Here is a 46,725-nt window from a genome sequence, read left to right as displayed (position 1 = left end):
ACCCGAGTGCATCCAGTACGCGGGTGATGCTCCGCCTTGCGAGGCACCGCACCGGACGCCGCGAGCTTCCCGGCAAACCTTTCCGGTCGCAGCACCAGACCGAACCGCCGGCTGTGGGCGGGTCGTCCGGTCGGCGGCTACTCGGTGCGTACCAGAGCCTGCGCGACCGCCCTGTTGACCGGCACCTCGTCCAGGAAGCGACGGCGTGCGGCGCCGGTGAGGGAGCCCGCCTTGAACCGGATCTCCTCCCAGGCGCGCTCCATGAACGCCGTCGCCCCCGCCCGGTCGCCCGTGGCGGAGAGCGTCCGTGCGTGGTGGTAGTAGATCTCCTCGGCGCTCACCGTCGGAATCCGCCCCCCGCTGTCCTCGAGGATCCGCACGGCGGCGGTACTCGCCCGCAGAGCCTCCTGGGGCCGCCCCCCGCGCCAGCCGGGCGCGGGCCACCAGCGACCACGCGACCACCTCACTGCGCGTGGTCCCGGCCCGCCGGCAGCTCTCGGCGCTCGCCGCCGCCAGCGCTTCCGCCTCGGCCACGCGGTGGTCGTCGACGGGGCGGGTCTCCAGCAGGGCCTGGGCCAGATAGTTGTGGACTCGGGGGGCGATGCTCACGATCCCGGACCGGTCGGCCTCGGCCACCGAGGCACGGAGCAGTTCCAGCGCGCCGTCCGTGTCGTTCGTGAGCACCGCGACATGGCCCAGCAGCGCCACCTGGTACGCGTGCCAGGCGCTGGCCGGGGAGTCCTCCGTGCCGGGGCGAGCGGTCAGGCCGACGGCTTCTTCGAGCAGCTCCCGCGCCCCCGTGAAGTCGCCCAGGGCTATCCGTGTCTGAGCCAGGTAGTTCAGCGGCGGCTGCAGCTGGTCGGTGGCACCGCGCTCCCGTAACCGCTCCAGGACGGCGGTCAGCCGTGCCTGCGCTCCGTGCGGGTCGCCCGCGTCGAGGTGATTGATTCCCAGATGCTGCTCGAGCTGGTCGGCGATCAGCCGCACCACGGGATCCTGCGCGTCGCGGAGCCGGGGCTCCCGGTGCAGCAACTCCTCCGCCTCGTGCATCAGCGCCATTCCGCGCACCAGGTCGCGTTGGGTGAGCTGGGCCCCGTACTCGGCGGCGATCAGGAACCAGTCGACCGGGTCGGTCTCCTTGTCGGTCCTCGCCAGCGCCTCGGCCAGGACGTGCAGCGAGGCCTCCGCCCCCCGCGTGTGCAGGAGTATCTTGCCGTGCAGGAAGGCGGCGCGCGCCCGCAGCGGCCCGTCGCCCACCCGGTCGGCGGCCCTGGCCGCCTCCGTGGCCAGCCCCAGGACGCCGTTCCCGTCGCCGTCCGAGGCCTCCCAGTACGTCTCGGAAGTCACCAGGAGCAGTTCTAGAATGCCCAGCCGCAGGCGGTCGTGCTCGCCACCGTCGCCCGGCAGTCGCCGCAGATCGCGCATGGCCTGGGTGCACAACGCGGTGACCTCGGCGAACGAGGAACCACTGCGGGCGAGGTCCATGGCCATGCGGTAGTTGTGCCGGGCAGCCGGCTCCATGGCGCCTCCGAGGTGATAGTGCCGGCCGAGATCCAGCAGCAGGTCCCGCGGGGGATCGGCCACGGCGCGGAGCAGTCGGTCGAGTGCCTCCGCCACGGACAGATGCCGGTCGCGGCGCAGCTGCCCGCTCTGCCGCTCGTACAGGGCACGCTGGACGAGCGCGCCGATCTGACCGTGACAGGTGACCTTCGAGATGCGCACCCCGGGGATGCTCGCCGCCGCCTCCTGGAAGGCGTTGAGCAGCGCCGTCTTGCCGATTCCCGCGGGGCCCTCGACGCAGCGGATGCCGCCGGCGCCGCTCGCCACCGCCGCGGCCAGGTCGAGCAGTTGCTGCCGCTCACTCTCACGGTCCACGAAGATCCCGGTCACAGCACCTCCGGCTCATCACACCCAGGCCTGGCAGAGCGTCGCTCAACTATCCGCCACCCCGGCTACCGGCACAACGCCGGTTCGGACAGGACGGCCGCCACCGCAGGTGCCGGCGAGGGCAGGTGGTCGGTGAACCAGCGGCGGATCAGGAGCAGGCGGCCAGGGCCCGGGCTACCCGACGCGGCCTCGTCGTCCAGTTCGGCCAGCAGGGGTGCAGCCTCGGCCCGGCGTTCCACTTTCGGCGGCGGCTGCGTGACCCCGGCCCGTCCGCGCAGTTGATCCGGGCATGAAGAAGCGCAGCATGCTCGCCATCGCCTCCCTCGCCACCGGCTTCGTGGTGGCCGCCGTCACCCCGTCGCCGGCGGCGGACCACAACGTCCACGGTGACCCGCACGTCTCCCACACCCTTGGCACGGCCGAGAAGAGCATCGGCAACGAAGGCTCCGCCCCGGACGGCGAATCCCCGTCCCAGCAGTAGTCCGGTCCGCTCGCGCCGCGCGGTGCCGCTGTCCCGTCGGACGGGGCGGCGGGACCGCGCCCTCTACTGGCGGTGGTTTCCGTGGCACTGTGGAGCGGGCAAGCCACAGGGGGCCAACAGAAGAGGGGGAGTCCGTGACCGTCGTCTGGATCAACGGCGCTTTCGGTGCGGGGAAGACCACGACCGCACGGGAACTGATCGAGCTGATCCCGAACAGTGCGCTCTTCGACCCCGAGGTCATCGGCGCGGCGCTCACGCACCTGCTGCCGCCCAAGCGCCTCGCCGAGGTCGGCGACTTCCAGGACCTGCCGATCTGGCGACGGCTCGTGATCGACACGGCGGCCGCGATGCTCGCCGAGCTCGGCGGGACCCTCGTGGTACCCATGACCCTGCTGCACCAGGAGTACCGTGATGAGATCTTCGGCGGCCTCGCCGCTCGCCGTATCGCCGTGCGGCACATCCTCCTCGCTCCGGCCGAAACGATCCTGCGTAAGCGAATAGCAGGACGTGAGGTCCCCCCGGACCTCACCGACGGCGAGATGCGGGTGAGGCAGTGGTCGTACGACCACATCGAGCCCTACCGTGCGGCCCTGGCCGCGTGGCTCAGCGCGGACGCCCATCCCGTCGACACCAGCGACCTCACCCCGTACGAGACGGCCGTCCGGCTCGCCGAGGCCGTGGGCGGCGGAGAGGTGCCGGTCTGCGACATCGTGCAGACCCCGGAGCCCACCGCGGAGACCCTCGCCGCCGGAGTCCTGCTCTTCGACGAGCGGGACCGGGTGCTGCTGGTCGACCCCACCTACAAGCCCGGCTGGGAGTTCCCCGGCGGGGTGGTCGAACCCGGCGAGGCACCCGCCCGGGCCGGTATGCGCGAGGTGGCGGAGGAGACGGGGATACGGCTGGACGACGTACCGAGGCTGCTCGTCGTGGACTGGGAGCGGCCGGTGCCCCCGGGTTACGGCGGGCTGCGGTTCCTGTTCGACGGCGGGCGACTGGACTCCGCCGAGGCCGGGCGGCTGCTGCTGCCGGGACCCGAGCTGCGCGACTGGCGATTCGTCACCGAGCAGGAGGCCGCCGACATGCTGCCGCCCGTCCGCTACGAGCGGCTGCGCTGGGCACTGCGGGCCAGGGAGCGCGGGGCGGCGCTGTATCTGGAGGCGGGCACCCCGGTCGGCTGACGCTCCGGCAGGACATGCGCCTACACCGTGCGGTGCATCCTCGTCTCCATCCCCGTACTGATCGTCTCGACGTTCGCTGGTGTTCCTCGTCGTCGTCAACTCCGGTGACCCCGTGGCCGACTTCGCCACCTCACGGCAACCGGCCCCGAGCAAGGCCCCGTGGTCCTGCGTCGAAGAGGTGCCCGGCCTGACCGACCGGGGCAGCGGCCACCCTGTGGCGTGCCACTACGCGGAGAGCCTGGCGCTGCTGTAGAGGCGGCCCAGTTCGGCGTGCGGGTAGTGCGCCCCCCTGCTCACCCGCTCCAGCCTCCGGCAGAAGTCGCCCATGGTCACGGCGAGCGGCGCATGGCGTTCGATCAACGCGGCGGCGGCCCGGGGGATCCCCTCGGGCCGCTCTCCTTCGGCGCAGGCGCGGATATAGGCCTCGCGTTGCTCACGGCCGTACCCGTACAGGGCGGTGACGAGCCATATCACCAGGTAGTACGTGGTGTAGGCGCGGTCGTAGTCCCGGTGCCGGTCGAAGAAGCCGCGTTCGTCCTCGGCGAGCTGGAACCGGGAGCTGAGCGAGAGACCGTAGTCGGTGAGATAGAGCCGCCGGCCGTCGGTGAGGATGTTGCGGAAGTGGGCGTCGAGGTGGAGCAGCCGGCGCTCGTGGAGGAAGTCGGTGAGTTCCGCCAGGCCCGCCGCCGTCATGGTGCACGCGGCGTCGGCCGATTCGGTGCGCAGCCGGGCGTCGAGCCAGTCGTGCAGAGTGTGCGGGATGTGCTCCTGGAACAGGGTCAGGCTCGCCGAGGCCGTGCGCAGGGCGGCGACGCGATCGGCGATGCCCTCGCCGCCACCCCAGTAGGCGACGACCCGCGCCGGGGCCGCCAGTTCGTCCGGCAGGGGCGGCGCGGTGTCGGGCAGGACCCGCCAGTGGTGCAGCATCGGGAAGCCGGGGAAGTGCCCGGCCAGCACCCAGTTCGTCGTCATCGTGTGCAGGGCGAGCTCCCGCCAGGCGCCGAAGCCGGGGCTGCCGACGGCGCCGATCCCGTAGTGGAGTTGCGGCGGCAGGCCGAAGAGGTTCGCCGTGGACCGTACGTGGCCGGGTCGCCGCTCGAGGTCGGTCAGCGGCACCCGTTTCACGAAGGCGTCGCTGCCCTCGACCGTGATCCGCACGGCGCTCCCGCCGATCCCGGTGCCCAGCGGTGTGCCCGCCGCCACCAGCTCGGCCAGTTCCAGGTCGCTGAGGAGATCCAGGGAGGTGGCGATGCGGGTATGGGCGGCGAGGCGTGCGGGGAGGGACATGCAGCCATGGTCAGCCAGGCATCGCGTACGTGTCCGCCGCTTCGCGAAGGACAGCCGATGCCCGCCCGAGGACCGGATCACCGTGCCCGAAGCAGGCCACGTCCGCGTCGAGGTCCGCCAGCCGGTGGAAGGAGGCGACGGCCTGCGCCCGGTCGAGGTTGAGGACACCGAGCATCACCGCCCCGGTGCCCGGCGCCGCCGCCACCGCGTCGCCCGTGAACAGCACGCGGTGCCGGGGAAGATGGACGGCGATGCTGCCGTGGGTGTGACCGGGGGCGTGGAGGATCCGGGCGCCGCCGCCGAAGTCGAGGACGTCGCCGTCGGCGAGTTCGGTGACGTGCTCCGGCGTCACCGGCTCGACCGGCGGCAGATGCTTCAGGGCCTCGGCGTGGATCGGGCGTTCCCAGTCCTCGAACACCGGTGGCGGGCCCGCGGCCTCACCTCGGACGACCGGTGCGTCCAGGGCGTGCGCCAGTATCTCGGCGCCGGTCAGGGCCGCCAGCTCACCCGCCCCGCCCGTGTGGTCCCAGTGGAAGTGGGTCAGCACGATCCGCCGTAAGGCCGACGGCTTCCGCCCGAGCGCGATGACCGCGTCGGCGATCGCCGGGCCGGAGCCGGCCGCCCCGGCGTCGACCAGCGTCAACTCGTCGCCGTCGCGCCAGAGACAGGCCTGGCCGACCGCGAAGCGCAGCAGATGCAGGCGGGGGGAGAGCTCGATGACGTCCATGCGCCGACCGTAGGCAGGGCCCCCGTCCGGGGGCGAGGGCCCTCTGCCGTGGGCAGAGCGGTTCAGCCCGCCGCGTACAGCGTGAGGAAGTGCGCCTCGGCCACGGCCAGGCGCTCCAGCTCCTCGGGGGAGACGCTCTCGTTGACCGCGTGGATCTGGGCCTCCGGCTCGCTCAGGCCGATGAGCAGGATCTCGGCCGCCGGATAGAGGACCGCGAGGGTGTTGCACAGCGGGATGGAGCCGCCCTGCCCGGCGTACTGCATCTCCTGGCCCGGGTAGGCGACCGTCATCGCCTCGGACATCGCCCGGTACGCGGGGCTGGTGCTGTCGGCGCGGAAGGGCTGGCCCTGGCCGATCTGCTCGCAGCTCACCCGCGCACCCCACGGAGTGTGCGCCTCCACATGGGCCTGGAGCAGTTTGGTCGCCTCGGCGGCGTCCACGCCCGGCGGTACCCGCAGGCTGATCAGGGCGCGGGCGCGGGCCTGCACGGACGGGGTGGCGCCGACGACCGGCGGGCAGTCGATGCCGAGCACGGTCACGGCCGGCTTGGCCCAGATGCGGTCGGCGACCGTGCCGTCACCGATCAGGCCGACCCCCTCCAACACCTTGGCGTCGGCGCGGAACTGCTCCTCGTCGTACTGGAGGCCCTCCCAGGAGGTCTCGGGCGCGAGCCCGTCGACGGTGGTCGAGCCGTCCTCGGCGCGCAGTGAGTCCAGGACCCGGATCAGCGCGGCCAGCGCGTCCGGGGCGGCGCCGCCGAACTGGCCGGAGTGCAGATTGCCCTCGAGGGTGTCGATCTGCACCCGGACCATCGTCATCCCGCGCAGGGTCGTGGTGACCGTCGGCAGACCGACGCGGAAGTTGCCGGCGTCGCCGATCACGATCGTGTCGGCCGCCAGGAGCTCGGGGTGCTGCTCGGCGTACCGCTCCAGGCCGCCGGTGCCCTGCTCCTCCGAGCCCTCCGCGATCACCTTGACGTGCACCGGCACACCGCCGTTCGCCTTCAGCGCGCGCAGCGCGAGCAGATGCATGATCACGCCGCCCTTGCAGTCCGCGGCCCCGCGGCCGTACCAGCGGCCGTCGCGTTCGGTCAGCTCGAAGGGCGGGGTGACCCAGGCGGACTCGTCCAGCGGCGGCTGCACGTCGTAGTGGGCGTAGAGCAGGACCGTTTTCGCGCCCTCCGGGCCCGGCAGGTACCCGTACACCGACTGGGTGCCGTCCGGGGTGTCGAGCAGGGCCACGTCCTCGAAGCCCTCGGCGCGCAGCGCGTCGGCGACCCAGTTCGCGGCGCCCTCGCTTTCGCTGCGGGGGAACTGGTCGAAGTCCGCGACCGACTTGAAGGCCACCAGCTCGGTGAGCTCCGCCCTCGCCCTGGGCATCAGGGCGGCGACGGTCTCGGCGAGCGGATTCGACGACATGGGCACGCTCCTTGTGGGTGCGACGTTGTACCTGCGAGTGCACCGATCCTCCCACAGTGGCCTGCGGCGACGTCCGCCGTAGGATGCGGGGGACAGGTGCGGCAGACGGCTTGATCGGAGCAGCGGACCATCGTGAGCGGCGAGAATTCTTCGGCGGACGACGTGCAGCGGGTGTGGGACGTCGTCGTGGTGGGCGCGGGACCCGCGGGGGCCTCGGCCGCCTACGCGGCGGCGGTCGCGGGACGGCGCGTGCTGCTGCTGGAGAAGGCGGAACTGCCCCGCTACAAGACCTGCGGCGGAGGCATCATCGGCCCGTCGCGCGACGCCCTGCCGCCCGGCTTCGAGCTGCCGCTGCGGGACCGGGTGCACGCGGTCACCTTCTCGAACAACGGGCGTTTCACCCGTACCCGCCGCTCCAAGCAGATGATGTTCGGGCTGATCAACCGGCCCGAGTTCGACCAGCAGCTGGTCGAGCACGCCCAGAAGGCGGGCGCCGAACTGCGCACGGGCGTCACCGTGACGCGGGTCGAGCAGCACGGCTCGGCGGTGCCGGACCGCCGCACGGTCGCCGTCGTCCTGCAGGGCGGCGAGACGCTGCTCGCCCGTGCGGTGGTCGGCGCCGACGGCAGCGCCAGCCGCATAGGAGCGCACGTCGGGGTGAAGCTTGACCAGGTCGACCTGGGACTGGAGGCTGAGATCCCGGTGCCGGAGACGGTGGCCGAGGACTGGAAGGGGCGGGTCCTCATCGACTGGGGGCCGATGCCCGGCAGTTACGGGTGGGTCTTCCCCAAGGGCGGCACACTGACGGTCGGTGTGATCTCGGCCCGCGGTGAAGGCGCCGCCACCAAGCGCTACCTGGAGGACTTCGTCGCCCGCCTCGGGCTCGCCGGCTTCGAGCCGAGCATCTCCTCCGGACACCTGACACGCTGCCGCGCCGACGACTCCCCGCTCTCGCGCGGCCGGGTCCTGGTGTGCGGGGACGCGGCCGGGCTGCTGGAGCCGTGGACCCGCGAGGGTATCTCCTTCGCCCTGCGGTCGGGGCGGCTCGCGGGGGAGTGGGCGGTCCGGATCGCCGAGGCGCACGACGCCGTGGACACCCGTCGGCAGGCCCTGAACTACGCGTTCGCGATCAAGGCGGGGCTCGGCGTCGAGATGGCCGTCGGCAGGCGGATGCTGGCCGTGTTCGAGCGCCGGCCCGGCCTGTTCCACGCGGCCCTCACCGGCTTCCGCCCCGCCTGGAAGGCTTTCAAGGACATCACCCAGGGATCCACGTCGCTGGGTGAGCTCGTCCGCACCCATCCGATGGCCCAGCGCGCCCTGACCGCGCTGGACCGGCGGAACCCGGTGGCCGCCGCAGCGCCGGAATCCGCCGCACCGGAGGACACCGTCACTTCCTGACGGTGATCCGGAAGACGGGGTGATCGGCGGCGGCCGCCGTGATCTCCTCGTCGGAGGACTGCGCCGTGACCCCCTTGAAGAACTGGTTCACCTGCCAGCCCCACCGCGCCAGATAGGTCCGCAGCACCGGGAGCTTCTCCGCGTCCGGAAGCTCCACCGCGGTGAACTCCCGCACCTTCCGCCCGACCCGCAGCTCCCCGCCGCCCGCGGCGCGCATGTTGCGCACCCACTGGGAGTGCCCCCGGGCGGAGACCAGGTACTGCTCGCCCTCGTAGGTGTGCGGGTTGACCGGGATCCGCTGCATCTGCCCGCTGGTCCGGCCGCGCACCGACAACTCCGCGGAACCCGCGAGGCTCAGGCCGCGCCGGGCCAGCCAGCCGATCACGTTGTTGAGACGGACCTGCATCGGGGTGCCCTCGAGGTAGTAGGGCGAAGACGACGACATGGTGACCCCCACGGTTTGGGAGAGCGGTGCTCTCGCTTGACTCCAGTGTGGGGGAGAGCGGCGATCAAAAGCAAGAGCGGTGCTCTCTTTTGTGTGCGGTGCTCTGTCTTCTGGCACACTGCTGCCCATGAGCACCGCAAAGGGCGCCCGCGCGCGGGCCAGGATCGAAGTCACCGCGGCCATCAAGGAGGAGGCGCGCGGACAACTCGCCGCCGAGGGCGCCGCCAAGCTCTCCCTGCGCGCGGTGGCCCGTGAACTCGGCATGGTCTCCTCCGCGGTCTACCGCTACTTCCCCAGCCGCGACGACCTGCTGACCGCACTCATCATCGACGCCTACGACTCCCTCGGCGAGGCCGCCGAACAGGCCGACGGCACCGCCTCCGACGCCGCTCCCGTGGCCCGCTGGACGGCCGTGTGCGAGGCGGTGCGCCGCTGGGCCCTGGCCCACCCGCACGAGTACGCGCTGATCTACGGCTCACCCGTCCCCGGCTACTCCGCCCCCCAGACCACCGTCCGGGCCGCCGCCCGCGTGGGCCTCGTGCTCATCGGCATCGTCGGCGACGCGCACCGGGGTCCCGGCCTCGCCGGCCTCCCCCTCCCCGCCGAACTGCACCCCGAGGCCGAACGCATGGTCGCCGACTTCGCCCCCGGCCTGCCCGCCGAGGCGGCGACCGCGCTGGTGGCGGCCTGGGCGCAGTTGTTCGGGCTGGTCGGGTTCGAACTGTTCGGGCAGTTCAACCGGGTGGTGGAGGACCGGGAGGCCTTCTTCCGGCACGCGGTGACCGGGCTGGCCCACGGAGTGGGGCTGAGGTAGATCCCCTCGCGCCGGGGTGCCGTACTTCCCGGGGAGTACGGGGGGCCACCACGCCCGGTGGACGCCCGCCCGCCCCGCCTCCGTCTAGCGTGGCCGTCATGGAAGAGCAGCGCGGGCACCGGTCGGGGCCTGGCCGAACGGCCCGGCCGCGGCGGTGGCCCGGCCGGTGGCACGGACCGGACGACACCGAAGCCCCGGGCCCGCACTGGCCGTGGCGCTCCACCGTGCCGTTCACCGTCTTCGTGCTGGTCGGTTCCACCTTCGCCGAACACCAGCAGCCGGGCCGCGAACCGCTGGACGTCTACGGGCGCGTGCTGCTGCTCGTGGCCTCGGGCCTGCTGCTGTGGCGGCAGCGGCACCCGGTGCTCGTGGCGTTCGGCACCGCCACGGCCGCCCTGGTCTACCTGGCCGCCGGCTACCCCAACGGGCCGGTGTACCTGACCGTCGTCGTGAGCTGCTTCAGCGCGGTCGTCACCGGGCACCGCCGAGCCGCCTGGGCGTCCCTGGGGCTGCTGTGGGCCGGGCACCTCCTGGTCGCGCTCTGGCTGTACCGCAGGCTGCCCCCGCCGCACGACCACGGCGCGGGCATCGGCCAGGAGATCGTCGTCGCCACCTGGGGACTGGCCGTCCTCGCGCTGTCGGAACTGGCCCGGGTGCGGCGCGAGCAGTGGGCCCGCGAGCGCGCCGACCGGGCCCAGGCGGCCCGGCGGCGCGCGGACGAGGAGCGGTTGCGCATCGCCCGGGAACTGCACGACGTCCTGGCGCACAGCATCTCCGTCATCAACGTGCAGGCCGGCGTGGGCCTCGCCCTTCTGGACAGCGATCCGGAGCAGGCGCGGGCGGCGCTCACCACCATCAAGGACGCCAGCAAGGAGGCGCTCGGCGAGGTGCGCCAGGTCCTCGCCACCCTGCGTGCGCCCGGAGACGCTCCCCGCGCCCCCGCGCCCGGCCTGGACCGGCTGCCGGAACTGGTGGAACAGGCGGCGAGCGCGGGCCTCACCGTCGAGGTCGGGGGAGAACCACCGCGTCTGCCGCCCGGCGCCGACCTCGCGGCCTTCCGCATCGTCCAGGAGGCGCTCACCAACGTCGTACGCCATTCCGTCTCGCGGCACGCGCGGGTGCGCCTCGAGCACGACGGCGGCGTGGTGCGGCTCGTGATCGACGACGACGGCCCCGCGACCGGTGCGCAGGCGGGCGGCAGCGGCAACGGGCTCGCCGGAATGCGGGAGCGGGCCGCCGCGCTGGGTGGCACGATCGAGGCGGGCCCGCGCCCCGACGGTGGCTTCCGGGTGCTCGCCGTCCTGCCGTCGCACCCCAGGGAGGACCAGTGATCCGGGTACTGCTCGCCGACGACCAGTCGCTGGTGCGGGCGGGTTTCAGGGCGCTGCTCGACGCGCAGCCGGACATCGAGGTGGCCGGCGAGGCGGCGGACGGCGAGGAGGCGCTCGGCAAGGTCCGCGAACTGCGCCCGGACGTCGTCCTCATGGACATCCGGATGCCGTTGCTGGACGGTCTGGCCGCGACCCGCCGTATCACCCACGACGCGGGGCTGGGGGACGTCAAGGTGGTCATGCTCACCACCTTCGAACTCGACGAGTACGTCTTCGAGGCGATCCGCTCGGGTGCCTCCGGGTTCCTGGTCAAGGACACCGAGCCGGACGAACTCCTGCGCGCGGTGCGGGCCGTCGTCGGCGGCGACGCACTGCTGTCGCCCGGCGTGACCCGCCGGCTGATCGCCGAGTTCGCGGCCCGCTCCAAGGAGCCCGCGGCAGCGGACACGCTCGCCGCCCTCACCGAGCGCGAACGGGAGGTGATGGCGCTGGTCGGCATCGGCCTGTCCAACGAGGAGATCGCCCGTCGCCTGGTGGTCAGCCCGCTCACCGCGAAGACCCACGTGAGCCGCACGATGGTCAAACTGGGTGCCCGGGACCGGGCCCAACTGGTGGTGCTGGCCTACGAGTCCGGGCTGGTGCGCCCGGGCTGGCTGGGCTGATGCCCTTGCCGGAAGCTCACCAGCACACCCACCACCCGGGCGACGAAGGCGACGGCCGCCAGCGCGCCGCCGACGCGCAGCAGCACCGTCGAGAGCATGCGCGGCAGATCGAAGAGCAGGGCCGGCCCACCGACGGCCCCGAACGCGACCCCTGCCACTAACACCGCGCTGACCAGCGCGTACCCGATCTCGACGGTCCAGGCGTCCTGCTCGGCCTTGTTCCGTCGTCCCCCGTACCCGTCCATCCCCCCAGTTTCACAGGCGTGCGCCCGGCGGAGCAAACAACTCCGGCCGGGCGCACGCGTGGAGGCGTTCCCCGTCAGTCGCGGACCGCCACGCGCTCCGCGTCCGCCTCCTTCTCCACGGTGGACCCGGCGACCACGACGGTCCGCTGCGGAGTACGACGGCCGCGCAGCCCGGTGAGGGTGACCAGGAAGCCGGCGAGGGCGATGCCCGTCACCACCAGCAGCCCCGGACGGTAGCTGTCGAGCACGGCCTGCGGGGTCGCGTGGGCGGGGGCGTGGGCGGTGACCACCGCGGTGACGACGGCCAGGAAGATCGCGCCGCCCACCTGGACCGAGGTGTTGAGCAGCCCGGAGACCATGCCCTGCTCGTGGTCGTCGACCCCGTTGGTGGCCTGGATGTTGAGCGAGGGGAAGACCAGCGCGCAGGCGGCACCGATCAGCAGCATCGACGGCAGGATCACCGCCGCGTACACCGGGTCGAGGTCGACGCGGAGGAACAGGGCGTATCCGGCGACCATCAGGGCGAAGCCCGTCGCGATCAGCCGCGTCGTGCCGAACCGGTCCACGATCGAGCCGACCTTGGTCGAGGACACCGCCACCAGAGCGCCGGCGGGCAGGAAGGCGAGCGCCGTGTGCAGCGCCGACCAGCCGAGCAGGGACTGCATGTACAGGGTGACCAGGAACTGGAAGCCGACGTAACTGCCGAAGAACGCCATCGCCCCGAGCTGGGCCCGCACTTGCCGCCCCGAGCGCAGCACGCCCAGCCGGATCAGCGGGCCGGGCGAGCGCCGCTCGACGGCGACGAACACGGTCAGCAGTGCGGCGACCGCCAGGAAGGACAGCAGGGTACGGGCCGACGCCCAGCCGGCCTGCGGCGCCTGCACCACGGTGAAGACCAGCAGCAGCATCGAGGCGGTACCGAGGACGGCGCCGGGGATGTCGTACCCGTCGTGGTCCTTCTCGCGGGCGCTGCGAGGCAGCAGTTTCACTCCGGCGAGCAGCGCGGCCAGTGCGATGGGTGCGGGCAGCAGCATGGTCAGACGCCAACTGGCCTCGGTGAGCAGGCCGGAGAGCACCAGGCCCATGGAGAAACCGGTGGCGGCGCAGGTGGTGTAGATGGACAGGGCGCGGTTGCGCAGTGGTCCCTCGGCGAAGGTCGTCGTGATGATGGACAGGCCCGCCGGTGCGGTGAACGCGGCGCTCAGTCCCTTGATGAAGCGACTGGCGATCAGCAGCGGCCCCGAGTCGACGAGTCCGCCGAGCAGCGAGGCGAGCGCGAACACGCCCAGGGCGACCAGGAAGACCTGGCGCCGGCCGAGGAGGTCGGCGGTCCGGCCGCCGAGCAGGAGCAGCCCGCCGTATCCCAGGATGTAGCCGCTGACGATCCATTGCAGCGTCGACGTGGACAGCTGGAGGTCGGAGCCGATGGAGGGCAGGGCCACGCCGACCATCGACACGTCGAGCGCGTCCAGGAACATCGCGGCGCAGAGCACCAGCAGGGTGCCCCACAGCCGGGGGGTCCAGCGGACCGCCGGGGACGGGGCCGCGGGGGTGGTGAGCGGAGAGGTCATGCCGGAGACACTACATGCGTATGCATGAGATGCAAGCGCATTTAATTACGATGCAACAAACCTGTTTCTCTGCTACCGTGCGTTCATGGCGGCGAAGAGGGCCGAGCGGGAGCTCGTGAACCAATGGCGGGACATCCTGGCGCTGCACGCCCGCACCCAGTGCGAACTCGACCGTGCTCTGCACGGACACGGCCTGTGCGCCAGCGACTTCGAGGTGCTCGACCTGCTCTCCGAGGGCTCCGCGGCGGACGGTGGCTGCACCTACCGCGTGCAGGAGATCGCGGAACGCATCCACCTCAGCCAGAGCGCTCTGTCCCGCCTGATCGCCCGCCTGGAGAAGGACGGGCTCCTGCAGCGGGCCATGTGCGCCGAGGACCGGCGAGGCGTCCGCGTGACCCTCACCGAGAAGGGGCGCGCGCTGCACGGCGAGGTGCGGCCGGTGCAGCGCGCGGTGCTGACACGGATGCTGACCGACTCAGCCGATCGCTGAGCTCTCGCGCCAGAGGGTGGCGAGCGCGGCGTCGCCGGTCACCCTGGGCACGGGCAGCCGGTTCCACAGCGCCAGGTACAACTGATCGGCCGGACCGGCCAGTTCCGCCTCCGCGTCCCCCGACTCGCCGAGGCCGGCGACGGGCGCCCGGTCGGACAGCCGTACGGTCCACACCGCGTCCGCGTCCAGGGTCCGCACCCGCAGAACACGCGTCCGGTCGGTCCGGACCCGGCTCTTCGGCCGGGCGTGGAATCCGCGCAGCAGCTCGTCGATGCCGTCCACGGCGAAGTCGGTGGCGATCCGGGACGCCGTGCCCGGGGCCGCCGACTCCGCGTCGTACCGGTGGACGGTCGTCTCGTGCGCCTGCCGCCGCGTCCAGAAGGCCAACGGCGAGGCGCACGGCGCCGGATGAAAGGTCCAGCACGCCACGTCGGGCGGCGCGGCGGCCAGGGTCCCGACGAGCCGCCGGTGACTGTCGCGGTACCAGCTCACCAGCTCGTCCCCGTCGAGGGCGGGGCCGTCCTCCGGCGGACGCGGCTCGCCGAGCCCGTCGGCGACGAACCCCGCCGCCCAGCGGTGCACCGCGCCCGTGTGCCGCAGCAGGTCCCGCACCTGCCACCCCGGGCAGGTCGGCACCTTCGCATCGGTGCCCGCCTTGGCGGCGGCCTCGGCGAGCAGACGGCCCTCGTGGTCCAGGACGTGTAGGTGGTCGGCTGTGTCCATGGGGGCAGTGTGCCGGAGGGGCGGGGTGGGACGGCACCGTATTTCGCCGGGCCGTCCACCGGGGCTGTCGGTGATCCGTAGGCGATGTGTCGGTGGGCGCTGGGAGTGTGGGCGGCGAGCCGCTCCCCGGGAGCGTCCTCGACCCCGTACCCCAGCAGCAAGGGAGCCTGCGCCATGCCGTCCGAGCCGTCCGATTCCTTCGCCGCACCCTGGGACGTACGGCGCCTGCCCCGGGCCGACGGCAGGCTCGTCCTGGTCACCGGCGGCAACGCCGGCATCGGGTACTTCACCGCCGAGCAGCTGTCGGCGACCGGGGCCACCGTGGTGCTGGGCAGCCGCGATCCCGTGCGGGCGGAAGCCGCCATGGGCGCGATCCGCGCGCGGGTGCCCGGCGCGCGGGTGCGAGCCGTACGGCTGGACCTCGCCGACCTGTCGTCGCTCGGAGCGGTGGTGGCATCCCTGGACACGGACCGCCTGGACGCGGTGGTCCACAACGCCGGCGTGGCACTCGACGCCCCGCCGCGCAGGGCGACCGCCGACGGCCACGAGCTCATGTTCGGCACCAACCACCTCGGGCACTTCGCGCTCACCCACCGTCTGATGCCCCTGCTCTCGGCCGCGCCGGCGGCCCGCGTGGTGACCGTGGGCAGTTTCGCGGCGAAGTCCGAACGGCTCGACCTCGACGACCTCCAGTCCCGGCGGGACTACCGGCCCAAGCGCACCTACGGGCGTTCCAAGCTGGCGCAGATGTACTTCGGCCTCGAACTCCACCGCCGCCTGCGGGCCGTCGGCAGCACGGTGACGAGCGTCGTGGCGCATCCGGGCGGCGCCCTGGACTCCCTCACTCCGTCGCGGCCTCCGGTGCATGTGCGCACGGCCGGCGAGGGCCTGCGCGCGGCACCCGCCGCCCTCGTCGTCCAGGGCAAGGACGCCGGGGCGTGGCCGGTGGTGCGAGCGGTACTCGACCCGGCGGTACGCGGAGGGCAGGTCTGGGGCCCGCGGATGTTCTCCTTGCGCGGCAGGCCCCGCTGCGAGCCGGTGTGGAGCCATCTCGCCGACCTCTCGGTCGCGGCCCGGCTGTGGGACGTCAGCTGTCACCTGACCGGCGCCGACCCAGGGGTTCTCTGAGGACAGGCGCGGTGGACGACGGCTCGGGCGTCGGCCGCCCGACCGTCCGGTCACGAAGCCGGGCAGCACCGCCACTGCCGTCGGCCGGACGAGGTCTGGAGCCTTGATCCTGACCGACACTCTCCGTCAACTCCAACGGCTGTGCGGGAACGATCGGTTCCCGATGCCGATGTGAGGTTTCGCCCAGTGCTTCGGCCTGTCGCGGGACACCGTGACGCCCCCATACTCCGGGACCTGACGAACCGACGGGTGGAGGAGCACGGTGAGCGCAGCGGCGTCAGCAGGGACCTGGAAGCTCGGCGACCTGGAGGTGAATCGCATCGGCTACGGCGCGATGCGGCTGACGGGCAATGGCATGCTGGGCAATTCCGGGGGCACACCGATCGACCGTGATGGCGCCGTCGATCTGCTGCACAGCGCGTTCGAGCAGGGCGTCAACCACATAGACACGGCCGCCTTCTACTTCTCGCCGCTGCGATCCGCGAACGAGCTCATCAATCGCGCCCTCTCGTCCTGGTCGGGCGACGTGGTCGTGGTGACCAAGGTCGGCCCGGCGCGCGATCCCTCCGGCGAGTGGCTCCCCACGGCCCGACCCGAGAAGCTGCGTGGCCAGGTCGAGGAGAATCTGCGCCAGCTCGGCCGGGACCACCTCGACGTGGTGAACCTGCGCGCCGGCGGCTCGGCTACGGCCTCGGTCGCCGAGCACTTCGGCGCCCTCGCCGAGCTCCGCCGGGCCGGCCTGGTCCGGCACCTCGGACTCTCCGCTGTCCTGCCCGAGCACGTGACCGAGGCCCAGAAGATCGCGCCCGTGGTCTGTGTGCAGAACGCCTACGGCCTGGACTGCCGCCGCGCTGACGAGAACGGGCTGGTGGATTTCTGCCGGGAGCAGGGCATCGCCTTCGTCCCGTTCTTCGCGCTCTCCGGGCTGCGGCGCGAGGCGGCCGCAGACCAGGAGCACGACGCGCGCGTCCATCGCGTCGCCCGCGCGCACAACGCGACACCGGCGCAGATACGGCTCGCCTGGACCCTCCACCGCGGTCCGCACGTGCTGGCCATTCCCGGCACCACCAACCCGGCGCACCTGGCCCAGAACACAGCTGCCGGAGCCCTGCGCCTGACCGAGGCGGAGCTGGCCCTCCTCGACAAGCCGGACGAGGGCACCGCCTGAGCCTCTGCCGTGTCAGGGCCGGTGGGGACCACGGTGCGCCGCCGGCCGCAGCGAGGCGAGGAGCGTCACTTCCTCCTCCGAGAGCCGTAGCGCGCCGGCCGCGACGTTCTGTGCGAGGTGGCCGGGATCGCCGGTTCCGGGGATGACCAGTACATGTGGTCCCTGCTGCAGGGTCCAGGCCAGACGGACCTGTGCGACGGAAACCCCGTGTGCGCCGGCGATGGCCCGCAGCTCCTCACCGTCCTCGGCCGCGGGCCCCGCCTCGCGCCCGGAACCGGCGATCGTGAAGAACGGAACGAAGGCGATGCCGAGTTCGCCGCAGAGGCGCAGCAGCGCCCGGTCCTCGTCGGACGCGCCGATTCCGTACGGGTTCTGCACGCAGACGACAGGGGCGATGGCGAGGGCCTCGGTCAGTTGCTCGGATGTCACGTGGGAGACGCCCAGGTGCCGGATCATTCCGGCGTCGCGCAGTTCGGCCAGCGCGCCGAAGTGATCGCTGACCGAACCTGTCCGCCGGCTCGGTGGCACACGGAGGTTCACCACGTCCAGGTGATCCCGACCGAGCTGCCGCAGGTTCTCCTCCACCTGGCCACGCAACTGGGCGGGTGTGGCCCACCACCATGCGCCCGAGGAGTCGCGGCTCGGCCAGACCTTGGTCCCGATGACCAGATCCTCCGGGTACGGTGCCAGGGCGCGGTTGATCAGCTCATTCGCGGACCGCGTCGCCGTGAAGTAGAACGCGGCTGTGTCGATGTGGTTCACACCCAGCTCGACAGCTCGCCGAAGTACGGCGATCGACTGCTCGCGGTCACGTGGTGCGCCACCGCCGAAGGGCGTGATCCCGGTCAGACGCATCGCGCCGAACCCGAGACGGTTGACGACCCGGTCACCGAGTCGCCAGGTACCGGCGGCTGCGGCAGGGGTCGCTCGTCGGCTCATGACTAGGGGCTCCTCTTGTGGCTGGGACAGGGAACGAGTCGGACACGCGACTGACACGGGGCCCGCGTCGGGCGGGTGGATTCGACCGGGTCCGCCCGCGCCGGGACGCGCTTGCCCGGGCATGAGAAAAGCCTCCTCGGCGGATCGCGGTCCGCACCGAGAAGGCTTACGTGTGTCGTCACTCTAGCAGGCCGGGCGAACCGGGCGAGGACCCGTGCGCGCACCTGGTCGCCGGAGTCGCCGGAAGACAACCCCGCGGACACCTGAGCAGAGCGAGACCCGAGGCGCCGGACGCAGTCCCGGGACATCAGCGTGTTGCCGCCCGGCGCGGCGCTGAGCACGGGCGAGGACGGGACACCCCGTCGGCTGCCGGGGCCGGCCTCAATCGGCTTGTCCAGCCGGAACAACCCACCGTAAAGTCAGGGCACTTCGACGAGACGTTCCCAGAAGCACGCCGCAGGGCGGAGCGTCCCACCTCGCTGAGGTGCCGGAGGGGCGGCAGCAGTCCTTGTCGACCCTTCCTTTCGGAGGTTTCCCCATGAACGTGGGTATCGGTCTGCCCATCGGCGACCCCGCCACCCTGCTCACCTGGGCCCGGCGCGCCGACGCCGGCCCCTTCAGCACGCTCGGTCTGCTCGACCGGATGGTCTACGACAACCCCGAGCCCCTGGTCGCGCTCGCCGTCCTCGCGGGCGCCACCTCCCGCATCCGTGTCCAGACCGAGGTGCTGCTCGCCCCGCTGCGCGACACCGCCCTGCTCGCCAAACAGGCCGCCACCCTGGACCGGATGACCGGCGGCCGTCTGGTCCTCGGCCTGGGCGTCGGCGGCCGCGACGACGACCACCAGGCCACGGGCACCGGCATACGCACCCGGGGCCGACGCCTCGACGAGCAGATGGCGGTGATGCGCCGTCTGTGGTCCGGCGAGCCGTACGGCGACGGCATCGGCCCGATCGGTCCCGCGCCCGCCCGGCCCGGCGGTCCCGAGGTGCTCTTCGGCGGCTTCAAGCCCGCCGCGATCGAACGCGTCGCGCGCTGGGGTGACGGCTTCCTCGCCGCCGCGGCACCCTCCTGGGCAGGCGGGCTGTTCGACACCGCCCGCAGGTTCTGGCAGGAGTACGGCCGCGACGGCGAGCCGCGTATCGTCGCGCAGGTCAACGTCGCGCTGGGTTCCGAGGACGTGATCCGCGAAGCCCGGGCCAACATGCACGCGTACTACAGCTTCACCGGCATGCCCGACCGGATGGTGGCCGGCATGCTCACCACGCCGGCCGGGATCCGCGAGGCCGTCGCCGCCTTCGCCGACCTCGGCGCCGACGAGGTCATGCTCTACTGCTACGGCCTCGACCCGGACCAGGTGGACCGCCTCGCCGACGTCCTGTGACGGACCCTCCGGTCACCTCGGCGGCGCCGCCCCCGTACTGCGCCGGACCACCAGGGTCGTCGGCACCAGGTCCGTCCCGGGCCGTGAGCCCCCGCCGGTGCGGATCTGCTCCAGGGCCTTGCGGACGCACCGGCGGCCCACTTCGGCGAAGTCCTGGTGCACGGTGGTCAGGGGAGGCACGAAGAACGCGGCGTCGGGGATGTCGTCGAAGCCGACGACGCTGACGTCGCCGGGCACGGAGCGGCCGCGTTCGTGGAAGGCGCGGAGCAGGCCGAGGGCCATCTGGTCGTTGGAGGCGAAGACCGCGGTGCACTCCGGTTCCTGGGCGAGTGCGAGGCCGGCCGCGTAGCCCGACTCGGCCGACCAGTCCCCGTGCAGCGGCGGCGGCACGGGGCGTCCGGCCTCCTCCAGTGCCGCGCGCCAGGCCTGGGTGCGGCGCTGGGCGGCGAAGGACGTCTCGGGCCCCGTGAGGTGCCACACGGTCCGGTGGCCCAGGTCCAGCAGGTGCCGGACGGCCTTCCGGGCCCCGTCGGCCTGATCGGTGTCGACCACGCCGTAGCGGTCGCCGGCGTCGGAGTCCACGACGACCACGTGCACTCCGGGCGGCAGTTGCACCGTGCCGGTGTCGAGGAGATGGATCTCCATGATGACGATGACGGCGTCGACGGCCAGCTCTCCCATCCGGGTGAAGGCCCCGAGCACGTTGTCCTGGGTCGGGACGTCGATGGGGATCAGCGTGATCGCGTACCCCTCGGCCGCCGCCTGCGTGGCGATCGCCTCCACCGTGCGGCTGTTGCCCGTCGAGGACAGGCTGAAGAGGATCACGCCGATGGTGTTGAACTGGCCGTACCGTAGGGCGCGGGCCGCGCTGTTGGGCCGGTAGCCCAGTTCCCGCATCGCCGCGAGCACCTGCTCCCGGGTCGAGCCGATCACCCCGGGATGGCCGTTCGACACCCGGGAGACCGTCTGGGATGAGACCCCTGCGAGCTTGGCGACGTCGGCCATGGACACCCGCTGCTTCCGGCGCCCGCCCGGAACACCGGAGCCGCCCCGTTCGACCACTCGTGCCTCCTCGACCCGTTCCCCGCCCCCGGGGGTCTGTTGCGCGATGCACCGGATGTTACGCGTGAGAAATCTTGACGGCCGCTGAGGCGGATGCCACGATTCCGGCGCCGCCGAGTTTACGTAAACATCCCCCACGACGGCAGGTCATGTTTACGTAAACATGCGAGGCGCTGAGACGCCATCTCCGGAAAGGGCACGTCGATGAGCAAGACCCCCGCCACCAACCGCCTCCACCACCGTGCGCGTGCCGCCTGCGTGGCGGTGGCGATCGCCGCGGTCAGCGGTGCGACCCTGGCCGGCAGCCCCGCCTCCGCCGCGCCGACCGGCACCAGCCAGTTCCGGGGCGTCAACTGGGCGGACCCGCGGGACAACTACGCCGACGACTACCTGCAGCTGTCCGGCCTGTCGACCTCCGACACCTACGCCCAGACGTACGCCAAGGCGAGCCGGATCATCTCGGCGTTCCGCGCCAACCTCGACGCCAACACCGTCCGGCTGCCCATCAACCCGTACACCGTCAACGGCGCGTACTGGAAGTCGTACCGCGGCGTCATCGACGCGGCGACGGCCAAGGGCTTCAAGGTCATCGTCTCCTACTGGGAGGGCACGGGTGCCAACAAGGACGGCTTCATCGACGACACCGCCACCTACTGGCCGATGTGGGACACGGTGGTCAAGGCCTACAAGGGCAACTCGCGGGTCTACTTCGAGCCGATGAACGAGCCGCACGGCTACACCGACACCCAGTGGGCCGACATAGCCGCGAAGTGGCTGGACACCTACCCCGCCGTCCCGCGCAACCGGGTCTTCGTCAGCGGTGCCGGCTACAACGACCACGTCACCTCCGTCTGCGCCGACCCGCGCCTGAAGGGCACCTATCTGTCGCTGCACCACTACGGGTTCTGGAAGGACTACGCCACCTACGACCAGTGGGTGTCCGACCTCAAGGAGCGCCTCGGCGACTGCGCCGGCCGGACCGTGGCCGACGAGTTCGGTGCCCCGATGACCACGGGTCTCGACTACGACCACCCGGCCCCGGACAACAACTTCATCAACTTCATCCAGGCCGACACCGACACGTTCCGCAAGCTCGGCATGGGCTCCGTCTACTGGCCGGGGCTGCGTACCGACGACATCTACTCGATGCAGAAGCTGGTCGGCCCCGCCTCCCGGCCCTGGCTGGAGACCACGAACCAGTCCGGCGCCGACCGGCTCGCCTGGGGCTGGGGGCACGGCAAGCCCGTCCGGCCCTGACCCGGCCGCCCGGCCGGGGACCCACCGGTCCCCGGCCGCGCACCGCACATCCCGGCACCGCCCGGGGACCGGTTCGGCCCCCGGGCGGTGCCGAGGTGTACACACCGATGGTGGGCGATTTGCCGGATTCGCCGTCCTGACTTCCCGTCGGAGGGAAGGCCCGATCGCGGACAAGTGGCCGATACGGTCCGGTTAATGCTTGCTCACGCGCTGGTTGCGGGAGAGTAAGCGCGTCATGATGGGCCCATGACGTTGGCCTCGCGCGCGCTCGCGCAACTGGCGACCTGGCCGGACCTGAGACAGGCGGCGCCGAGCTGCGGCCTGGGACAGGCGGTGAGTTCGGCCGGGGGCGAGATCGCCCACTTCCACTCCGACCGGGATGTCGACCTGCGCCTGACGGCCCGCGCCATCCGGCACTTCTCGAAGAACCTCAAGGGGTCGGGGGCGATCCGCATCGTCCCGGGTTCGCAGTGGGTGACCCTCCGCCTCGACGCCGCGAGCGACGTCGACCTGCTGCTGACGCTGGTGAGCGTCGCCCTGCAGGCCCAGCAGACCTGGCCGGACCCGGGCACCTACCGGCCGGCGGCCGGCTGCAACGACCAGCGGGGCGCCGGGTTCGTCAGCGCGGACCACAGCGGGATCTGACGGCCCGTTGGGCCCCACCCCCGGGGTCCGGGGTCACACGGCGACGACACGCACCCCCGCCTCCTCGAACCGGCGCACGGTGTCCTGATCCACCGCCGTGTCCGTGACCAGGGTGTCCACCGCCTCGGTCGCGCAGATACGGGCGAAGGCCCGCCGACCCAGCTTGCCGGAGTCGGCGGCCACGACCACCCGCCCGGCGCGTTCGCACAGCAGCCGGTCGATCGCGGCCTCCGCCTCGTCGTGCGCCGCCGCACCGTGCGTGACGTCGAAGGCCACCACCCCCAGGACCGCCAGGTGGAGGGTGAGCTGACCGAGCACGGCGTCGGCGAGCGGGCCGACGAGTTCGTACGACTGCGGGCGGGCGACCCCGCCGGTCACCACCATCTTGAACTGGGGCCGTACGGCGAGCTCGTTGGCGATGTTGAGCGCATTGGTCACGACGGTCAGCGCGGGGGAGCCGGAGGCCAGGTCGCCGCGCACGGCGAGGGCACGGGCCACCTCCGTGGATGGTCGTGCCACCGGTCAGGCCCACCGCCTCACCCGGTGTGACGAGGTCCGCCACCGCCTCGGCGATGCGCTGCTTCTCCGGTGCGCGGCGGGCCGTCTTGCAGCGCAACGGCACTTCGTACGAGACACCCCGTGCACCACCGCCCCGCCCCGGGTGCGCACCAGCATCTGCTGCTCCGCGAGCCGGCCGAAGTCCCGGCGGATCGTGGCGGGCGACACGGCCAGCTCGGCCGCCGCCTCCTCGACCTCCAGGCGACCGCGTTCGACGAGGAGTTCCAGCAGCGTCTTCCAACGGGCGTCGCGCGACATCGGCGGCCTCCGTTCCCCGGCGACTCCGCGCCCCTTACGCGGTCCGGTTCCGTCTGCATGCTTGATTCTGCTCGAAAGATGCTTCTATCTTGCAGGAAAAAGCAGAAATCTTCGGGAGGGGGCGGCATGACCCATGTCGAGGACGAGCTGAGCAGCCAGCCCGAGTGCTGGACACGGGCGGCCGGGGAAGCGGGGCGGTACGGCGCGGTGCTCCCGGCGCCGGGTGAGCGGGTCGCGATCGTCGGCTGCGGCACCTCGTACTTCATGGCGCAGGCCGCGGCCGCCCTGCGCGAGGGCGCGGACGCGGGCGAGACCGACGCCTTCGCCGTGTCCGAGTTCCCCTACGGGCGCCGCTACGACCGTGTCGTCGCCCTCACCCGGTCCGGTACCACCACCGAAGTGCTCCAGCTGCTCGAGCGGCTGCGGGGGAGCGTCCGCACGACCGCGGTCACCGCCGACCCGGACAGCCCCGTGATGTCGGCCGCCGACGACGTCGCCGTACTGGACTTCGCGGACGAACGGTCCGTCGTTCAGACCCGGTTCGCCACCAGCGCGCTCACCCTGCTCCGTGCCCACCTCGGCCTGCACACCGACACGGCGGTAGCCGACGCCCGTACCGCCCTGTCGACTCCCTTGCCCCCGGAGGTCGTCGCGTGCACGCAGTTCACCTTCCTGGGCCGCGGCTGGACGGTCGGACTGGCGAACGAGGCCGGACTGAAGATGCGCGAGGCGTCACTGTCCTGGGCCGAGGGCTGGCCGGCGATGGAGTACCGGCACGGTCCGATCAGCATCACCGGACCGGGCACGGTCACCTGGATGCTCGGCGCGGCGCCCGACGGGCTGGCCCGACAGGTCAGCGCCACCGGCGGGTTGTGGATCGAGGGGCGTCTCGACCCGCTCGCCGAACTGGTCCGGGCCCAGCGCCTCGCCGTCGCCGTCGCCGCGGCGCGCGGCCTCGATCCCGACCGGCCGCGCCACCTCACCCGCTCGGTGATCCTCGCACCCCGACAGGACCCCTGAAAGGAAGGGACAGGCCGTGCCTCTCGCAGCCACCGGTGAGCTGGTCACCCGCGCAGCCGCCGCCCGGTCCGCAGTCGCCGCCTTCAACATCGTCACCCTGGAACACGTCGAGGCCGTCATCGCCGGCGCGGAGGCGGCTGCCACTCCCGTGGTCCTCCAGGTGAGCGAGAACGCGGTCCGGTTCCGCCACGGACGGCTGCACCCGCTGGCCCGGGCCGCCGCCGTCGCCGCCGAGCGGGCCCGTGTCCCGGTCGCCCTGCACCTCGACCACGTGCAGAGCGACGACCTGCTGCGGCAGGCACCGGACGCCGGTTTCAGCTCCGTGATGTACGACGCCGCCCGCCTGCCGTACGCCGGGAACCTGGCGGCCACCCGCGCCGCCGTCGACTGGGCACACGCCCAAGGCCTGTGGATCGAGGCGGAGTTGGGTCAGATCGGTGGCAAAGCCGGGCGGGAGAGGGACGCCCACGCGCCCGGCGCCCGTACCGATCCCGAGGAGGCCCGGGCCTTCGTCGCCGCTTCCGGCGTGGACGCGCTGGCCGTGGCCATCGGCAGCGTGCACGCCATGACCACCCGCACCGCGGCCCTCGACCACGCGCTCCTCGGGCGGCTGGCCTCCGCCGTACCGGTCCCGCTCGTGCTGCACGGCTCCTCCGGCGTACCGGACGAGGGCCTGGTCGCGGCGGTCGCGGGCGGCATCGCCAAGGTGAACGTGGGCACCGCCCTGAGCGTCGCGATGACCGGGGCGATCAGGGAGTTCCTCGCCGCCCGTCCGGAGGCCGTCGACGCACGCGAGTACCTCGGCGCGGCCCGCGAGGCGATGGCCCACGAGGTCACCCGCATCATCGGAGTCCTCTCCCCGCCCGCGCGAGCCGCCGGGGTCAGCCCCGTTTCACGGCCCTGAGCACCACGAACTTCGGGTTGCCGGCGACCGTTTCGCTGTTGCCGAACAGGCGCCGCAGCTTCACGTGGTAACCCAGGTGCCGGTTGCCGATCACCCAGAGCTCACCGCCGGGACGCAGAGCGCGCCGGGCGCCGGTGAACATGCGCCAGGCCGTCGCGTCGGTCGTCGCCTGGTGGGAGTGGAACGGCGGGTTGGTGAGGACGAGGTCCACGCTGCCGGGCGCCAGCCCGGCGAGCCCGTCGCCGACGCGGAACTCGGCGTGCCCCGGAACCCCGTTGGCCTTGTAGGTGGCCTCCGCCGAGGCCACCGCCTGGAACGACTCGTCCACGAACAGCACCTCGGCGGACGGGTCCGCCAGCGCGACCGCCGTACCGACGACGCCGTTGCCGCACCCCAGGTCCACCACCCGGCGCGGACCCTCCCCGTTCGCACCCGGCAGGTGCTGCAGGAAGAACCGGGTGCCGACGTCCAGCCGGTCCGCGCAGAACACGCCCGCGTGGTTGACGACGGTGCGCCCCGAGGCCGCGCCGATGCCGTCGGGGAGGGCGTAGCTGTACGGCCACGGGTTGTCGGGACGCGCCGGCGCCGGTTCCGGGGCGCAGAGGATCAGCCGGGCCTTCTGCCGGGCCAGTGAGGTCCGGGTCGGGCCGAGGATCCGCTCGAACAACCGGAGTGTCGAGGTGTGGATCTCCTTCACCATGCCGGTGCCGACGACGACCGTGTCCTCGTGCACGGCGGGCGCCAGCCGCAGCAGCTGGTCCTCGAGGAGCGCCAGGCTCTTCGGCACCCGGACCAGCAGGACGTCGACGCGTCCCGGCGGGGGATCCTGGGTGGTCAGCAGGCGTACGGCACCGGGCTCCACCCCGGCGCGCGCGAGGTTCGCCCGGGTCGCCTCCTGGCTGAGGTACGAGTCGGTGATCTGCGTCGGCCGGTGCGCCGCCAGCGCCGTGACCAGGGCGCCCCAGCGGTCCCCGACGACCACGACCGTGCCGGACAGGGGGATCTCCTCCTCGGCCAGGTGCCGGAGCAGGTATGCGTCGGAGGCGTCCCAGGCGCGCAGCTTCTCGTGCGGATCCTCGGGGAAGCGGGACAGCTCGAGCTCGCCCCATGGAGTCGTCATACGGTCGTTCATCGTGCGTCCAGGCTATCCGGCCCGCCAGGCCCGGCCGAGCCGCCGCCCACGGCACGTCGGGCAGGATGGAGGTATGGAGGCGGAGCTGTTCCCCAGGGGGCGCACCCGGGTCGCGCCGGGCGCCGTGCACGTCCCGGACTGGCTGCACGCCGACGCCCAGCGTGAGCTGCTGGCCGCCTGCCGTGGGTGGGCGCGGCCCCCGGCCGGCCTGCGCACCGTCCGTACGCCGGGCGGCGGCACGATGACCGCCCGGCAGATGTGCCTGGGCCGGCACTGGTACCCGTACGGCTACGCCCGCACGGTCGTCGACGGCGACGGCGCGCCCGTGAAGCCCTTTCCGCCCTGGCTGGGCGAGCTGGGCCGCCGCGCGGTGGCCGATGCGCTCGGCGCGGAGGCCGCCACGGGGGAGTACGACATCGCGCTGATCAACTTCTACGACGGCGACGCCCGCATGGGCATGCACCGCGACAGCGACGAGCGGTCCGACGCGCCGGTGGTCTCCCTCAGCCTGGGCGACACCTGCGTGTTCCGCTTCGGCAACACCGAGACCCGGGCCAGGCCGTACACGGACGTCGAACTGCGCAGCGGCGACCTGTTCGTCTTCGGCGGGCCGGCCCGGCTCGCCTTCCACGGCGTCCCCCGGGTGCACGCCGGTACGGCGCCGCCCGCGCTGGGGCTGTCGGGGCGGCTGAACATCACCCTCAGGGTGAGCGGCTTCTAGGCCCTGCCGTTTGCTCGCGACACGGACCGGCCGGCATGCGGATCATGGGAGACTCGCCCTCATGAGCGGCAAGGCGGACCCCCGGACGGCGGGGGATGGGACCACCTCGAGGACGCGGCTGGACCGGGGGCGCGGTGCCCTCGGGCCCGCGTTGGAGCTCGTGCACACCGGACGGGCACCGACCCGGGCCGTGCTCACCGCCGAACTGGGTGTCACCCGGGCGACGGCCGGCGCGGTCGCCGCCGAACTGGAGGCGCTCGGCCTGATCAGGGTGGACGCCCGTCCCGGCGCCGCGGCCGGTTCCCAGGGGCGTCCGTCGCACCGGCTGGAGGTCGCCGAGGAAGGACCCGTCGCGCTGGCCGCGCAGGTGCACGCCGACGGCTTCCGTGCGGCGCTGGTCGGGCTCGGTGGCCGGATCGTGGCGACCTCGCCGGGCTGCGAGACCGTCGACGCCGACCCGGCGAAGGTCCTCGGCTCGGTGGTCGAGGCGGGCGCCGAGCTGCTCGGCCGCACCGGGCGCCGCTGCGTCGGCGCCGGTCTCGCCGTTCCGTCGGCGGTGGCCGAACCGGACGGACTGGCCCTCAACCCCCTGCACGTGGCCTGGCCGGTGGGTGCGCCGGTACGCCGGATCTTCGCCGAGCGCGTCCGCGCGGCCGGGATCACCGGCCCCGCCTTCGCGGGCAACGACGTCAACCTCGCCGCGCTCGCCGAGCACCGGCACGGCGCGGGCCGCGGCGCCCGGGACCTGCTGTGCGTGGCCACCGGGCACCGGGGCGTCGGCGGGGCACTGGTGCTGGACGGCCGTCTGCACACCGGGAGTTCCGGCCTCGCCCTCGAGGTGGGTCACCTCACCGTCAACCCGGAGGGCCGCCCCTGTCACTGCGGCAGCCGCGGCTGCCTCGACGTCGAGGCGGACCCGCTGGCACTGCTGAGCGAGGCGGGACGCGACCCGGGTCCCGAGGTCTCCCTGCTCCAGCAGGCCATCGACCTGATCCGCCACCAGTACGCCGACCCGAAGGTGCGCACCGCCGCCGAGGTGCTGATCGACCGGCTCGGCCTCGGCCTCGCGGGCCTGGTGAACATCCTCAACCCCGACCGCATCATCCTCGGCGGCCTGCACCGCACCCTGCTCGACGCGGACCCCGACCGGCTCCGCGCGGTCGTCGCCGACCGCAGCCTGTGGGGCCAGAGCGGAGGCGTCCCCATCCTGCCCTGCACCCTCGACCACAACAGCCTGGTCGGAGCCGCCGAGTTGGCGTGGCAGCCGGTGCTGGACGACCCGCTCGGGGCACTGCGGTGACCGCCCCGCGCGCCGTCGAACTCCTGCGGGCACGCCGCGTCCGGCTGGTCGAGACGCCCCCGCCCGAACTGCCCGCCGAGGAACGTTCTGCGATGGACCGCGTGTGGGACGAGGCGGTACGGGCCAACCCGACCCTGTTCGACGGGCCCGTGGCCGCCCTCACGGGACTGACCTGGGAGGAGCGGCACGGACTGGTCCTGTCCTGGACCCGCGCCAGCTACCGGCTGCGCGCCCTGCGCGGGGTCCCGGGCGCCACCGCCTGGCTGCCGTCCCTGTTCGTCTGCGTCCTGCAGCCGACCGACGACGGGCGTCTGCTGGTGGGCCGGATGGCCCCCTGGACCGCCGCGCCCGGCCGCTGGCAGCTGCCGGGCGGCTCCGTCGAACCACCGGCGGCGGGCGAGGACCTGGACCTGGCCGCGCTGCGCCGGCACGCGGCCCGTGAACTGGCCGAGGAGACCGGGGCGGACACCGGGCCGGAAGCGCTGACCCTGGGGCTCGCCACCCGCGGCCGCACCGGATCCGTCGGCATCCTGTTCCTGGCCCCGGCGTGTTCTGCGGCGTCGCTGTACGAACGTTACGCGGCACTGGCGGACGCGGAGACGGCCCAGGGCCGCGAGCCCGAGTTCGACCGGCTCGCGCTGGTCGGTTCACCGGACGCACTGGCGGCTCTGGGCGGCCCGCACGTGGACTACCTGGAGCCCGTCGTCCGCGATTTCGCGAAGGCCGGCGCCTGAACCCGGCGCGGCGGGCGGCTCAGCGCCAGTCGACGGCGAAGGCCCGCCCCGGGTTGTCGGCGAGGATCCGCCGGACCGGCTCCGTGCCCAGCGCCGCCTCCAGGCGAGGCCGTACCCGGCGCAGCAGATACGGCATCCCGGGCCCGCCGTCCACCGACCGCGCCCCGGCGACCACGGTGTCCCCGCCGAGCAGCAGCCGGTGCCCGAACCCGGCCTCCACCAGGGCGAGTACGGCGTCCGGCATCCGCCAGTCGGTGGTGTGATGGGCGCGGGACGGGCCGTCGAAGGCGAGCCAGCAGCCGCTCCGGGCGGCCTGCCGCTGCACCACGGGGTCGGGGGAGCGGTTGAGGTGCCCGAGGACCACTCGGTGCGGCGGCACCTCCAACTCGCCGCACAGCAGGTCCAGTACGTCGAGCGCACCGGTGCCCATTTCCAGGTGCACGGTGATCGGCGCGCCGGTGGCGTGGTGCGCCTCGGCCGCGGCGGCCATCGTCCAGCGGGCGTGCGCGTCGAGGGCGTGGAAGCCGCCGGCCACCTTGATCAGTCCGGCGCGGACCCCGGAGGTGCCGATGCCCTCGGTCAGCTCGGCGACGAACACGGCGGCGAGCCGGCCGCGCAGCTCGCCCAGCGACTCCGGGGCGTAATGGGCCGCTTGGTGCAGTCCTGTCGCGCAGACCACCTGCACCCCGGCGGCCCGGGAGAGTGCCGGCAGGTCGGCGGCCCGGCGCCCGAGCCCGTACGGCGTCCACTGCACCACGCTCGCCCCGCCCGCCGCGCGGAACGCCTCGAGTTCGGCGCGCGCCGCTGCGGCGTCGTCCAGTTCCTGGCCGACGAGTTGGGGACTGGCCAGGAAGAGGTGGTCGTGCGCGTCGCACACGCCCAGCTCCTCGGGAGGTATGTCCCCGAGGACGGTGCGGACGGCGGCGCTCACCACTGCCGCCCGCGCGGCAGGCGGTCCCTGCCCGGTGCCGACAGGTGCAGCACCTGGAAGACGTCCCCGTGCGCCTTGGGCGTGTCGTGCTCCCAGAGGGAGAAGTGCACCAGCTCCCAGTGGTGGGTGTCCACGGCACTGGCCGCCAGCACGGCACCGTCCCCGGCGGCCAGCCGTCCGGTCTCGCGCACCGCGTCCTCCATCAGCCCGGACAGTTCGGCCCCGTCCGGCACCGGCTCGCGCCGGCGTACGGCGACGGCGGCCCCGGAGACCGCGGCGCCGCCCTCCTCGTACGCCAGCCCCGACCACCGCCGTGCCACCGGCCGCCCGAAGTCGTCGACGAGCCCCTGGAAGGCGCCGCCCCACAGGAAGCGGTTCATGCCCCGCACGGTGTTCCAGAGGTAGAACGGCGCGTACTGGTTGACCGGCGAGCCGTGCGTGCCCCGCTCGCGCATCAGGTACGCCTTGAGGCCGAGGCCGTCCCAGTCGTCGAGCAGGTGCCCGATGCGGGCCACCCGGCCGCGGATGACGTCCATGTCGTGGTCGGCGGGGAAGGTCAGCTCGTACTGCAGCGCGTGCATGCGGGGGTTCCTTCTCGGGCGGGGTGGCGGCCGGGGCCCATGGGCTCTACCGGGGCGGGTGGTTGCGGCCTCACTGGGACCGCGATGCCAGCAGTGCGAGCAGCCCGCGGACCGCGGTGTCGAACGCGGCGGGGGAGCCGGAGGCGCGGGCCAGGACGTAACCGCCCTGCACGGTGGAGATGACGGCGGCGGCGACCTCCGCGCCGTCCAGCGAGGACGCGAACTGTCCCTGTTGTTTGCCCTCTTCGACGATCCCGGCGATCCGCGCGCGGATCCGGTCCAGCGTCTCCTCGACCGGTGCGCGCAACTCGTCGCTGGCGATCACGTCCGGGTCCATGGTCAGCCGGCCGACCGGACAGCCGCGCAGCACGTCACGTTCGCGCAGCAGATACGCCTCGATGCGCTGGTACGGCGTGCCGGGGCCGTCGAGCACCCGCTCCGCGGTGGCCAGCAACTCCTCGGCCGTGCGCCGGATCGCGGCCAGCGCCAGGTCCGGCTTGCCCTTGAAGTGGTGGTACATACTGCCCTGGCCCGCACCGGCGCGCTCCAGGATCGCCTTGGGGCTCGTGCCCACGTACCCGCGCTCCCACAGCAGTTCGCGGGTGGACTCGATCAGTCGCTCCGAGGTGCTCATGCCGCCACTGTACATACTAGTAGTTACAGTCGCCAGTCCTTTCGCCGGGTGGTCGGGCGAGCGCCGTGTACTCCCCGCGGGGTAGGTCCGCTGCCGCCGGCCGTACGACGACCCGGACCCGTCCCCGGGATCAGTCTTGAAGCGTCACCGCACCACACACCCCGACCGTGGAGATGAACCGAGATGCAGACCCTGGCGGACTGGAATGGCGGGCCCGGCCCGTGGATCCTGTTCTTCCCCCTGATCTGGGCGGCCGTCGTCATCGGCGCCGTGACCTTCCTGCGCCGCACCGTATGGCGTGAGCGCGGCGGGCCCTGGCGCGTGGCGGGCGGCGCGCGCCCGGCGGGCGACTCGCCGATCGCCGTACTCGGCCGCCGTTTCGCCTCCGGTGAGATCGACGAGGACGAGTACTGGCGCCGGCTGTCCGTCCTGGAGGAGCAGTTCGGCCGCATCGGCAAGGGCGGTACGGCCTGAGTGCCGCGGGCCGCCCCGCCGGCCGGCGGCCGAAGCCGGGTCGACGGCCCACGCCGGCGAGCCGATGCGGGAACCGCCGAGCGCCGGACGCACTCCGGCAGCCGCCGGGTCAGCCCGCGACGACCGGCCGGGCGGGGGCGTGGACCGCGAGGGGCGCGCAGGCCGCGGGTGCGGGTTCCACTTCGACCTGCTCGAAACGGCTTACGGACGCCTCCGCGGCAGCGCGCCGCGGCGGACGGGCCGGTTGCCGGTCCATGACCGTAGAGGCGGGCAGCGTGAACCACACGACCTTGCCCTCGTCGCCGTCCGGCCGTGCCCCCCAGCTCTCGCTGACCGCGGCCACCATGGCGAGCCCGCGCCCGCACGTGGCCAGCGGTCCAAGATCCGCCGCGTCCCCCACCGCGGGCATGTCCCCGACGACGGGCAGGCGTGGATCGTGGTCGCGCACCGACACCATGAGCCGGCCGAGGACCAGTTCCATCTCCACCGTGCAGGACTTGTCGGGCTGGGCGTGCCGGTGGACGTTGCTCAGCAGCTCCGTCACACCTAGCGAGGCCCGGTCTATCAACTGGTCGAGATGCCAGTAGCGCAACTGCGCAGATACGATTCTGCGGACCTGGCCGATCCGCGACGGCAGGGCTTGGAGCTCCACCGTGCAGTGCTTTGGCTGACTGATCACGGCTGCGACTCCCCGATGTGAGGTCCGGTCGAACCCGGAGGAACACGGAGAACAGATCCAGCAGGGTGCTTGCGTCCAAACGTCCGCCTGCTGTCGTGGCCGGCGGGCTGGTTCGCAGCGTTATCGCCGGTAAACCCAGAGTGACGTGCCACCAGCGTGACGCAGGGGTTGAGGTACCGCAACTCGCGCGGCCGTTCAGCCGCCGTGGCGGGCGGCCCGGCGCACGGCCTCGATGAACCGGCGTGCCGCGGGCGGCCCCGCCTCGCCCGGCGCGGGGTCGTGCTCACCGAGGGTGAGCAGGTACCGCTTGCCGTTGAGGTCTGCCAGGGCCCGGTCGTCCGGGGCGAACCAGGGCTTGGAGGCGCGCACCGCCTGGACCGGCGCGCTGTCGATCTCACTGCCGTAGCTGGTGAGCAACTCCACCCTGCCGTCGCTGATCCGGACCTGTCCGGCGCGGGTCAGTGAACGCATCCGCTTCCCGATCCGCACACCCGTGGCCGTGAACTCCGGCTCCGCCATCCTTCGCCGCCCCCTTGCGCGTCGATCGCCGGACCCGATCCCCTTCGGGTCGCTCCGGCCCTTGGTGCTGTGTGCTTCCGTGTGATCCCAGTGTGCGCTCGCGTGCGGGACCTGGGCCGTGCCACCGGGACAACCGGGTGCCGGACGACAGGGCCCGTCCCGTCGGTGCAGTCTGCCCGGGTGCGGCGCCGAGCACCAGTGCGCGAGGGGGCGTGTGCGACCGGCGCCCGGAGCATTCGCGCGAATGCGCCCCCTGTGGCCCGCCGCCGCCTCGCACGCGCCTGCCCCACGGTGTCTTGGGGTGGCCCAAAGATGCGTTTATGCAGGTGGGAAGCAGTGTGAAAGATGCCTATGATCCTGGTGTCGGCCGCGCTGGGCGCCGTCGGCGCGAAGCGTAAGGAGCCCCTCCGTGAGTACCACCCCACAGACCCGGACCGGCGCCACCCTTGACGTCGACCGCAGTGACACCGCCTACCGGGGCTGGCTGAAAGAAGCCGTCCGCAAGGTCCAGGCCGACGCCAACCGCTCGGCCGACACGCACCTGCTGCGCTTTCCGCTGCCTGAGCGGTGGGGCATCGACCTTTACCTGAAGGACGAGTCCACCCACCCGACCGGCAGCCTCAAGCACCGGCTGGCCCGTTCCCTGTTCCTCTACGGCCTGTGCAATGGCTGGATCCGGCCGGACCGCCCTGTGATCGAGGCGTCCAGCGGTTCGACGGCCGTCTCCGAGGCGTACTTCGCCAAGCTGATCGGCGTGCCCTTCATCGCGGTGATGCCCCGCACGACGAGCGCCGAGAAGTGCCGTCTCATCGAGTTCCACGGCGGACGGTGCCACTTCGTGGACGACTCGCGGAAGATGTACGAGGAGTCCGCCCGCCTGGCGGTGGAGACCGGCGGCCACTACATGGACCAGTTCACCTACGCCGAACGGGCCACGGACTGGCGCGGCAACAACAACATCGCCGAATCCATCTTCCGGCAGCTGGAGTTGGAGCGGTTCCCGCAACCGGCCTGGATCGTCGCCACCGCGGGCACGGGCGGCACCTCCGCGACGCTCGCACGCTACGTCCACTACATGCAATATGACACCCGCATTTGTGTAGCCGATCCGGAGAACTCGTGTTTCTTCGACGGGTGGACCACCGGCGATCCGGACGTCACCTGCGACTGCGGCTCGCGCATCGAGGGCATCGGCCGCCCGCGTATGGAACCCAGTTTCGTACCCGGTGCGATCGACCGGATGATGAAGGTCCCGGACGCCGCCGGCATCGCCGCCGTGCGGGCCCTGGAGCGGGTCATCGGCCGCAAGGCGGGCGGCTCGACCGGCACCGGCCTGTGGAGCGCCCTGAAGATCGTCTCCGAGATGGCGGCCGAGGGGCGCACGGGCAGCGTCGTCACCCTGCTGTGCGATCCGGGCGACCGCTACCTCGACAAGTACTACTCCGACGTCTGGCTCGCGGAGCAGGGCCTGGACATCACGCCGTACACCTCGGCGATCGAGTCACTGCTGCTGACGGGGGTGTGGACGGGCTGACCCGGGCCCTCCGCCTTCACCGTGCCCCCCCCCGCACCGGCGGACCGACCGGGCCTGACACCCCTAGACCGCCAGCCGCCGGTCCAGTTCGGTGATCGCGTCGTGGAAGGCGTGGCCCACTCCCGGGCGGGCGAGAGACCACAGGAGGCGGAACGGGGCGGTTCCGTCGAGGGCGAAGGTCATCCGTACCCGGGTCCCGGTGCCGGCCGGGGTGAGCCGCCACTCCTCGGCCCAGGCCCGGGCGCCCGGGACGTTCGTCACGTCGACGCGGTAGGCGTACAGCTCCGGTGCCCGGGCCGCGAGCACCGTCTCCTCGAAGCGGGCACCGCCCCGCAGCCGGACCTTCCGTCCGCGCTCGGTCGGCCGGGCGGACGTCACGGCGGAGAACCACTCCGCCCAGCCGGGCACGTCCTCGGCGAGCGCGCGGAAGACCGAGCCGGGCGTTGCGGAGATCTCCCGTGCGAAGACCAGGCGCACGGGGGCGGTCACGGTGAAGTCGGTCCCCACCGGGCGCAGACGGTGAACCATGAGCGACGGACCCCCTCGGAAGTGACCGGAGTGCACGATCTGCCGACGCGACAACCTAGCTGACGGTCAGTCAGCTGTCTCTGCCTCCGGTGCTCCCGCCGGTCAGAAGTCCTCCGCGGCCTCGCCGGGCTCACCCGCCACCACCAGCCGCCGCAGATGCTCGGCGATCTCCGCCCGGGCCCCGGCGGGCAGGCCCGCGTCGGTCACCAGCGTGTCGACCTGCTCCAGCGCGGCGAACGAGCTCAGGCCCACCGTCCCCCACTTGGTGTGGTCGGCGACCACCACCACGCGCCGCGCGGACTGCACCAGCCGCCGGTTGGTCTCCGCCTCCGCCAGGTTCGGCGTCGACAGCCCGGCCTCGACCGATATGCCGTGCACGCCCAGGAACAGCAGGTCGAAGTGGAGGGCCGCGATCGCCTGGTCGGCGACCGGTCCCACCAGCGAGTCGGACGGGGTGCGCACCCCGCCGGTCAGGACCACCGCGGCGGCGCCCTGCCGTTGCCCCGAGGAGCGCTGCGCCGCGTGGAAGACGTCCGCGACCCGGACCGAGTTCGTCACCACGGTCAGGTCGGGCACCTCGACCAGGTGGTGTGCCAGTGCGTAGGTGGTCGTACCACCCGAGAGCGCGATCGCCGTGCCGGGGGTGACCAGCTGGGCGGCGGCCCGCGCGATGTCCTCCTTGGCGGTCAGCTCCAGACCCGACTTCGCCTCGAAGCCGGGCTCGTGGGTGCTGGCCTCCACCACCGGCACCGCACCGCCGTGCACCTTCTCCAGCACGCCCTGGCGGGCCAGCGCGTCCAGGTCGCGACGCACCGTCATGTCCGACACGCCGAGCTTGCGGGTCAGTTCGTTGACCCGTACGCCGCCACGGCGCCGGACCTCGTCGAGGATCAGGGCGCGCCGCTGCTCCGCGAGGAGGTTCTGATTCTCGCTCACGTACGCTCCGGTCCTTTCGCGTCAGCCGTTCGTCACGCCTTCGCACCTGCTCCGACCAGGACGTTCCTTCCGTCCCCGATGCGCGGGCGTCCCATCTTGTCACGGCGGGGCACCGGCGGCGCCACTACCCGCACCGGCGCGCACATGTCATTCGGACATCATGCCCACCGCCGTCGCCCCCACGTAAGAGGGAGATTCCCCCAGAAGTGGTGTACATCACAGTGCAAGCGGTGATCCTGGTACATGCACGGACACCAGCCGTCGGCGCGTCACGGGGGAAGTGCGAACAGTGGAACGTGCACGGGAACGCGCTGCCGCCGCCGGGACGAACGATCTCGCCGCACGGCAGGAGAACGCCGGTGCCGCCCTGGAACTCCTGGTCCACGGAGTCGGAGGCACCACACCCGCCAAGATGCTCGGCGATCCGCGCACGGTACGGGTCACCGGCGACGACACGGCGGCCGTCTTCCGGCGCGCGGAGGACGTCGACGCCGAGGACCCCGGCGCCGCCCGGAGACCCGGCGGCCCCGGGCAGGGTCCCGTGCCGGAGGCGTACGTCTGGTGCAACCTCACCTCCGGGAACGGCACCCGGGCCCTGTGGCTGCTGCTGCTCCCCTTCATGATCGTCAATCTCGCGCACTGGATGCGCCCCGCCGCTCCCGGCCGGACCCGCGCGGTGCGCCTCTACGAGCTGCTGGTGCGGCTCGCCGGGCTCACCCTGACCGTGCTGCTGGTGGCGGCGGCCTGCGAGGTCGCCCTCGACCTGGTGGCCTGGCAGTGCGCCGGCGCCGGACCCTGCGCCCGGCGGCACACCTGGCTGGGCTTCCTCTCACCGGCTCTCTCCGGCGACGGCTGGTGGAGCCGGCCCGGACGACGGCTCGCCGTGGCCGCCCTGGTCCCCACCGCCCTCACCGCCCTGCTCTGGTACCTCTCGCACCGCACCTGGAGCGCGTACGAGTCGCAGAAGCCACTCGACCGTGCGCCAGGAGCCGACGAGGAGACCGGCCACACCTCGCTGGGCCGCCCCGGCTTCTGGTACGGGCGCCGCCTGGTGGCACGGCTGCGCGCCGCACACACCGCCGCGGGCCTGCTGACGGTCGCCGCGGCGGTGCTGGTCCCGGCGGCACGCTTCGACCACCGGCCCGGCGGGCCCGCCGGGCCGGAGGTGATGGGACGGTCGCTGGCCGTGGCGCTGCTCGTCTGGGCGGTCGCCGCGGTCGCCGTGGTCTGCCGTCGGGGCCGCAGCGAGCACCGCCTCGACCAGGAACTCGACGAGCACCTGGTACGGCGCCTGCCGCTCGGGGCCCTGCTCCTGCTCGGCCTCGTCCTGCTCTACACCGGCTGGTCCCGACCGGGCTGGCACTCCGCCGGGCGGCTGCCCGCCGACACCGTGTTCGAGGGCCTCGCCCTGACCCAGGGCCTGCTCGTCGTCGCACTCGGTGGGGTGGCGCACCTGCTGCACCGCACGGCACCTGATCCGCGCGCGGCACTGCGCGGCCTCGGGGGACCTGCGGTCGCGTTGCTCGCCTGCGCACTGGGCGGCGTCGTCTCGGGCGGTGTCGCCGGGCGCGTGGCCGACTGGCTGGACGGCACCGGTACCGCCATCGACGGCCCGCCCGCGCTGCTGACCTGGCAGATGTCCGTGGTCCCGGCACTGCTCCTGGTGCTGTCGGCGTCGGCCGTCCGGCCGGCCCTGCGCACCCGAAGGCTCGCCCGCGCCGAGCGGAGGCGGATCGAGCGCGAGCACCGGGGAGAACCCGAGGATCCGGCGCGCACCCGACGTATCGCACGGGCCCGGGCCACGGCGACCCTCACCGACCGGGCGCCCCTGGCCGTCGGAGTCCTCGCCGCCGCCACCCTGGTGCTGGGCACCGGGGCGCTGGCCGGCGCGGGGGTCACCCACCGGACACCCGGCGACGCCGCACAGCGGGCCCCCGACGTGGTCAGGGCCGCCGCCGAGACCTCGCAGGCGCTGGGCTCCTGGCTGGCCGGCCTCGGCTTCGTACTGTTCGTCACCTGGGGACGGCGTGCCTACAAGGACGTCTCGGCCCGGCGCACCATCGGCATCCTGTGGGACGTCGGCACCTTCTGGCCGCGCGCCGCCCACCCGTTCGCACCGCCCTGCTACGCCGAGCGCGCCGTACCGGACCTGACCTGGCGGATGGTTACCTGGACGGGGCGCACCGGCGGACGCCTGGTGCTGTCCGGGCACTCCCAGGGCAGTGTGCTCGCGGCTGCCGCGGTCTGGCAGCTCACCCCCGCCACCCGGGCGCGGGTCGCCCTGCTCACCTACGGCTCCCCGCTGGAACGCCTGTACGGACGCTGGTTCCCCGCCCACTTCGGCCCGGCCGCACTCGCCGCCCTGCACCGGGAGGTCGCCTGCTGGCGCAACCTCCACCGGCTCACCGACCCCATCGGCGGCCCGATCCGCCTGCCCGGCGACTGCGGCCCCGCCGTGGACCACACTCCGCTCGCCGATCCCCTGGCATACGGGCGCACCGCCGAGCACCCACTGCCCGCACCCCTGCTCGGCCACTCCGACTACCAGGCCGACCCGGTCTTCGCCGAGGAACGGGCACGCCTGCTGGCCCGGCTGAGCCCCGGCGTACCGGGCCCGCGGCACACGCACGGCGGGCCTCAGGGCAGCTCGGGCAGATCCTCGGCGTAGAGCAGGGTCAGATCGTCGGTGGTCGGCTCCGGGAGCTGGGCCACCCGGCTCGCGTGCCGCTCCACCATGGCCTCGAAGGTCTGCCGCGCCGTACGGCCGTTGCCGAACGCCGGGCCTTTCGGGATGGCGGTGAAGTACTTCAGCAGGGCCTCCGTCGCGCCCGGCCCCAGCCGGTACTCGTGCTCGTCGGCCTGCTGCTCCACGATCCGCAGCAGCTCGTCCGGGCCGTAGTCGCCGAAGGTGATCGTCCGTGAGAAGCGGGACGCGACCCCGGGGTTGACGGAAAGGAAGCGCTCCATCTCCGCGGTGTAACCGGCGACGATCACCACCACCGCGTCCCGGTGGTCCTCCATCAGTTTCACCAGGGTGTCGATGGCCTCCTTGCCGAAGTCCCGGCCGGCGTCCTCGGGCGACAGGGCGTACGCCTCGTCGATGAACAGCACACCGCCACGGGCCCGTTGGAAGGCCTCCTGGGTGCGGATCGCGGTCGAGCCGATGTGCTCGCCGACCAGATCGACCCGTGACACCTCGACGAGGTGGCCCTTCTCCAGCACCCCGAGGGAGGCGAGGATCTCGCCGTAGAGCCGGGCGACCGTCGTCTTGCCGGTGCCGGGGGACCCGGTGAAGACGAGGTGGCGCTTGACGGACGCCGCCTTCAGACCGGCCTGCTGCCGCCGCCGGCCCACCTCGATCATGTCGGTCAGTGCGCGGACCTCGCGCTTGACGCTGTCCAGGCCGACCAGCGCGTCCAGTTCGCCCAGCACGGCCTTGGAGGTGCGGGCCGGCTGCTCCGGCCCGACGGGAGCGGCCGACGGCGCCGGCGGGTCACCGGCCCGCTGCTCGGGCAGCAGGCCCAGCAGGCCGGGGGACTGGCTCGCCGTCTGCACGGCCGGCTCCCCTGCCGCGGGCGGTCTGAGACCCGCGCTCTCGTCGCTGGTGCAGTCCTCCACGACCGGACCGCTGCCGGGCGGGGCGTCCGGCCCGCCGTCCGCGAACTCGTAGCCGCCGCGCGCGCACCGCTCGGTGCGGCACTTCTTCAGCGTCGTACGGCAGCCGTCGATGACATGGAAGCCGTACCCGCCGCTGCCGGTGACCCGGCAGCCGAGGAAGCTGCCCCGGCCCCCGGCCGACACGTAGAAGCCGGCCTCCGCGGGCGAGTCGACCGTGCAGCGTTCGATGACGGGGTCGGCGCCCTTGGTGACGATCACGCCCGTCTGGGTGCCGTCCAGGGTGCAGTTGTTGAGTGTGCCGCCGCTGCCGTGGTCGCGGAACCAGGCACCGGTCGCCGCCTCCCGGATCCGGCAGTCGTCGAGCTGCGCGGTCGCTCCGTCGCTCACCGACACGGCCGTGTTGCGCACCTGGGACAGGTCGCTGTCGACCACGTCCGCGCGCGAGCCACGGTCCAGCACGAACAGCGCGTCCGGCACGTCGTGCACCCGGCAGGAGTCGAGCACCACGGTGGCGCCGTCGCTCACCCACACCGCCGGATAGTCACCCGTGCTGTCGAAGATCTCGCACTGGTTGGCATCCACCCGGGTCCCCGGGTCCCACACGGACAGGCCGTTGCGCCCGAACTGACGCACCGTCGTCCGGGTCAGCGTCAGCACCGAACGGGAGCGCAGGTCGACCGCGTTCTCCGGGATGTCGTGGATGCGGCAGTCGGCCAGTGTCACGACGGCGTCCGTGTCGAGCGTGACGCCGTCCGCCGTGGTGCGGTGGACATCGCAGTCGCTCAGGTGCGCGGTGGCCCGTGCGGTGACCTGCACACCCGAGCCCCGGACCTCGTACACCTCGCAGCCGACCGCCTCCAGCGCGGAGTTGTCGCCCGTCACGGTCAGACCCGGACCCGAGGCGTGGTGCACCCGGCAGCGCTCCAGCCGGGGGTGTCCGCCGTCACGGACCGCCACGCCCGACTGGCCGGCGGCGACCACCTCGCACTCCTCGAACACCCCGCCCCCGCCGTCCAGTACGGCGATGCCGACACCTGCCGGATTGTCGACGGTGCAGCGGCGCACGGTGGGCCGGGCGCCGCCGCGCACCTCGATCCCCGAGGCGGACCGGGTGACGACCCGTACATCCATCAGCTCCGGCGTGCCCTCCTCGACGAGCAGCGCGGGGGAGGCCGCGTCCTGGCCCTCGACGTGCAGGTCCCGCACCACCGCGGAGGCCCGCAGGGTCAACGGCACACCGTCCGGTGGCGCGATGCGCACGGAGCCGGGCGAGCCCTCCGGGCCGCGCAGTGTGACCGACCGCTGGACGACGAGATTCTCCCGGTAGGTGCCGGGGGCGACGGTGAGGACGTCACCGTCGGCCGCGGCCTCCAGGGCGGCGGCGAGCGAAGCGTACTCACCCGTGCGGCGCCGCCACCTCGATGTGCCGGTGTGCGTCACCTGGACCGTGCCCTGTGCCATGGCGTTGCTGTGCCCCCACCTCGTCGTACTGATGGCTCGTTCGCCTGCGGGGCGCTGCGGCCCCTCTGGTGCCGCGGCGCCGGCTTGCTCGCGCGGGTCGATGCCGAATGTGTCAGCCGGTCCACCGTAGCGTGCGGGCGGGCAGTGGGTTGACCACAGTCGGAAGGCCGTCAGCTGCCGGTGCCGGCCTTGCCCCAGTCCGGGCCCGTCCGGTCCCAGGCCTGGTCCCAGCACGCGTACCGGCGGCGGACCATGCGCCACAGGACCAGGCGTCTGCCGCCCTCGACCGCTCCCGCGGCCAGCATCGCCGCGCCCAGCCCGGCGAGTACGGCGTGCGTGGTCGCCGTCGCCGAGTCGAGGGGGCGCGTCACCAGGTGCCCGTGCCGGTCCGTCCAGAGCCGGAAGTGCTCGCCGGTGTGCGGGGACTTGAGGGGCGCCAGGACCGTCTCGTGCTGCCGGGTGCCGTCCGGGGCCGTCCAGGCGGCCACGACCCGGGTGCGTATGTCGTGCGCCGTGGTGTCCGGTTCGGGATCCAGCGGTGCACGGTCCAGCTTTCGCGTCACCGTGGCCGTCACCAGGTGACGGGACTCGTGCTGGGCGCGGGCGGACCGTTGCAGCGCGTCCTGTGCCACGGAGCCGACGAGCGAGCCGACCACGGGCGCGGCCACCACGATCAGCAGCAGGGCGACGAGGGCCACCCAGGCCTCGACCAGATCGGTCGTGCGACGCAGTGGATTCTTCCGCCAGCGCCAGAGTCCGCTGATTACCCGCACCGTCCCACACCCCCTTCCCGCTCCGTGACAGACCCCCGCGGAGCCGTGCACCCGCGGACCCGGTCGAAGAGAGGTCAACGCGACCTCTGGCGGCGACCGGGACCGTTCATGAACTTCTCATGTCCCCCAACGCCCCGGGCCGGCCCTTCGGTTCCCGTCGGGCGCTCCGGTCTCGCGGAAGCCGGGTCCGTCACTCCAGGATCCGCACCGGGTCACCCGCCCGGATGATGCCGGAGGACCGGGGCACCAGGTTCTGGCCGAAGACGAGCGCGCTGCCGAACCGGCGGTGGCGCGCCAGGGTGCGCAGGGGCTCCCGGCCGCGCTCGGCGGTCTCCTGGTCGGTCGTGGTCACCACGCACCGCCCGCTCGGCTTGGCGACCCGGAAGACCACCTCGCCGATGGCGATGCGCGACCAGTCGTCCTCGGCCCAGGCCTCCGTGCCGGCCACCACGACGTTCGGCCGGAAGCGGTTCATGGGCAGCGGCCCCTCATGGGGATGCTCGCCCTGCGCTATCAGGGCGTTGAGGGCGTCCAGGGAGCCGGTGGTGGCGACCAGCAGCGGAAAGCCGTCCGCGAAGCTCACCGTTTCACCCGGGAGGGCGTAGTCCGGATCCACCGGACGGCGGGTGGCCGGGGCGTCCATGTGGACGAGGCGGACCGAGGACCCGAGGAACCCGGAGCACCAGGCGTCCGCGGCCTCCTCGGCCGGTACGGCCTCCACCTTGGTGCCGAAGATGTTCACCGTGACCGTGCCCACCGGCCGTGGCACAGGCACGGTGAGGGGCGTCCGGCCGGGTGCGGACAGACGAACGCCGCCACCGGGAACGAGCTCGGCGGCGGCAAGCGCGAGGCGCGGCTGTTCGCGCTGTGTGACGACCTTTCCCCCGTCGTCGACCAGCACCCAGCGCCGGTCTCCGGCCAGCCCCCAGGGCTCCACCAGCGCCTCCCGGGGCGAGAAGCCCCGGAACGCCTTGACCGGATGAATGTGGATCGACTGCAGTGCGGCATTCCCCATGACGTCATGGTGCCAGCCGGCACCGACAACCGGGGCTCGCCGTCAGTAACCCCGGTACTGCTGGTTGTTGTACGGCTCCTGGTACGGAGCGGCCTGCCGCGGGGCTGCCGGGCGCATCGCCTCGTAACCGGTGCCCTGCGCCATGGGCCGGGGCTGCTGCGGCTGCGCGCCGGGGTAGCCGCGCGGCGCGGTGGCCTGCTGCGGGATGTACGCCGTGGGCGCCTGCTGCAGCGGAGCCGGCTGCTGCGCCTGCGGATAGCCGTAGGCGGGGGCCTGCTGGGACGGGCCCGAGGGAAGTGCGGGGAGGGCCGACGGCAGCGCGGGCAGGTGGCTGCCCGAGTCGTACGCGGCGGGGACCCGGATCGGCGCGATCTGCGGGGTGCCCCGCTCGGCGACGAGCGAGTCGTAGATCGGGGTGTCCGGGAAGGAGGCGGAGTAGTAGCCGCCACCATAAGTGGAGCGGGGGGAGGTCATGGCACATAAGTTAAGCCCACGATGTGCTGGTTGGGGAGACCGATAAGAGGGTTGTTTTTCGTGTCGGTGGTGACCCGGCATCCCCAATCCGAGCGAACTCGGCAAAATAGGACGGCACTCGGGGCATCGATCTTGTAAAGAGCGAGTTCCGGGCCCGTTACCGATGGTTGACCTTGATCTTCTCTGCCCTTCATGGTGTTCGCTGTCCCCGCGAATAGGTCGACCGGGCAGGGATGAGCCAGCGATGCCGAGGCCGGGACACGACCCGGCGGTGAACCACGATGGGGGCGGACATGTCAATGCCGAAAGGATCGAATACGCCGGTGCCCACGACGGCCCTGCGTGTCGAATTGGGCTGGCGCCCCGGGCCGGGCGTCCCCGACGTCGATGCCTCGGCGTTGCTCCTCGCGGCCGGAAAGGTCCGTTCCGACGGTGACTTCGTGTTCTACAACCAGTCCGCGCACGCCTCCGGCGCGGTCCGGCACGAGGGCAAGCGGGGCGCCGGGGACCGGGTGACCGACACACTTCTCGTGGACCTCGCGCGCGTGGAGGACGTCATCGAGCGGGTGGTCCTCGCCGCCTCCGCGGACGGCGGCACGTTCGGGCAGGTGCCCGACCTCTACATCGAGGTCCGGGACGCCGGCCGGGACACGGCGGTCGCCCGCTTCGACAGCCCGGGCGCGACCGTGGAGTCGGCCTTCGTCCTCGGGGAGTTCTACCGGCGCCAGGGGGGCTGGAAGTTCCGCGCCGTCGGCCAGGGCTACAGCGACGGACTGGAAGGACTGGCCACGGACTTCGGCATCACGGTGGACGAGCCGCAGCACCCCGCGCGGCCCGCCCCGGCACCCCCGGCCCCGCCTCGCCACCCGACGCCGCCCGCCGCCCCGCCGATGCCCACCGCACCGCCCGCCGCCCCGCCGGTCACCGCGCCACCCCCGCCTGCCCCCGCCACCCGGCCCGTGCGGCTCACCAAGGTCACGCTCACCAAGGCCGCCCCCACCGTCTCCTTGGCCAAGCAGGGCGGAACCTCCGGCGCCATGCGGGTCAACCTCAACTGGCAGACCCGCAAGCAGTTCCCCGGCCGGCGCGGCCCGGCGGACCTCGACCTCGACCTGTGCGCCCTGTACGAACTCGCCGACGGCCGCAAGGGAGTCGTACAGGCCCTCGGGAACGCCTTCGGATCGCTGCACCGGCCGCCGTACATCCACCTCGACGGCGACGACCGCACGGGCGCCGTCACGGCCGGCGAGAACCTCACCATCAACCTCGACCACCAGCGCGACTTCCGGCGCATCCTCGTCTTCGTCACCCTCTACGAGGGCGCCGACTCCTTCGCCGGCCTGCACGCCACGGTCACCCTCCGGCCCCAGCACGGCGCCCCGATCGACTTCTCGCTCGACGAGTGCACGGTCCCCTCGACCGTGTGCGCCCTCGCCCTGATCACCAATACGGGCGGCGACCTGATGGTTCGCCGCGAGGCCCGCTACCTCGTACCGGAGTACGGGGTGAGCCCGCAGCGGACGGTCGACCGCGCCTATGGATGGGGCATGAACTGGACACCCGGCCGGAAATAGCGATCCGGCGTCAGCCCTCGTCCGGCACGGCGTCCGGCCGGGCGTACGTACGGCCCTTCCAGGCCGCGCCGCGCCCCCGGTAGTGCTGTACCGCGGAATCGACCGTCATCAGGAGGTACAGCGCCGCGGTGAAGGGCAGCAGGGGAGCGAGCCACGGCGGCTGCCGGTAGTGGCGCAGCATCGGGAGGTACGTCGCCGTCATCACCAGCCAGGCCGCCGTGCCGGCGACCGCCGCCGCCATGTCCCCCGCCGCCGCGCCCGCCACCGCGGCCGCGGGGGGCACCAGATAGACCAGGACGAGCCCGGCGACCGTACCGAGCAGCAGCAGCGGACTGTGCCGCAGCTGCGCGTACGCGCTGCGCGAGACCATCCGCCACAGGTCGTGCAGCCGCGGGTAGGGGCGCACGCTGTCCACCCGTTCGGCCAGACCCAGCCAGATGTGACCGCCGCCCGCCTTCACCGTGCGCGCCAGGGCCACGTCGTCGATGACGGCGTGCCGGATGGCGTCCGGGATCCGCGCCCGCCCGGCCGTCTCCGCGCGCAGCAGGACACAGCCGCCCGCCGCGGCCGCCGTCCGCGTACCCCGTACACCGATCCGCCGGAACGGATACAGCTGGGCGAAGAAGTAGACGAACGCGGGCACCACCAGCCGCTCCCACAGGCTCTCCACCCGCAGCCGGGCCATCTGGGAGACGACGTCGAAGTGCCCGGTGCGCGCCGCCGCGACCAGCTCGCGCAGGCTGTCCGGCGCGTGCGCGATGTCCGCGTCCGTCAGCAGCAGGTATTCGGGGTCACGCGTGCGTGCCAGGGCGATGCCGTGGCGGACCGCCCAGAGCTTGCCCGTCCAGCCCGGGGGCGGCTCACCGGGGGAGCCGACGGTGAGCGGCAGTCCGCCGTGGCGCCGGGACAGCTCGCGGGCGAGCTCGCCGGTGCCGTCCGAACTGCCGTCGTCGACCAGGAAGACCTCCGCCCGCCCCGGATAGTCCTGCGCCAGCAGCGACGGCAGACTGGCCGGCAGGACCAAGGCCTCGTCGCGGGCCGGTACGACGACACAGACCGGGGGCCACACCTCCGGGTCACGGCGGGGCGGCAGCCGGACGTCCGTGCGCCAGAAGAAACCCTGACACAGCAGCAACCACAGCCAGGCGGCGAGGGATACGAGGGCGGTCCACGCGATGGCGCTCACGCGCGCAGTCTGCCCCACCGGGGCGGCCCCCGAGTGCGCATCGTCTATCGTGGCCGGGTGAAGATCGCGCTCATGGACTCCGGAATCGGGCTGCTGGCGGCCACCGCCGCGGTACGGCGCCTGCGACCCGACGCGGACCTCGTGCTCTCCCTGGACCCGGACGGCATGCCCTGGGGGCCGCGGACCCCCGAGGACGTCACCCGCCGGGCGCTCGCCGTCGCCGAGGCCGCCGCGGCACTCGGGCCCGACGCGCTCATCATCGGCTGCAACACGGCGACCGTGCATGCCCTGCCCGCCCTGCGGCTGCGCCTGGAACCGGACATCCCGGTCATCGGCACGGTCCCGGCGATCAAGCCGGCCGCGGCCGGCGGCGGCCATGTCGCGATCTGGGCGACGCCGGCCACCACGGGCAGCCCGTACCAGCGGGGACTCATCGAGGACTTCGCCGGTGGCGTGCCCGTCACCGAGGTGCCCTGCTGGGGGCTGGCCGAGGCCGTCGAGCACGCGGACGAGGCCGCCATCGACGCCGCGGTGGGCGCGGCCGCCGGGCTCACCCCGGACGACGTGACCACCGTCGTGCTGGGCTGCACCCACTACGAGCTGGTGGCGGAACGTATCCGCGCCGCGGTGCAGCGGCCCGGCGCCGCACCGCTCGTCCTGCACGGCTCCGCCGGGGCGGTGGCCGCCCAGGCACTGCGCCGGATCGGCGCCCGGCCGGCTCCCGGGGCCCCGGCCGAGGGCACGCTGACGGTGCTGCTCAGTGGCCGGGAGGGCGCGCTGCCCGAACCCGCGCTGAACTACGCCGAAGGGCGGCTCCTGCAGACCGCCACCCCGGCTCGCTGACCCGCGACCGCGGGCCGGACGCCCTTGTGAACACCAGCGCCCCTTCTCCCTCGTGCATCCGCGGGCCTCTTCCTCCGCGAGCCCCGGCGGGCCCCGCG

46 protein-coding genes and 1 pseudogene are annotated in these 46,725 nt (G+C 73.0%); 23 read left to right on the top strand and 24 right to left on the bottom strand.

Features of this window, described 5'->3' with window-relative positions; translation table 11 throughout:
- Nucleotides 1-1,890 (bottom strand): AAA family ATPase (locus ACWC21_RS38300; RefSeq protein ID WP_450888985.1); only part of this gene is annotated, 1,890 nt, incomplete at its 3' end.
- Nucleotides 1,891-2,176: 286 nt separating this feature from the next.
- On the opposite strand from ACWC21_RS38300, the gene ACWC21_RS38295 reads away from it, so the two are divergent.
- From ACWC21_RS38295 to ACWC21_RS38285, 3 genes are all read left to right on the top strand, one after another.
- A complete protein-coding gene (locus tag ACWC21_RS38295) occupies nucleotides 2,177-2,368 on the top strand; it encodes a hypothetical protein (RefSeq protein WP_450888984.1) in 192 nt (63 codons plus the stop codon).
- Between the two features lie 134 nt (nucleotides 2,369-2,502).
- On the top strand, nucleotides 2,503-3,546 hold the full coding sequence (locus tag ACWC21_RS38290) for an NUDIX hydrolase (RefSeq protein WP_450888983.1): 1,044 nt from the start codon (nucleotides 2,503-2,505) through the stop codon (nucleotides 3,544-3,546).
- Between the two features lie 79 nt (nucleotides 3,547-3,625).
- A complete protein-coding gene (locus tag ACWC21_RS38285) occupies nucleotides 3,626-3,799 on the top strand; it encodes a hypothetical protein (RefSeq protein ID WP_450888982.1) in 174 nt (57 codons plus the stop codon).
- Here the strand turns inward: ACWC21_RS38285 and ACWC21_RS38280 are convergent.
- The 3 genes from ACWC21_RS38280 to ACWC21_RS38270 form a co-directional block, all read right to left on the bottom strand.
- Nucleotides 3,772-4,833 carry a protein kinase family protein gene (locus tag ACWC21_RS38280; RefSeq protein WP_450888980.1) on the bottom strand — a complete coding sequence of 354 codons (1,062 nt, stop codon included), beginning with the start codon at nucleotides 4,831-4,833 and terminating at the stop codon, nucleotides 3,772-3,774. The two genes, ACWC21_RS38285 and ACWC21_RS38280, sit on opposite strands and share 28 nt — an antisense overlap.
- A gap of 10 nt (nucleotides 4,834-4,843) precedes the next feature.
- Entirely contained in the window at nucleotides 4,844-5,560 is a 717-nt protein-coding gene (locus ACWC21_RS38275) for an MBL fold metallo-hydrolase (RefSeq protein ID WP_450888978.1), read from the bottom strand.
- Between the two features lie 62 nt (nucleotides 5,561-5,622).
- Nucleotides 5,623-6,978 (bottom strand): M20/M25/M40 family metallo-hydrolase, encoded by a 1,356-nt coding sequence (locus ACWC21_RS38270; RefSeq protein ID WP_450888977.1) that lies wholly within the window; start codon nucleotides 6,976-6,978, stop codon nucleotides 5,623-5,625.
- Nucleotides 6,979-7,110: 132 nt separating this feature from the next.
- Here ACWC21_RS38270 and ACWC21_RS38265 point away from each other — a divergent pair, with 132 nt between their 5' ends.
- Nucleotides 7,111-8,376 (top strand): geranylgeranyl reductase family protein, encoded by a 1,266-nt coding sequence (locus tag ACWC21_RS38265; RefSeq protein ID WP_450888976.1) that lies wholly within the window; start codon nucleotides 7,111-7,113, stop codon nucleotides 8,374-8,376.
- On the opposite strand, the gene ACWC21_RS38260 is transcribed toward ACWC21_RS38265, so the two are convergent.
- Nucleotides 8,366-8,821, bottom strand: coding sequence for a nitroreductase family deazaflavin-dependent oxidoreductase (locus ACWC21_RS38260; RefSeq protein ID WP_450888974.1), 456 nt, complete (start codon nucleotides 8,819-8,821; stop codon nucleotides 8,366-8,368). The two genes, ACWC21_RS38265 and ACWC21_RS38260, sit on opposite strands and share 11 nt — an antisense overlap.
- Before the next feature lie 127 nt (nucleotides 8,822-8,948).
- On the opposite strand from ACWC21_RS38260, the gene ACWC21_RS38255 reads away from it, so the two are divergent.
- The 3 genes from ACWC21_RS38255 to ACWC21_RS38245 all read left to right on the top strand — a co-directional run bounded on the left by ACWC21_RS38255 (nucleotide 8,949) and on the right by ACWC21_RS38245 (nucleotide 11,628).
- Nucleotides 8,949-9,635 (top strand): TetR/AcrR family transcriptional regulator, encoded by a 687-nt coding sequence (locus ACWC21_RS38255; protein WP_450888972.1) that lies wholly within the window; start codon nucleotides 8,949-8,951, stop codon nucleotides 9,633-9,635.
- 98 nt (nucleotides 9,636-9,733) lie between these two features.
- On the top strand, nucleotides 9,734-10,966 hold the full coding sequence (locus tag ACWC21_RS38250; RefSeq protein ID WP_450888971.1) for a sensor histidine kinase: 1,233 nt from the start codon (nucleotides 9,734-9,736) through the stop codon (nucleotides 10,964-10,966).
- Nucleotides 10,963-11,628: a response regulator transcription factor gene (locus tag ACWC21_RS38245; protein WP_450888969.1), complete on the top strand. Its 666-nt coding sequence runs from the start codon at nucleotides 10,963-10,965 to the stop codon at nucleotides 11,626-11,628. The genes ACWC21_RS38250 and ACWC21_RS38245 overlap by 4 nt, the downstream gene beginning before the upstream one ends.
- Here the strand turns inward: ACWC21_RS38245 and ACWC21_RS38240 are convergent.
- Together ACWC21_RS38240 and ACWC21_RS38235 are read right to left on the bottom strand one after the other, a co-directional pair.
- Entirely contained in the window at nucleotides 11,589-11,873 is a 285-nt protein-coding gene (locus tag ACWC21_RS38240; protein WP_450888967.1) for a DUF6332 family protein, read from the bottom strand. The genes ACWC21_RS38245 and ACWC21_RS38240 overlap by 40 nt on opposite strands.
- 74 nt (nucleotides 11,874-11,947) lie before the next feature.
- Nucleotides 11,948-13,444: an MFS transporter gene (locus ACWC21_RS38235; RefSeq protein WP_450888966.1), complete on the bottom strand. Its 1,497-nt coding sequence runs from the start codon at nucleotides 13,442-13,444 to the stop codon at nucleotides 11,948-11,950.
- 85 nt (nucleotides 13,445-13,529) lie between these two features.
- Between ACWC21_RS38235 and ACWC21_RS38230 the strand changes: the two genes are divergently transcribed.
- A complete protein-coding gene (locus ACWC21_RS38230) occupies nucleotides 13,530-13,934 on the top strand; it encodes a MarR family winged helix-turn-helix transcriptional regulator (protein WP_450888964.1) in 405 nt (134 codons plus the stop codon).
- Here the strand turns inward: ACWC21_RS38230 and ACWC21_RS38225 are convergent.
- The gene (locus ACWC21_RS38225; protein WP_450888962.1) at nucleotides 13,920-14,657 is read right to left on the bottom strand and encodes a maleylpyruvate isomerase family mycothiol-dependent enzyme; all 738 of its coding nucleotides are present in this window, start codon (nucleotides 14,655-14,657) and stop codon (nucleotides 13,920-13,922) included. The two genes, ACWC21_RS38230 and ACWC21_RS38225, sit on opposite strands and share 15 nt — an antisense overlap.
- A 174-nt stretch (nucleotides 14,658-14,831) precedes the next feature.
- Here ACWC21_RS38225 and ACWC21_RS38220 point away from each other — a divergent pair, with 174 nt between their 5' ends.
- Together ACWC21_RS38220 and ACWC21_RS38215 are read left to right on the top strand one after the other, a co-directional pair.
- A complete protein-coding gene (locus tag ACWC21_RS38220) occupies nucleotides 14,832-15,785 on the top strand; it encodes an SDR family NAD(P)-dependent oxidoreductase (RefSeq protein ID WP_450888960.1) in 954 nt (317 codons plus the stop codon).
- 262 nt (nucleotides 15,786-16,047) lie between these two features.
- The gene (locus ACWC21_RS38215) at nucleotides 16,048-16,953 is read left to right on the top strand and encodes an oxidoreductase (protein ID WP_450888959.1); all 906 of its coding nucleotides are present in this window, start codon (nucleotides 16,048-16,050) and stop codon (nucleotides 16,951-16,953) included.
- A 12-nt stretch (nucleotides 16,954-16,965) separates the two neighbouring features.
- On the opposite strand, the gene ACWC21_RS38210 is transcribed toward ACWC21_RS38215, so the two are convergent.
- Nucleotides 16,966-17,892: an aldo/keto reductase gene (locus tag ACWC21_RS38210; protein ID WP_450888958.1), complete on the bottom strand. Its 927-nt coding sequence runs from the start codon at nucleotides 17,890-17,892 to the stop codon at nucleotides 16,966-16,968.
- A 538-nt stretch (nucleotides 17,893-18,430) separates the two neighbouring features.
- On the opposite strand from ACWC21_RS38210, the gene ACWC21_RS38205 reads away from it, so the two are divergent.
- The gene (locus ACWC21_RS38205; RefSeq protein ID WP_450888956.1) at nucleotides 18,431-19,276 is read left to right on the top strand and encodes an LLM class flavin-dependent oxidoreductase; all 846 of its coding nucleotides are present in this window, start codon (nucleotides 18,431-18,433) and stop codon (nucleotides 19,274-19,276) included.
- A gap of 12 nt (nucleotides 19,277-19,288) precedes the next feature.
- On the opposite strand, the gene ACWC21_RS38200 is transcribed toward ACWC21_RS38205, so the two are convergent.
- Nucleotides 19,289-20,338 carry a LacI family DNA-binding transcriptional regulator gene (locus tag ACWC21_RS38200; protein ID WP_450888954.1) on the bottom strand — a complete coding sequence of 350 codons (1,050 nt, stop codon included), beginning with the start codon at nucleotides 20,336-20,338 and terminating at the stop codon, nucleotides 19,289-19,291.
- Between the two features lie 204 nt (nucleotides 20,339-20,542).
- Between ACWC21_RS38200 and ACWC21_RS38195 the strand changes: the two genes are divergently transcribed.
- Both ACWC21_RS38195 and ACWC21_RS38190 read left to right on the top strand, forming a co-directional pair.
- The gene (locus ACWC21_RS38195) at nucleotides 20,543-21,595 is read left to right on the top strand and encodes a glycoside hydrolase family 5 protein (protein ID WP_450888953.1); all 1,053 of its coding nucleotides are present in this window, start codon (nucleotides 20,543-20,545) and stop codon (nucleotides 21,593-21,595) included.
- A 246-nt stretch (nucleotides 21,596-21,841) separates the two neighbouring features.
- On the top strand, nucleotides 21,842-22,240 hold the full coding sequence (locus ACWC21_RS38190) for a luciferase domain-containing protein (protein ID WP_450888951.1): 399 nt from the start codon (nucleotides 21,842-21,844) through the stop codon (nucleotides 22,238-22,240).
- 33 nt (nucleotides 22,241-22,273) lie between these two features.
- Here ACWC21_RS38190 and ACWC21_RS38185 read toward each other — a convergent pair.
- Nucleotides 22,274-23,056, bottom strand: a pseudogene (locus tag ACWC21_RS38185) (DeoR/GlpR family DNA-binding transcription regulator).
- A 126-nt stretch (nucleotides 23,057-23,182) separates the two neighbouring features.
- On the opposite strand from ACWC21_RS38185, the gene ACWC21_RS38180 reads away from it, so the two are divergent.
- The gene (locus ACWC21_RS38180; protein ID WP_450888949.1) at nucleotides 23,183-24,076 is read left to right on the top strand and encodes an SIS domain-containing protein; all 894 of its coding nucleotides are present in this window, start codon (nucleotides 23,183-23,185) and stop codon (nucleotides 24,074-24,076) included.
- Nucleotides 24,077-24,092: 16 nt separating this feature from the next.
- The gene (locus ACWC21_RS38175; RefSeq protein WP_450888947.1) at nucleotides 24,093-24,980 is read left to right on the top strand and encodes a class II fructose-bisphosphate aldolase; all 888 of its coding nucleotides are present in this window, start codon (nucleotides 24,093-24,095) and stop codon (nucleotides 24,978-24,980) included.
- Here ACWC21_RS38175 and ACWC21_RS38170 read toward each other — a convergent pair.
- Entirely contained in the window at nucleotides 24,958-26,100 is a 1,143-nt protein-coding gene (locus tag ACWC21_RS38170) for a methyltransferase (RefSeq protein ID WP_450888945.1), read from the bottom strand. The two genes, ACWC21_RS38175 and ACWC21_RS38170, sit on opposite strands and share 23 nt — an antisense overlap.
- An 85-nt stretch (nucleotides 26,101-26,185) precedes the next feature.
- Between ACWC21_RS38170 and ACWC21_RS38165 the strand changes: the two genes are divergently transcribed.
- The 3 genes from ACWC21_RS38165 (at nucleotide 26,186) to ACWC21_RS38155 (ending at nucleotide 28,867) form a co-directional block, all read left to right on the top strand.
- Complete coding sequence (locus ACWC21_RS38165; protein ID WP_450888943.1) at nucleotides 26,186-26,833, top strand: alpha-ketoglutarate-dependent dioxygenase AlkB family protein; 648 nt, start codon at nucleotides 26,186-26,188, stop codon at nucleotides 26,831-26,833.
- 61 nt (nucleotides 26,834-26,894) lie between these two features.
- The gene (locus ACWC21_RS38160) at nucleotides 26,895-28,133 is read left to right on the top strand and encodes an ROK family protein (RefSeq protein WP_450888941.1); all 1,239 of its coding nucleotides are present in this window, start codon (nucleotides 26,895-26,897) and stop codon (nucleotides 28,131-28,133) included.
- Nucleotides 28,130-28,867, top strand: a complete 738-nt coding sequence (locus ACWC21_RS38155; protein WP_450888940.1) for an NUDIX hydrolase — start codon at nucleotides 28,130-28,132, stop codon at nucleotides 28,865-28,867. The genes ACWC21_RS38160 and ACWC21_RS38155 overlap by 4 nt, the downstream gene beginning before the upstream one ends.
- A gap of 19 nt (nucleotides 28,868-28,886) precedes the next feature.
- Here the strand turns inward: ACWC21_RS38155 and ACWC21_RS38150 are convergent, their stop codons facing one another.
- From ACWC21_RS38150 to ACWC21_RS38140, 3 genes are all read right to left on the bottom strand, one after another.
- Nucleotides 28,887-29,798, bottom strand: coding sequence for a phosphotriesterase family protein (locus ACWC21_RS38150; RefSeq protein WP_450888939.1), 912 nt, complete (start codon nucleotides 29,796-29,798; stop codon nucleotides 28,887-28,889).
- Nucleotides 29,795-30,379, bottom strand: a complete 585-nt coding sequence (locus ACWC21_RS38145) for a DUF4865 family protein (RefSeq protein WP_450888937.1) — start codon at nucleotides 30,377-30,379, stop codon at nucleotides 29,795-29,797. The genes ACWC21_RS38150 and ACWC21_RS38145 overlap by 4 nt, the downstream gene beginning before the upstream one ends.
- 70 nt (nucleotides 30,380-30,449) lie before the next feature.
- Nucleotides 30,450-31,028, bottom strand: coding sequence for a TetR/AcrR family transcriptional regulator (locus ACWC21_RS38140; RefSeq protein ID WP_450888935.1), 579 nt, complete (start codon nucleotides 31,026-31,028; stop codon nucleotides 30,450-30,452).
- Nucleotides 31,029-31,196: 168 nt separating this feature from the next.
- On the opposite strand from ACWC21_RS38140, the gene ACWC21_RS38135 reads away from it, so the two are divergent.
- Nucleotides 31,197-31,487 carry an SHOCT domain-containing protein gene (locus ACWC21_RS38135; protein WP_450888933.1) on the top strand — a complete coding sequence of 97 codons (291 nt, stop codon included), beginning with the start codon at nucleotides 31,197-31,199 and terminating at the stop codon, nucleotides 31,485-31,487.
- A gap of 109 nt (nucleotides 31,488-31,596) precedes the next feature.
- On the opposite strand, the gene ACWC21_RS38130 is transcribed toward ACWC21_RS38135, so the two are convergent.
- The gene (locus ACWC21_RS38130) at nucleotides 31,597-32,166 is read right to left on the bottom strand and encodes an ATP-binding protein (protein ID WP_450888931.1); all 570 of its coding nucleotides are present in this window, start codon (nucleotides 32,164-32,166) and stop codon (nucleotides 31,597-31,599) included.
- Between the two features lie 195 nt (nucleotides 32,167-32,361).
- Nucleotides 32,362-32,685, bottom strand: a complete 324-nt coding sequence (locus tag ACWC21_RS38125; RefSeq protein WP_450888930.1) for a hypothetical protein — start codon at nucleotides 32,683-32,685, stop codon at nucleotides 32,362-32,364.
- A 409-nt stretch (nucleotides 32,686-33,094) separates the two neighbouring features.
- Here ACWC21_RS38125 and ACWC21_RS38120 point away from each other — a divergent pair, with 409 nt between their 5' ends.
- Entirely contained in the window at nucleotides 33,095-34,219 is a 1,125-nt protein-coding gene (locus ACWC21_RS38120; RefSeq protein WP_450888929.1) for a PLP-dependent cysteine synthase family protein, read from the top strand.
- Between the two features lie 63 nt (nucleotides 34,220-34,282).
- Here the strand turns inward: ACWC21_RS38120 and ACWC21_RS38115 are convergent, their stop codons facing one another.
- Entirely contained in the window at nucleotides 34,283-34,747 is a 465-nt protein-coding gene (locus ACWC21_RS38115) for an SRPBCC family protein (protein WP_450888927.1), read from the bottom strand.
- Nucleotides 34,748-34,849: 102 nt separating this feature from the next.
- On the bottom strand, nucleotides 34,850-35,683 hold the full coding sequence (locus ACWC21_RS38110) for a DeoR/GlpR family DNA-binding transcription regulator (RefSeq protein WP_450888926.1): 834 nt from the start codon (nucleotides 35,681-35,683) through the stop codon (nucleotides 34,850-34,852).
- Between the two features lie 289 nt (nucleotides 35,684-35,972).
- Here ACWC21_RS38110 and ACWC21_RS38105 point away from each other — a divergent pair, with 289 nt between their 5' ends.
- Entirely contained in the window at nucleotides 35,973-38,351 is a 2,379-nt protein-coding gene (locus tag ACWC21_RS38105; RefSeq protein ID WP_450888924.1) for a hypothetical protein, read from the top strand.
- On the opposite strand, the gene ACWC21_RS38100 is transcribed toward ACWC21_RS38105, so the two are convergent.
- From ACWC21_RS38100 to ACWC21_RS38085, 4 genes are all read right to left on the bottom strand, one after another.
- Complete coding sequence (locus tag ACWC21_RS38100) at nucleotides 38,321-40,762, bottom strand: right-handed parallel beta-helix repeat-containing protein (protein ID WP_450888922.1); 2,442 nt, start codon at nucleotides 40,760-40,762, stop codon at nucleotides 38,321-38,323. The genes ACWC21_RS38105 and ACWC21_RS38100 overlap by 31 nt on opposite strands.
- Nucleotides 40,763-40,932: 170 nt before the next feature.
- Nucleotides 40,933-41,535, bottom strand: a complete 603-nt coding sequence (locus ACWC21_RS38095) for an Rv1733c family protein (protein WP_450888920.1) — start codon at nucleotides 41,533-41,535, stop codon at nucleotides 40,933-40,935.
- Nucleotides 41,536-41,725: 190 nt separating this feature from the next.
- A complete protein-coding gene (locus tag ACWC21_RS38090; protein ID WP_450888919.1) occupies nucleotides 41,726-42,550 on the bottom strand; it encodes an MOSC domain-containing protein in 825 nt (274 codons plus the stop codon).
- A 42-nt stretch (nucleotides 42,551-42,592) separates the two neighbouring features.
- The gene (locus ACWC21_RS38085) at nucleotides 42,593-43,024 is read right to left on the bottom strand and encodes a DUF6643 family protein (protein ID WP_450888917.1); all 432 of its coding nucleotides are present in this window, start codon (nucleotides 43,022-43,024) and stop codon (nucleotides 42,593-42,595) included.
- A gap of 299 nt (nucleotides 43,025-43,323) precedes the next feature.
- Between ACWC21_RS38085 and ACWC21_RS38080 the strand changes: the two genes are divergently transcribed.
- Nucleotides 43,324-44,598, top strand: coding sequence for a TerD family protein (locus ACWC21_RS38080; RefSeq protein ID WP_450888987.1), 1,275 nt, complete (start codon nucleotides 43,324-43,326; stop codon nucleotides 44,596-44,598).
- 10 nt (nucleotides 44,599-44,608) lie between these two features.
- Here ACWC21_RS38080 and ACWC21_RS38075 read toward each other — a convergent pair whose 3' ends face one another.
- A complete protein-coding gene (locus ACWC21_RS38075; protein ID WP_450888916.1) occupies nucleotides 44,609-45,802 on the bottom strand; it encodes a glycosyltransferase in 1,194 nt (397 codons plus the stop codon).
- A gap of 39 nt (nucleotides 45,803-45,841) precedes the next feature.
- On the opposite strand from ACWC21_RS38075, the gene ACWC21_RS38070 reads away from it, so the two are divergent.
- Complete coding sequence (locus ACWC21_RS38070; RefSeq protein WP_450888915.1) at nucleotides 45,842-46,627, top strand: glutamate racemase; 786 nt, start codon at nucleotides 45,842-45,844, stop codon at nucleotides 46,625-46,627.
- Nucleotides 46,628-46,725: the final 98 nt, after the last annotated feature.

The organism is Streptomyces sp. NPDC001348 (assembly GCF_053597535.1).
This window is presented reverse-complemented; position numbering and strand designations above follow the sequence as displayed.

Bases quoted from the DNA above. Each gene is read 5' to 3' on its own strand.
- ACWC21_RS38180 (WP_450888949.1), top strand. From the start codon at position 23,183: ATGACCCATGTCGAGGACGAGCTGAGCAGCCAGCCCGAGTGCTGGACA.
- ACWC21_RS38135 (WP_450888933.1), top strand. From the start codon at position 31,197: ATGCAGACCCTGGCGGACTGGAATGGCGGGCCCGGCCCGTGGATCCTG.
- ACWC21_RS38090 (WP_450888919.1), bottom strand. From the start codon at position 42,550: ATGGGGAATGCCGCACTGCAGTCGATCCACATTCATCCGGTCAAGGCG.
- ACWC21_RS38235 (WP_450888966.1), bottom strand. From the start codon at position 13,444: ATGACCTCTCCGCTCACCACCCCCGCGGCCCCGTCCCCGGCGGTCCGC.
- ACWC21_RS38270 (WP_450888977.1), bottom strand. From the start codon at position 6,978: ATGTCGTCGAATCCGCTCGCCGAGACCGTCGCCGCCCTGATGCCCAGG.
- ACWC21_RS38115 (WP_450888927.1), bottom strand. From the start codon at position 34,747: ATGGTTCACCGTCTGCGCCCGGTGGGGACCGACTTCACCGTGACCGCC.
- ACWC21_RS38165 (WP_450888943.1), top strand. From the start codon at position 26,186: ATGGAGGCGGAGCTGTTCCCCAGGGGGCGCACCCGGGTCGCGCCGGGC.
- ACWC21_RS38100 (WP_450888922.1), bottom strand. From the start codon at position 40,762: ATGGCACAGGGCACGGTCCAGGTGACGCACACCGGCACATCGAGGTGG.
- ACWC21_RS38160 (WP_450888941.1), top strand. From the start codon at position 26,895: ATGAGCGGCAAGGCGGACCCCCGGACGGCGGGGGATGGGACCACCTCG.
- ACWC21_RS38240 (WP_450888967.1), bottom strand. From the start codon at position 11,873: ATGGACGGGTACGGGGGACGACGGAACAAGGCCGAGCAGGACGCCTGG.
- ACWC21_RS38230 (WP_450888964.1), top strand. From the start codon at position 13,530: ATGGCGGCGAAGAGGGCCGAGCGGGAGCTCGTGAACCAATGGCGGGAC.
- ACWC21_RS38190 (WP_450888951.1), top strand. From the start codon at position 21,842: ATGACGTTGGCCTCGCGCGCGCTCGCGCAACTGGCGACCTGGCCGGAC.
- ACWC21_RS38125 (WP_450888930.1), bottom strand. From the start codon at position 32,685: ATGGCGGAGCCGGAGTTCACGGCCACGGGTGTGCGGATCGGGAAGCGG.
- ACWC21_RS38205 (WP_450888956.1), top strand. From the start codon at position 18,431: ATGAACGTGGGTATCGGTCTGCCCATCGGCGACCCCGCCACCCTGCTC.
- ACWC21_RS38140 (WP_450888935.1), bottom strand. From the start codon at position 31,028: ATGTACAGTGGCGGCATGAGCACCTCGGAGCGACTGATCGAGTCCACC.
- ACWC21_RS38210 (WP_450888958.1), bottom strand. From the start codon at position 17,892: ATGAGCCGACGAGCGACCCCTGCCGCAGCCGCCGGTACCTGGCGACTC.
- ACWC21_RS38080 (WP_450888987.1), top strand. From the start codon at position 43,324: ATGCCGAAAGGATCGAATACGCCGGTGCCCACGACGGCCCTGCGTGTC.
- ACWC21_RS38195 (WP_450888953.1), top strand. From the start codon at position 20,543: ATGAGCAAGACCCCCGCCACCAACCGCCTCCACCACCGTGCGCGTGCC.
- ACWC21_RS38275 (WP_450888978.1), bottom strand. From the start codon at position 5,560: ATGGACGTCATCGAGCTCTCCCCCCGCCTGCATCTGCTGCGCTTCGCG.
- ACWC21_RS38260 (WP_450888974.1), bottom strand. From the start codon at position 8,821: ATGTCGTCGTCTTCGCCCTACTACCTCGAGGGCACCCCGATGCAGGTC.
- ACWC21_RS38295 (WP_450888984.1), top strand. From the start codon at position 2,177: ATGAAGAAGCGCAGCATGCTCGCCATCGCCTCCCTCGCCACCGGCTTC.
- ACWC21_RS38170 (WP_450888945.1), bottom strand. From the start codon at position 26,100: ATGACGACTCCATGGGGCGAGCTCGAGCTGTCCCGCTTCCCCGAGGAT.
- ACWC21_RS38280 (WP_450888980.1), bottom strand. From the start codon at position 4,833: ATGTCCCTCCCCGCACGCCTCGCCGCCCATACCCGCATCGCCACCTCC.
- ACWC21_RS38255 (WP_450888972.1), top strand. From the start codon at position 8,949: ATGAGCACCGCAAAGGGCGCCCGCGCGCGGGCCAGGATCGAAGTCACC.
- ACWC21_RS38220 (WP_450888960.1), top strand. From the start codon at position 14,832: ATGCCGTCCGAGCCGTCCGATTCCTTCGCCGCACCCTGGGACGTACGG.
- ACWC21_RS38085 (WP_450888917.1), bottom strand. From the start codon at position 43,024: ATGACCTCCCCCCGCTCCACTTATGGTGGCGGCTACTACTCCGCCTCC.
- ACWC21_RS38250 (WP_450888971.1), top strand. From the start codon at position 9,734: ATGGAAGAGCAGCGCGGGCACCGGTCGGGGCCTGGCCGAACGGCCCGG.
- ACWC21_RS38225 (WP_450888962.1), bottom strand. From the start codon at position 14,657: ATGGACACAGCCGACCACCTACACGTCCTGGACCACGAGGGCCGTCTG.
- ACWC21_RS38145 (WP_450888937.1), bottom strand. From the start codon at position 30,379: ATGCACGCGCTGCAGTACGAGCTGACCTTCCCCGCCGACCACGACATG.